General features: G+C 52.7%; 57 protein-coding genes, 2 tRNA genes and 3 pseudogenes (2 of these 62 cut by a window edge). All 62 read left to right on the top strand.

Annotated elements, in window-relative coordinates:
• Positions 1–144 carry the final stretch of a 3-hydroxybutyryl-CoA dehydrogenase gene (locus tag AB1483_11440; protein MEW6413063.1) on the top strand. The gene continues 720 nt to the left of window position 1, outside the view, so only the last 144 of its 864 coding nucleotides appear in the window; its start codon lies off the left edge, out of view; it ends in the stop codon at positions 142–144.
• Positions 145–155: 11 nt separating this feature from the next.
• Positions 156–1298, top strand: coding sequence for an acyl-CoA dehydrogenase family protein (locus AB1483_11435; protein ID MEW6413062.1), 1143 nt, complete (start codon positions 156–158; stop codon positions 1296–1298).
• Positions 1299–1301: 3 nt separating this feature from the next.
• Positions 1302–2441, top strand: coding sequence for an acyl-CoA dehydrogenase family protein (locus tag AB1483_11430; protein ID MEW6413061.1), 1140 nt, complete (start codon positions 1302–1304; stop codon positions 2439–2441).
• A 176-nt stretch (positions 2442–2617) separates the two neighbouring features.
• Entirely contained in the window at positions 2618–3190 is a 573-nt protein-coding gene (locus AB1483_11425) for a biotin transporter BioY (GenBank protein ID MEW6413060.1), read from the top strand.
• A 182-nt stretch (positions 3191–3372) separates the two neighbouring features.
• A complete protein-coding gene (locus AB1483_11420; GenBank protein MEW6413059.1) occupies positions 3373–4314 on the top strand; it encodes a branched-chain amino acid transaminase in 942 nt (313 codons plus the stop codon).
• Entirely contained in the window at positions 4311–4751 is a 441-nt protein-coding gene (gene rpiB, locus AB1483_11415; protein MEW6413058.1) for a ribose 5-phosphate isomerase B, read from the top strand. The genes AB1483_11420 and rpiB overlap by 4 nt, the downstream gene beginning before the upstream one ends.
• A gap of 148 nt (positions 4752–4899) precedes the next feature.
• Complete coding sequence (locus AB1483_11410; GenBank protein ID MEW6413057.1) at positions 4900–8478, top strand: hypothetical protein; 3579 nt, start codon at positions 4900–4902, stop codon at positions 8476–8478.
• A 163-nt stretch (positions 8479–8641) separates the two neighbouring features.
• The gene (locus tag AB1483_11405) at positions 8642–9499 is read left to right on the top strand and encodes a DUF4097 family beta strand repeat-containing protein (GenBank protein ID MEW6413056.1); all 858 of its coding nucleotides are present in this window, start codon (positions 8642–8644) and stop codon (positions 9497–9499) included.
• A 173-nt stretch (positions 9500–9672) separates the two neighbouring features.
• Positions 9673–10917: a serine hydroxymethyltransferase gene (gene glyA / locus AB1483_11400; protein MEW6413055.1), complete on the top strand. Its 1245-nt coding sequence runs from the start codon at positions 9673–9675 to the stop codon at positions 10915–10917.
• 12 nt (positions 10918–10929) lie between these two features.
• Positions 10930–11241 (top strand): MTH1187 family thiamine-binding protein, encoded by a 312-nt coding sequence (locus AB1483_11395; protein MEW6413054.1) that lies wholly within the window; start codon positions 10930–10932, stop codon positions 11239–11241.
• On the top strand, positions 11241–11567 hold the full coding sequence (gene cutA / locus AB1483_11390) for a divalent-cation tolerance protein CutA (protein MEW6413053.1): 327 nt from the start codon (positions 11241–11243) through the stop codon (positions 11565–11567). Before AB1483_11395 ends, cutA begins: the two co-directional genes overlap by 1 nt.
• A gap of 25 nt (positions 11568–11592) precedes the next feature.
• Positions 11593–12042 carry a transcriptional regulator NrdR gene (nrdR, locus tag AB1483_11385; protein ID MEW6413052.1) on the top strand — a complete coding sequence of 150 codons (450 nt, stop codon included), beginning with the start codon at positions 11593–11595 and terminating at the stop codon, positions 12040–12042.
• Between the two features lie 65 nt (positions 12043–12107).
• Entirely contained in the window at positions 12108–12893 is a 786-nt protein-coding gene (tatC, locus tag AB1483_11380; protein ID MEW6413051.1) for a twin-arginine translocase subunit TatC, read from the top strand.
• Between the two features lie 80 nt (positions 12894–12973).
• A tRNA-Gly gene (locus AB1483_11375) sits at positions 12974–13045 on the top strand.
• 21 nt (positions 13046–13066) lie between these two features.
• Complete coding sequence (locus tag AB1483_11370; protein ID MEW6413050.1) at positions 13067–14350, top strand: DUF512 domain-containing protein; 1284 nt, start codon at positions 13067–13069, stop codon at positions 14348–14350.
• A complete protein-coding gene (gene der / locus AB1483_11365; GenBank protein ID MEW6413049.1) occupies positions 14347–15660 on the top strand; it encodes a ribosome biogenesis GTPase Der in 1314 nt (437 codons plus the stop codon). Before AB1483_11370 ends, der begins: the two co-directional genes overlap by 4 nt.
• A gap of 116 nt (positions 15661–15776) precedes the next feature.
• Entirely contained in the window at positions 15777–17051 is a 1275-nt protein-coding gene (locus tag AB1483_11360) for a GAF domain-containing SpoIIE family protein phosphatase (GenBank protein MEW6413048.1), read from the top strand.
• Between the two features lie 5 nt (positions 17052–17056).
• Positions 17057–17485 carry an ATP-binding protein gene (locus AB1483_11355; protein ID MEW6413047.1) on the top strand — a complete coding sequence of 143 codons (429 nt, stop codon included), beginning with the start codon at positions 17057–17059 and terminating at the stop codon, positions 17483–17485.
• A gap of 22 nt (positions 17486–17507) precedes the next feature.
• Complete coding sequence (locus AB1483_11350; GenBank protein MEW6413046.1) at positions 17508–17858, top strand: STAS domain-containing protein; 351 nt, start codon at positions 17508–17510, stop codon at positions 17856–17858.
• Positions 17859–17976: 118 nt separating this feature from the next.
• A complete protein-coding gene (locus tag AB1483_11345; GenBank protein ID MEW6413045.1) occupies positions 17977–18363 on the top strand; it encodes a response regulator in 387 nt (128 codons plus the stop codon).
• Complete coding sequence (locus AB1483_11340; GenBank protein ID MEW6413044.1) at positions 18356–18841, top strand: response regulator; 486 nt, start codon at positions 18356–18358, stop codon at positions 18839–18841. The genes AB1483_11345 and AB1483_11340 overlap by 8 nt, the downstream gene beginning before the upstream one ends.
• Positions 18842–18982: 141 nt before the next feature.
• Complete coding sequence (locus AB1483_11335; GenBank protein MEW6413043.1) at positions 18983–19393, top strand: response regulator; 411 nt, start codon at positions 18983–18985, stop codon at positions 19391–19393.
• 129 nt (positions 19394–19522) lie between these two features.
• Positions 19523–20860, top strand: a complete 1338-nt coding sequence (locus AB1483_11330) for an ATP-binding protein (GenBank protein MEW6413042.1) — start codon at positions 19523–19525, stop codon at positions 20858–20860.
• A 5-nt stretch (positions 20861–20865) separates the two neighbouring features.
• Complete coding sequence (locus AB1483_11325) at positions 20866–22212, top strand: sigma-54 dependent transcriptional regulator (protein MEW6413041.1); 1347 nt, start codon at positions 20866–20868, stop codon at positions 22210–22212.
• Positions 22213–22381: 169 nt separating this feature from the next.
• The gene (locus AB1483_11320; protein MEW6413040.1) at positions 22382–23146 is read left to right on the top strand and encodes a flagellar motor protein; all 765 of its coding nucleotides are present in this window, start codon (positions 22382–22384) and stop codon (positions 23144–23146) included.
• Positions 23147–23149: 3 nt separating this feature from the next.
• A complete protein-coding gene (locus AB1483_11315; GenBank protein MEW6413039.1) occupies positions 23150–23896 on the top strand; it encodes a flagellar motor protein MotB in 747 nt (248 codons plus the stop codon).
• Positions 23897–24068: 172 nt separating this feature from the next.
• Positions 24069–24482, top strand: a complete 414-nt coding sequence (gene flgB, locus AB1483_11310) for a flagellar basal body rod protein FlgB (protein MEW6413038.1) — start codon at positions 24069–24071, stop codon at positions 24480–24482.
• Positions 24483–24492: 10 nt separating this feature from the next.
• Positions 24493–24987: a flagellar basal body rod protein FlgC gene (gene flgC / locus AB1483_11305; GenBank protein MEW6413037.1), complete on the top strand. Its 495-nt coding sequence runs from the start codon at positions 24493–24495 to the stop codon at positions 24985–24987.
• Positions 24988–25006: 19 nt separating this feature from the next.
• Positions 25007–25339, top strand: coding sequence for a hypothetical protein (locus tag AB1483_11300; protein MEW6413036.1), 333 nt, complete (start codon positions 25007–25009; stop codon positions 25337–25339).
• Positions 25339–25662, top strand: a complete 324-nt coding sequence (gene fliE, locus AB1483_11295) for a flagellar hook-basal body complex protein FliE (protein ID MEW6413035.1) — start codon at positions 25339–25341, stop codon at positions 25660–25662. Before AB1483_11300 ends, fliE begins: the two co-directional genes overlap by 1 nt.
• 62 nt (positions 25663–25724) lie before the next feature.
• A complete protein-coding gene (fliF, locus tag AB1483_11290) occupies positions 25725–27296 on the top strand; it encodes a flagellar basal-body MS-ring/collar protein FliF (protein MEW6413034.1) in 1572 nt (523 codons plus the stop codon).
• A gap of 7 nt (positions 27297–27303) precedes the next feature.
• On the top strand, positions 27304–28314 hold the full coding sequence (gene fliG, locus AB1483_11285) for a flagellar motor switch protein FliG (protein MEW6413033.1): 1011 nt from the start codon (positions 27304–27306) through the stop codon (positions 28312–28314).
• On the top strand, positions 28307–29008 hold the full coding sequence (locus AB1483_11280) for a FliH/SctL family protein (GenBank protein ID MEW6413032.1): 702 nt from the start codon (positions 28307–28309) through the stop codon (positions 29006–29008). Before fliG ends, AB1483_11280 begins: the two co-directional genes overlap by 8 nt.
• On the top strand, positions 29005–30321 hold the full coding sequence (gene fliI / locus AB1483_11275; GenBank protein ID MEW6413031.1) for a flagellar protein export ATPase FliI: 1317 nt from the start codon (positions 29005–29007) through the stop codon (positions 30319–30321). Before AB1483_11280 ends, fliI begins: the two co-directional genes overlap by 4 nt.
• A gap of 11 nt (positions 30322–30332) precedes the next feature.
• Complete coding sequence (locus AB1483_11270) at positions 30333–30791, top strand: flagellar FliJ family protein (protein ID MEW6413030.1); 459 nt, start codon at positions 30333–30335, stop codon at positions 30789–30791.
• A gap of 171 nt (positions 30792–30962) precedes the next feature.
• Positions 30963–31694, top strand: coding sequence for a flagellar hook-basal body protein (locus AB1483_11265; protein MEW6413029.1), 732 nt, complete (start codon positions 30963–30965; stop codon positions 31692–31694).
• Positions 31695–31724: 30 nt separating this feature from the next.
• A complete protein-coding gene (gene flgG, locus AB1483_11260) occupies positions 31725–32513 on the top strand; it encodes a flagellar basal-body rod protein FlgG (GenBank protein MEW6413028.1) in 789 nt (262 codons plus the stop codon).
• Between the two features lie 6 nt (positions 32514–32519).
• Positions 32520–33212, top strand: coding sequence for a flagellar basal body P-ring formation chaperone FlgA (gene flgA / locus AB1483_11255; GenBank protein MEW6413027.1), 693 nt, complete (start codon positions 32520–32522; stop codon positions 33210–33212).
• A 22-nt stretch (positions 33213–33234) separates the two neighbouring features.
• Positions 33235–33822, top strand: coding sequence for a flagellar basal body L-ring protein FlgH (locus tag AB1483_11250; GenBank protein MEW6413026.1), 588 nt, complete (start codon positions 33235–33237; stop codon positions 33820–33822).
• A gap of 8 nt (positions 33823–33830) precedes the next feature.
• A complete protein-coding gene (locus tag AB1483_11245) occupies positions 33831–34967 on the top strand; it encodes a flagellar basal body P-ring protein FlgI (GenBank protein ID MEW6413025.1) in 1137 nt (378 codons plus the stop codon).
• A pseudogene (locus AB1483_11240) lies at positions 34967–35269 on the top strand (rod-binding protein). The gene AB1483_11245 and the pseudogene AB1483_11240 overlap by 1 nt, the downstream one beginning before the upstream one ends.
• Before the next feature lie 246 nt (positions 35270–35515).
• A pseudogene (locus AB1483_11235) lies at positions 35516–35932 on the top strand (lytic transglycosylase domain-containing protein).
• 24 nt (positions 35933–35956) lie between these two features.
• The gene (locus AB1483_11230; protein MEW6413024.1) at positions 35957–36442 is read left to right on the top strand and encodes a flagellar protein FlgN; all 486 of its coding nucleotides are present in this window, start codon (positions 35957–35959) and stop codon (positions 36440–36442) included.
• Positions 36442–37827 carry a flagellar hook-associated protein FlgK gene (gene flgK / locus AB1483_11225; GenBank protein MEW6413023.1) on the top strand — a complete coding sequence of 462 codons (1386 nt, stop codon included), beginning with the start codon at positions 36442–36444 and terminating at the stop codon, positions 37825–37827. Before AB1483_11230 ends, flgK begins: the two co-directional genes overlap by 1 nt.
• A 38-nt stretch (positions 37828–37865) precedes the next feature.
• A pseudogene (csrA, locus tag AB1483_11220) lies at positions 37866–38039 on the top strand (carbon storage regulator CsrA).
• A gap of 190 nt (positions 38040–38229) precedes the next feature.
• Positions 38230–40155 carry a flagellar hook-associated protein FlgL gene (gene flgL / locus AB1483_11215; protein MEW6413022.1) on the top strand — a complete coding sequence of 642 codons (1926 nt, stop codon included), beginning with the start codon at positions 38230–38232 and terminating at the stop codon, positions 40153–40155.
• 19 nt (positions 40156–40174) lie between these two features.
• Positions 40175–40654, top strand: a complete 480-nt coding sequence (gene fliW, locus AB1483_11210; GenBank protein MEW6413021.1) for a flagellar assembly protein FliW — start codon at positions 40175–40177, stop codon at positions 40652–40654.
• Positions 40655–40725: 71 nt separating this feature from the next.
• Complete coding sequence (locus AB1483_11205) at positions 40726–42357, top strand: glycosyltransferase (GenBank protein MEW6413020.1); 1632 nt, start codon at positions 40726–40728, stop codon at positions 42355–42357.
• A gap of 10 nt (positions 42358–42367) precedes the next feature.
• Positions 42368–45040 carry a tetratricopeptide repeat protein gene (locus AB1483_11200; protein MEW6413019.1) on the top strand — a complete coding sequence of 891 codons (2673 nt, stop codon included), beginning with the start codon at positions 42368–42370 and terminating at the stop codon, positions 45038–45040.
• A 289-nt stretch (positions 45041–45329) separates the two neighbouring features.
• A complete protein-coding gene (locus AB1483_11195; GenBank protein MEW6413018.1) occupies positions 45330–47498 on the top strand; it encodes a flagellin in 2169 nt (722 codons plus the stop codon).
• Positions 47499–47603: 105 nt separating this feature from the next.
• On the top strand, positions 47604–49943 hold the full coding sequence (fliD, locus tag AB1483_11190; GenBank protein ID MEW6413017.1) for a flagellar filament capping protein FliD: 2340 nt from the start codon (positions 47604–47606) through the stop codon (positions 49941–49943).
• Positions 49944–49964: 21 nt separating this feature from the next.
• Positions 49965–50399, top strand: coding sequence for a flagellar export chaperone FliS (gene fliS, locus AB1483_11185; GenBank protein ID MEW6413016.1), 435 nt, complete (start codon positions 49965–49967; stop codon positions 50397–50399).
• Positions 50400–50401: 2 nt separating this feature from the next.
• A complete protein-coding gene (locus tag AB1483_11180) occupies positions 50402–50863 on the top strand; it encodes a hypothetical protein (protein MEW6413015.1) in 462 nt (153 codons plus the stop codon).
• Between the two features lie 84 nt (positions 50864–50947).
• On the top strand, positions 50948–51253 hold the full coding sequence (locus tag AB1483_11175; protein ID MEW6413014.1) for a hypothetical protein: 306 nt from the start codon (positions 50948–50950) through the stop codon (positions 51251–51253).
• Positions 51254–51262: 9 nt separating this feature from the next.
• On the top strand, positions 51263–52144 hold the full coding sequence (locus AB1483_11170; protein MEW6413013.1) for an HDOD domain-containing protein: 882 nt from the start codon (positions 51263–51265) through the stop codon (positions 52142–52144).
• A gap of 177 nt (positions 52145–52321) precedes the next feature.
• Positions 52322–52398, top strand: a tRNA-Val gene (locus tag AB1483_11165).
• A gap of 73 nt (positions 52399–52471) precedes the next feature.
• A complete protein-coding gene (gene thrS, locus AB1483_11160) occupies positions 52472–54400 on the top strand; it encodes a threonine--tRNA ligase (protein ID MEW6413012.1) in 1929 nt (642 codons plus the stop codon).
• Between the two features lie 36 nt (positions 54401–54436).
• On the top strand, positions 54437–55051 hold the full coding sequence (gene infC, locus AB1483_11155) for a translation initiation factor IF-3 (protein MEW6413011.1): 615 nt from the start codon (positions 54437–54439) through the stop codon (positions 55049–55051).
• Between the two features lie 21 nt (positions 55052–55072).
• Positions 55073–55270, top strand: coding sequence for a 50S ribosomal protein L35 (gene rpmI, locus AB1483_11150; protein ID MEW6413010.1), 198 nt, complete (start codon positions 55073–55075; stop codon positions 55268–55270).
• Positions 55271–55301: 31 nt separating this feature from the next.
• Positions 55302–55652 (top strand): 50S ribosomal protein L20, encoded by a 351-nt coding sequence (gene rplT / locus AB1483_11145; GenBank protein ID MEW6413009.1) that lies wholly within the window; start codon positions 55302–55304, stop codon positions 55650–55652.
• Between the two features lie 18 nt (positions 55653–55670).
• Entirely contained in the window at positions 55671–56684 is a 1014-nt protein-coding gene (pheS, locus tag AB1483_11140) for a phenylalanine--tRNA ligase subunit alpha (protein MEW6413008.1), read from the top strand.
• A 3-nt stretch (positions 56685–56687) separates the two neighbouring features.
• A protein-coding gene (pheT, locus tag AB1483_11135) for a phenylalanine--tRNA ligase subunit beta (protein ID MEW6413007.1) crosses the window boundary here: on the top strand, positions 56688–57671 show its beginning. Its footprint extends 1401 nt past the window's final position; the window shows 984 of its 2385 coding nt (coding positions 1–984); it begins with the start codon at positions 56688–56690; its stop codon lies off the right edge, out of view.

Below are 57671 nucleotides of genomic sequence, written 5' to 3'. Positions count from 1 at the left end.
GATGTTTGCCAGGCGATTTTGGAAGTGATGCACGATGGACTGGGCGATCCCAAATATCGTCCGTGCCCGCTTCTGAAAAAGATGGTGCAGGCCGGTTATCTCGGGCGTAAGACAGGACGCGGCTTTTACGCATACAACCAATAAAGGAGAGGCCTATGGATTTTCACCTGTCCGAAGAGGAACTGGAACTGAAGCAGATGGCGCGGGATTTCGCCGAGAAGCGTTTGTATCCGCGGGCGATGGAATTCGATGAAGAAGGTATAACCCCAGAAGAGCTCATCAAGGAGTGCGCGGAACTCGGCTATTTCGGGTTCACGGTTCCCGAGGAGTATGGTGGTCTTGGGCTGAGCGCTACCGCGTTTATGGGCGTGCTCGAAGAGTTGTGCGCGGCATGCGCCGGGTTCGGCATCATGCTGTCGGTGCACAATTCTCTCACCTGCGAAATTATCAAGCTGTTCGGTTCGGATGAACTGAAGCAGAAGTATCTTCCGGCGATGGCCGCCGGGGAGAAGATCGGCGCTTATTGTGTAACCGAGCCGAATGCCGGGACCGATGTGGCGTCGCTATCGACCACGGCGGTGGACAAGGGCGATCATTATCTTGTGAATGGAACCAAGACTTTCGTGACCAATGCCGGGTTCGCCAGCGTGCTGATAGTCTTCGCCAAAACTGATCCATCGGCCGGTCATCGCGGCATAAGCTGTTTCATCGTCGATAAGGACAGCGAGGGTATCATGCTTGGCGCTCCGGAGAAGAAGTGCGGCATAAAAGCATCCGATACCCGCGAAATCAGTTTCAGTGATGTGAAAGTGCCGAAAGAGAATCTTTGCGGTGAGCTCGGTAAAGGGTTCCGTCAGGCGGTCACAATTCTCAATTCGGGCCGTATCGGTGTCTCGTTCCAGGCTATCGGTATAGCGCAGGCGGCTTTTAACGAAGCGTTGAAGTACTCCAAAGAGCGCAAGCAGTTCGGACAGGAGATATGCAATTTTCAGGCCATTCAGTTCAAGCTGGCCGATATGGCCATGCGTATCGATGCCGCGAGACTTCTGGGTTACCGGGCCGCGCAGTTGAAAGACGCCGGGGAGGCATGTCATCGCGAGGCCTCGATGTCAAAATTGTTCGCCACTCAGACGGCCAATTTCGTATGTAACGAGGCGGTGCAGATTCACGGCGGTTACGGATATATCAAGGAGTATCCCGTTGAGCGGTATTTCCGCGATGCTCGCGTCACCGAGTTGTACGAGGGTACCTCGGAAGCGCAGCGTATGGTAATCTCCAAGGACTTACTGAAGGAGTAAGTTTTGCTTGAGAAAAAACATCACGAATACAGAGAGAAGATAAGAGCCTTTGCCTTAAAGCAGATAGAGCCGCTGGCGCAGACACTCGATGAGGAGCAGCGGTTTCCCCATGAGCATATCGGGCCGATGGCGCAGATGGGTCTGTTCAGTGCGCTGGTTCCCGAGAAATACGGCGGGATGCCGGTTGACACGATTTCGTATTCGATAGCGGTTGAGGAACTCTCGCGGGTGTGCGGTTCGACCGGAATTATGGTCGCGGCTCACAATTCGCTGGGGACGTTTCCGATACTTTATTTCGGCACGGAGGAGCAACGTCAGAGGTATCTTCCGCGGGCGGCCAAAGGCGAACTTATAGCTTTTGGACTGAGTGAGCCGGACGCGGGTTCGGATGCCGGCGGTACGCGAACCATGGCGCGCCGCAATGGTGATCACTGGGTTGTCAATGGCAGCAAGTGCTGGATTACATCGGCGACGGTGGCTTTTGCGACAATCGCCGTGGCGAGGACTTCGGATAACCCCGAAGACAAGCAGATCACATCCTTTATTTTCGAGAAAGACTGGAAAGGCTACGATGTCGGCAAGAAGGAGAACAAGTTGGGGCTGCGCGGCAGTGATACGGCTTTTCTCCATTTTGATGACATGAAAGTGCCAAATGATAATCTTCTCGGAAACGAGGGTGAGGGGTTCAAGCAGATGTTGATTACTCTTGACGGCGGGCGTATTTCTATCGGCGCCATGGCTCTCGGGTTGGCCCAGGGGGCGCTTGACTGCGCGTTGAAGTACTCGGCGGATCGTAAGCAGTTCGGCAAGCCGATCGCTTACAATCAGGCTATTCAGCATAAACTCGCCGATATGGCTATGGAGGTCGAGGCGGCCCGGCTGTTGATTTATGATTGTGCCCGGCGCAAGGATTCGGGGGAGAAGTTTACGAAGTACTCGGCAATCTGCAAGCTTTACGCCTCTGAGGTGGGGCGTCGCACGGCCGAGCGCGCTCTGGATATTCTCGGTGGTATCGGTTACCTGACCGGTCCTCATCCGGCGGAACGTATCTGGCGCGACGTGAAACTGTGCGAGATTGGCGAAGGTACATCTGAAATTCAGCGTCTTGTGATTGCAAGGGAGATGCTTAAAGAGCTTAAATAGATTCCTTTTCGGATAGGCTTAACAGTTCCATAAGCTATATCCTCAGCGGGGACAGATTGATCACCTGTCCCCGTCGCTTTTTGGGGTGCGACAGGCGAGTGATTTCGAGCTTGCCTTTGAAAACGGCTGCTTCTAAATTCGGGGATTGACACGTAGATTACTAAAAGGAGAACCACATGAAAGTACGGACCGCGACAGTTTACAGTTTCATACGGCCATCGAGTCTCTTGGCCGAACTTCCGCTCTTACTGGCATTCAACGCACTTTTGGTGTTGACCTCTTATATGGCGATAAATCTGCCGTTTTCACCGGTGCCGATTACGGGTCAGACGTTTGGTGTGCTTTTGATTGGAATGGCTCTGGGGCGAGTGCGAGGGACCGCGGTCGTGATGGCCTATCTGGTTGAGGGAGCGATGGGTCTGCCGGTCTTTGCCGGGGGCACCGCCGGATTTGTCAAATTCGTTGGTCCGACCGGTGGATATCTTCTTGGCTTCCCTGTTGCGGCCTTTGTAGTGGGGTACCTGGCCGACAGGGGCTGGGACCGTAGTTATCTGCGTTCGGTGGGAGCGATGACGGCTGGCACGGTGGTGATTTTCGTGTGTGGTCTGGCGTGGTTATCCCGGCTGGTTCCATCAGGGGCGGTACTGGAAATGGGGTTGTACCCGTTTGTGCCGGGGGCGGTTGTGAAGCTCGCTCTGGCATCGGTTATTTTGCCATCGGTGTGGAAATTCACGGGCCGAAAGAGCTAATCGCTATTCAGGGCTGATTTCCAGTCAAGAGTTGGTAAGGGGAGGATTTGCCGGATATTCTGCTTTTAGAGGACTCTCCGGGGCTTTTTTGTTATTTTCGTTGAATTCCAGGCTCGTTTCGGTTATCATGTTGTTACTGAAATCGCACAATATCTCATAACTGACAGGAGGTTAAAGCCACAATGACTCCCGTTGAATATATCTGGATGAATGGAAAGCTGGTTAAATGGGATGACGCCAAAATTCACGTCTTATCGCATGTGGTGCATTATGGTACTTCGGTTTTCGAGGGTATGCGCTGCTACAAGACTCCGAAAGGCCCGGCCTGTTTCAGGCTGAATGATCATACTCAAAGACTTCGCGATTCCGCCAAGATTTACCGGATGCGGATACCGTATACGGACGAGGAGATAAACGAGGCTATCCTTAATTTGATTGGCGCCAATAAGCTTGGGGCCTGTTATGTTCGGCCGGTGGTTTACCGCGGTTACAAAGTGCTCGGGGTGGATCCGACACCGTGTCCCGTCGAATTCGCGATAGGCACCTGGGCGTGGGGCAAGTACCTGGGTGAAGACGCGATGGAGAACGGCGTTTCGGTCTGTTTCTCGTCGTGGAATCGAATTGCCCCGAACACTATGCCGGCTATGGCCAAAGCGGGCGGCAATTATCTCAACAGCGGACTTATCAAGATGGAGGCGGCATCGCACGGGTATGTCGAAGGTATCGCCCTCGATGTCAACGGCAATGTCTCCGAAGGTTCCGCGGAGAATATTTTCCTCGTTCGCAAGGGAGCGTTGATTACGCCCACCTTCGCGGCATCGATTCTTCCCGGTATCACCCGCAGTTCGGTGATTCGTTTGGCGGAAGAAATGGGAATCAAGGTTATCGAGCAGAATGTGCCGCGTGAAGCGGTGTACCTGTCGGATGAGGTGTTCTTCACCGGTTCAGCGGCCGAGATTACACCTATTTCGAAAGTGGATAATATACAGATCGGTTCAGGCAAACGCGGTCCTATCACCGAAGCGCTGCAGAAAGCGTTTTTTGACATTATTGAGGGACGCGCGAAAGACAGGTTCGGCTGGTTGACTTACGTTCCTGAATACAAGGGAGTGGCGGTATCGTGAGGATAGCAATAGGATGTGATCATGCCGGGTTCGAGTGGAAAGAGAAGGTCAAGGCGATTCTGACGAAGATGGGTCACGAGGTTGTTGATTTTGGGACCAATTCGAAGGAGTCGGTTGACTATCCGGATTTCGGCCTGAAGGTGGCGCATGCTGTGGCGGATGGCGAGGTTGATTACGGCATGACGGTGTGCTGGACCGGCAACGGTATGAACATGGCCGCCAACAAGGTCAAGGGTATCCGCGCCGGACTGGCTGTGAACCCGGAGATGGCGCATTTGACGCGTCTTCACAACAACGCCAACGTCTTGACTCTTTCTCAAAAGTATACGCCTGAGGCGGACCTTGAGGAGATCGTGAAGCAGTTCGTGACGACGGATTTTGAGGGGGGCCGGCACCTGCGGCGGCTGGAGAAAATCATGGACTTGGAGAAAGAGTAATATTTTCAGAAAAGCGACTACCCCTATCGTGCTTGACGCGGTGGGGGTTTTTTTGTAGCTTCCGTGAAACTTTAGTGTTACACACCCGGTAGTCAGGGTATATGTCGCAAATTCATATCTATATTGACTCTCATATTCGAGGAAAAGCATGAAAAGACTTATCCGGCAAGGGGCAGCTATCGTCGTGGCGGTATTGCTGCTGTTTTCTGTCGCTGTCGCGCAGGGGGAGTTTGACGTTCTCACCGAGGGACAGCAGATAGCGTCGTTTGAGGTGGCAAATTTGTGGGTGAACGAAGATGGCGTCGCGATCGGCGCGCAGTTTCGTCACATTCCCAGCGGAAGTGTGCTGGATGTTCTGCGGATACAGTCGGTGCCGCAGGGATTTTTCTGGATAAACAGTGCGCCGCCATCGGACAAAGGCGAACCCCACGCCATGGAACACATGGTGTTGGGCAAGGGGACGAAGGCTCTGTATGTGTCGGCACTGGAAGATATGACGCTGAGCAACAGCACCGCCGGCACGGGGCAAATAACCACCGGTTATCACTTCAATACGATAGCGGGGAAAGAAGTGTTTTTCCAGATTCTGGAGGCGAAGCTCGATGGATTGCTCAATCCGACTTTTACGGATGAGGACCTTCGCCGTGAAATCTGCAATATCGGTTATAGTGTGAATCCTTCGGATGGGTCTATCGCGCTTGAAGAAAAGGGGTCGGTATATACCGAGATGGTTAGCGGTTTCGAAGGGACGAGTGAGAATTTGTATATGAAGCTCGGTGAGATGCTTTACGGCGAGAATCACCCGCTCTCCAACTCATCGGGCGGTTATCCGCCGGCAATGCGTGAGGCTACCGCCGAGGATATGCGGAGCTTCCACGAGAATTGTTACCGGTTGAACAATATGGGGACGATAATTTCGATTCCCGATGAGATTGGGCTGGAGGAGTTTCTATCCCGGACGAGTGAGATATTCGCGCGGGTGGAGCCTGATGCCGAGCCAGGCGAAGACCCCGCGAGTCTTCAGCAGCGGTTTCCCAAGCCGGACATGGCGCCGGTGGGGTCAATCGCGATAACCGATTTTCCGCATCAAAACGAGAGCGAGCCGGGGCTGCTCATGCTGGCATGGCCGCCGCTGCGGGAATTCACTCTCGATGACGCCCTGCTTTTGGATTTGTTTGTCGGTAACCTTGCCAGCGGTGACGCGTCGAATCTGTACAAGAGATTCATCGACTCACAGACGCGCCTTTTGGATCTTGGCTCCAGCGGCGTGTTCGGCTGGGTTTCCAGCGACCAGGGGATGCCAATCTATATTGGACTGGATGATACCAGACGTGAGGCCGCTACCGAGAAGATGATTGATTCCGTCAGGTCGATCGTTCTGGCAGAGATCGAGGCAATTGCGAATTACGCGGATGGTTCCGATGAGCTCAGGGAGTTCAACGCGAGAGCGGCGAGTGATGTGATGAGCATGCGCCGACAGCTTCGCGAGAACCTCAATTCGCCGCCGCGATTCGGGTTTCGCAACGCCGGGTGGTGGTGGGATGGCCACCTTCACAGTCTGTACCGGGTCGATGGCTTCCGCAAGCAGTTGACGCTGACCGACAATCTGGCTCTGGCCGAGAGACTGCTTTCATCGGGCAAGAATTTCTGGAAGGAATATATCGACAAGTGGCAGTTGCTTACGACCATCCCCTACGGGGTCGCGGCGAAAGCCAACCCGGAAATGATTCCGCAGATGGAGGCGGAGAGACAGCAGAGGATAGAGGCCTTTATTGAGAAGCTCAAAGACGATTATGGCGTTGAGGATCGCAAGGAAGCGATCGATCGGTTCGTGGCGGAGTATGACGCGAAGACCGCCGAAATTGACAGCGCCTCGGCGACTGTCGAGATGCCTCGCTTTATTGATGACCCGCCGATGACGCTGGACGGGCTGCTTCAGTATCGAGTGGAAAAGCTTCCTGGTGGAGGCGAGAATGTCGTTTCCACGTTCAACAATATCACCAGCGCCGAGGTTGGGCTGGCCTTTGATATGACCGTGGTGCCGGAGGCGGAGCTTGTCTATGTATCGGCTCTGCCGACCATGCTTACGGAAGTGGGCTTTATCATAGATGGTCAGCCGGTATCATATGACAAGGCCTCCGAATTGATGCGCAAAGAGATTCTGAGTCTGGACGCATCGTTCGATGTCAACTACGCCACGGAGAGGGTGGAGCTTGCCGTGAGGGCCTCGGGGAGCGTGCTGGAAGAATCGGAGAAGGGTCTCAAGTGGATCGAGACAGTTCTTTACAATCCGGACTGGCGGCCGGAGAATCTGCCGAGGATACGCGACGCTATCGATATCGCTTTGACCAATGCCCGCAACGGGATGAAGGGATGGGAAGAGTTCTGGGTTCAAGTTCCTATCAACACCTACTGGAGACAGTCTAACCCGCTGCTTTTGTCATCGAAGAGTTTTCTTACCAAGCAGCACTCGCTGCTCAAGTTGAAGTGGATGCTCAGAGAGGCCGAGGACGAGGAAAGCGCGGTGCAGTTCGCTCAATTTATGAAGGATATGTCGGGCTTTGGACTCGGAAGTGATCGGGATGGTATGAAGGCAATCGCCACTTGTATTGTCACGGGAGAAGTTCCTTCGGCAGCCTCAGAGGAATTCAGCGCCGTGGTCGATGTCTACGAGAGTCTTTCTGAATCGAACAAGGAGTTCGCTAAAGAGGCGGCCGACGACCTTCTGCAGTGTCTCGGTACCATACCGGATGGCAGTTTGAAGGACGACTGGAAGTATCTCTGCGAGATGATTCCTTCGACGTTGGCATTCGTGAGTCCGTCGGACGTTCTTCAAGGCTTCAGGCAAGTGATGGCAACCATATTGAGGCAGGACAACGTGCGGGGGTATATGGTTGGCAGCGAGAAGAGTCAGGCCGCGTTGTTGCCGCTGCAGGGGCAGTTGGTCGGCAGGTTTAGCCGTGAGCCCTCGGTTAAGCAGGTTTACTCCAGCAATCCGGTAGTCCACGAGCGGCTTCGCCGGCGGATGACCGGCACGGAGCAGCCGCTTTTTGTGGGCTTGATAAATGAGAGTACCCGCAACGGGTTGATCAACTATTCAGCGCCGGCGGTCAATTATTTTAATGCTGATCAGGAGGGACTGCTCGATTTGTTGTCGGTGCGTCTTTATTCGGGAGGCGGCCCGCATTCGCTCTTTATGAAAACATGGGCGGCAGGATTGGCCTACTCGAATGGCATCCGTAGCAGTGAGACTACCGGAGAGATTGGTTATTATGCGGAGCGTTGCCCGAGTCTGGTTCAGACGGTTCAGTTTGTCGTTGATGAGTTGCGCAACGCCGGTTACGATAAGTCTCTTTCGGAGTACGCTATTGCGCTAACGTTCGGCGCCGGGCGGGCGGCCGACAGGTATGAAGTACGCGGTCGGCGCATGGCGGCAGATCTGGCAGATGGAATTACGCCGGAGGCGGTAAGCTCGTTCAGGCAGGGCATACTTGACCTGCGCCAGGACGCGGGGCTCTATGACAAACTGGCGTCGCGTCTTGAGGCAGTAACGGGGAGGATACTTCCCGGTTGGGGGCCGAAGCTATCCGAGGTTCAAGATGCAAGTTGTCTGCTGATCGGTCCGGAATCCCAATTTGAGGCTTTTGAGGAATATTTGAAGGCTGTGGAAGGGGAAGATGTGGTTCTGTATCGCATATATCCTCGCGATTTTTGGCTAGTGAACTGATCCACAGGTCATAACTCATTGAAGAGCGGCGCTTTTGCGCCGCTCTTTTTTGTGCGAAACCAGCGGCCGGAACAATCCGTATAGAACTACTGAAAGTGCAATCATACGGTTTAGGGTGAAAACAGTAGCAGGTTAATAGTCCGAGAGTCAGGAGGAAACAAGCATGAAAAATCTCAACGCCTCTAAGCGGGCCGGAGTAATCGTTCTGGTAATGTTGATTGGCGTGGCTGCCGGGGCTCACGCGCGCGGGTTAACCAGGACCTTCGATGCCAAAGAGATGGTCAAGATCAATACGATTAGTGGTGATTGTATTATCCGCAAGGGAGAACCCGGCAAAATCATCGTGGAAGTCGACGCCCACTACACCCCGTATGACTCGTTTGAGCCGAAGATTCGTGAACGCGCGAATTCCATTGTTATCGATGAGAAGTTTTACGGTTCATCCAGCGGCGACTCTGACTGGATCATCACGGTTCCCGATGGTACCCGAATACGGTTTTCATCGGCATCCGGGGATTTCGAGGCTCATGACCTCAAGGGGGATTTCACTGTCAGCGTAGCCTCGGGAGAAATTCTGCTTACCAACTGCGAAGGGGAGTTTGACCTGTCGTCAGCATCGGGTGACGTAGTGCTGGAGGACTGCAGGGGAGATTTCAGCGCATCATCGGCGTCAGGCCGTGTCGAGGGAGAGGGAGTCACCTTGACACAAAGCAGCAGTTTTTCGGCAGCATCGGGGGATGTTGATTTGCGCCTTGCGGCCAGCCCGGACTGGGGCCTGGCGGTATCGTCGGCATCAGGCAAGGCCCTTTTGAACTTTGGCGGAAACCCGATCAAGGGGTACTTCGAGTTCGTGGCCAAAGAGGGCAAGGGGCGGATAATCTCGCCGATCGATTTTGACGGTGAGGAGGTCTTCCGCAGGCACGGTGACAGGTATATCGCCAAGGCCTTTACGCGCGGTGAGGATAAACCTGAGATACTTATCGAGACGGCGTCGGGGAAGGCTGAATTAAGGGAAAAGTAATCGTTAGTTGTTAGATGTGGAGTGATTAGAATGGCGGAGCCGGTATGGCTTCGCCTTTTCCTTTTGTACGGCAAAGGCTTGAACTGTCCAATAAATCCCCCAATGGACGTTGACCGGCAGGGTTAAATTGTTTACATTCCGTGAATATCTATAAAAACAATTGGAGTCAGAATATGTCATATCTTAAACAAGTCGACCCGGAAATATACGAAGCGATAACCAACGAAACTAACCGTCAGCAGACCAAGCTGGAGCTTATTGCTTCTGAAAACTTTGTCTCCGAGGCTGTTATGGAGGCGGCTGGCGGGGTGATGACCAATAAGTACGCGGAAGGGTATCCGGGTAAACGGTATTATGGGGGCTGTGAGTTTGTGGATGTGGCGGAGGATCTCGCTCGCGAGCGGTTGAAAGCGCTCTTCAGCTGCGAGCATGCCAATGTGCAGCCGCACTCGGGTTCTCAGGCCAATATGGCGGTTTATTTCACGGTACTCAAGCCGGGCGACAAAGTCATGGGGCTTGATTTGTCTCACGGTGGACACCTGACTCATGGTCACCCGATTAATTTCTCCGGCTTTCTTTATGACTTTGAGGGCTACCAGGTTGATAAAGAGACCGAGACGGTTGATTACGATAAGCTGATCGAGCGGGCAAAGGAAATCAAGCCCAAGATGATCGTGGCGGGAGCATCGGCATATCCGCGTTTCTGGGATTTTGAGAAGATTCGCGCGGCGTGTGATGCCTGCGGGGCATACATGATGGTCGATATCGCTCATATAGCGGGATTGGTAGCCGCCGGGCTGCATCCATCGCCAATTCCATACGCTGATTTCGTGACATCGACCACTCACAAAACGCTTCGCGGGCCACGTGGCGGGGTGGTTATGTGTAAAGAGCAGTATGCTGCCGACCTCGACCGGATGGTTATGCCGGGGATTCAGGGCGGTCCGCTTATGCACATCATAGCCGCCAAAGCCGTTGCCTTCAAAGAAGCGGCTACGGATGAATTTAAAGCTTATCAGAAGCGCATCGTTGAAAATGCCGCCACGCTGGCTCAGGCGCTGAAAGACAAGGGTTACAGACTGGTTGCCGGCGGCACCGACACACATCTGATGCTGGTGTCGTTTATTGACGTTCCCAAGCTGACCGGCAAGAAGGTTGAGAACGCTCTGGATAAGGCCGGTATTACGGTGAATAAGAACACGGTGCCGTTCGATCCGGAGAAGCCGTTTGTAACATCGGGGATCAGAATCGGTACGCCGGCGGTGACGACTCGCGGAATGGGAGTCGCAGAGATGAAGCAGATCGCTGACTTTATTGATCGCGGCATTCAGAACCGTCGCGACGATGACGCCCTGGCCGGAATCGCGAAAGAAGTAGCGGCTTTCTGCGAGAAATTCCCGCTGTACAGGGAAAGATAGGAGAATATTCCGATGTTGTTTCAGCTGTCGATGTTTCCGACGAGCAGGCGGTCATCATCGGTTTCTAAAGAAGTAGCGAAAGTAATCGATATAATAGACAAGTCCGGCCTTCCGTACAAACTGACAGCTATGAGCACCATCATCGAGGGAGAGTGGGAACCGGTGATGAAGGTGATAAACAAGGCCCGCCTGGCGCTTCGCCGACGCGGGCATGACCGCATCTATATCATCATCAACATCGATGACCGCAAGGGAGCGAAGAATCGTCTGGCCGGCAAGGTAGAGTCGATTGAAAAACGTTTGCGCAGGGAGATAAAGAAATAATGGAACATGTACGCGTAGCCATGGTGACCATACCGAGGGATGAGGCGACGGCGTTGGCCAAGGGACTCGTTGAGGAGAGGCTGGCCGCCTGTGTCAATATTGTCCCGAAAATGGAGTCGATATTCTGGTGGGAAGATAAGATTCAGCACGATGAAGAGGCGCTGCTGATCATCAAAACCACCCAGCTCAAGGTTGAGTCGATGATCGGGTACGTTCAGGCGAATCATCCTTATGACGTTCCCGAAATAATCACCATGAGTCTTGCCGAGGGGCTTCCGGATTATCTCAACTGGGTCATCGATGAGATGGCCAAGGAGCCGAAGTAGTCCGGATACATCGGTGGCTGAATAGATGAAATGCCCTGCCTGTGGACATGAGGAAGATAAGGTGGTCGACAGCCGTCCATCGCAGGACGGCCGCGCTATCCGCCGCCGCCGCGAGTGTCTTCAGTGTCACGAACGGTATACGACCTACGAGTATATCGAACAGGGTACATTGACGGTCAACAAGTCCGATGGCCGGCGGGAACCGTACGATCGATATAAACTTCTTTACGGAATCAAGTTGGCCTGTAACAAGCGCCCCGTGACCTCCAAAGAGATCGAGACGATGGTTGACGATCTTGAAAATCAAATCAAAGGCAAGTTCAAAACCGAGGTTAACAGCAGCGAGATCGGCGAGATGGTGATGAATAAGCTTCGCCAGACCGACGAAATCGCCTATGTGCGGTTTGCTTCGGTGTACCGCAAATTCAAGGACAAGGCCGAGTTTCTCGAGGAGATGAAGAAGCTTCTTGAGTAGACGAGCCCGACGGCGCGGCTGAAAAGGTTTGACAACGAAACTTCATTTGGCATAATTCATATCCTATGGTAGACGAAATCACCCCCGAACCTCAGGAACAGACCGGCGGCTCAATGCCGTTTTTACATCATCTGGAAGAGCTGCGGCGCAGGCTGCTGAAGTCGTTACTTTCGGTTGGAGTCATGGCCGGCGTTGCTTTTTATTTTTCGGATGAGCTGATCAAATTCATCAGGATTCCCTTTGGCGATATCCCTCTTTATAACATACAGGTGACGGGGACGTTTTACGCTTACCTGAAGATCGCTCTGTTTACGGGTGTTTTCGCCGCCCTTCCCATAGTGTTTTACCAGATGTGGGCTTTTGTTTCCCCCGGGCTTTATAGGCGGGAGAAGAAGGCGATTCTTCCGCTTGTCATAGTCTCAACTATTCTGTTTTTGGTGGGGGCGGCTTTTTGCTTTGTCGTGATGCTTCCCCTGGCGTTCCAGTATCTTCTGGGGTTTTCCGGCGGGGAGATTCAAAACCAGATCACCATCAGCAGTTACATCGACTTTATTGGCCTTTTGCTGATAGCGTTCGGATTCAGTTTCGAAATGCCCATAGTGGCTTATTTCCTTGGGAAAATGGGCATAATAAGCTCATCGTTTCTGGCCAAGGGGCGTCGGTATGCTATTGTGGTTATTCTCATTGTGGCTGCTATTATCACGCCTCCGGATGTAATCACTCAGGTCATGCTTGCGGTGCCGATGTATGCCCTATACGAGGTGTCGATTATCGTGGTCAGGCTGACCGGCCGTCGCCGGGAGGAAGTAGATGCCGCGGCGGGCGAGATTTCAGAAGCTCCGCCCGAGTAGGTATTTTAAAGCCAGCGGACTGGTACAAACCCTGATATTGACAATCGAAATTCCTTAAAGTACATTTCCTGAGGAATTAAGCGGGCGTAATTCAGCGGTAGAATGCAAGCTTCCCAAGCTTGACGTCGTGGGTTCGACCCCCATCGCCCGCTCTTTTTTATGGGCAAAAATGAATGAAAATAAAAACTGTAGACCCTGATTCACCCCTGTTCGGACTGGTAAGACCGGGATATGCGGTGGTATCCATCAACGGCAAACCGGTGCTGGACTCGATAGACTTCCGTTTTAAAACCGCCGACGAACGGGTGAAAATCAAGTTTGCCGACAGCAAAGGACGCGAGATTGAGCTTCGTCTCGATGAGAGATGTCCCGGCGACCTGGGATTGACGCTCGATGATGGCCGGGTGATGGTCTGCAAGAACAACTGCATTTTCTGTTTCGTCCATCAGCAACCCAAGGGGATGAGGCGGACGTTGTATGTAAAGGATGAGGACTACCGGCTTTCATTCACTCATGGCAACTTTGTTACGTTTACCAATACCTCCGATGAAGAAATCAAGAGGATTATAAAGCAACGGTTATCGCCGTTGTATGTGTCGGTGCACGCCACTGATGACGAGTTGCGAAGCCGGCTGCTGGGCAACCGGAATATTTTGCCGATACTGCCGCTTTTAAGAAGGCTCGTGAAGGGGGGAATAACAATCCACACTCAGTGTGTGCTCTGTCCGGGAATAAATGATGGGGAAAATCTGAAGAGGACTATCGATGAGTTGTCATCGTTGTATCCCGGCGTGGCAAGCCTGGCGGTAGTACCCGTGGGACTGACGAAATATCGTGAGAGACTACCCAAACTTCGCAAGTACAGCAGGGAAGAGGCGGCGGAGATAGTGCGATATATCGAGAGGCGGCAAAAGGAATTCACGAAGAGCCTGGGGAGCCGTTTTGTGTGGGCGGCAGATGAGTTTTATGTCGAGACGGGAAGAGACTTTCCGAAACACGCTGCTTATGAGGATATGCCGCAATTCGAGAACGGAGTGGGGATGGCGCGGGAGTTCATAACAGTATTCAACCGTCGTCGGCCGAGGCTCAGGGGGCTTAAGTCTCGCGTCAGGGCATTGATGTTGACCGGTTATTCGGCGTATCCGTTTTTAAATACTCAAACCTTGCCATACATTCGGGAAAAGCTTAAGCTCAAGCTGGCGCTGGAGCCGGTAAGAAATGATTTCTGGGGCGATACGGTAACCGTGTCCGGTTTATTGACAGGCGCGGATTTGTTGAAAGCTGCCTCAGGCAAGAAGGATGGATATGACATGGCGGTTCTTCCGCCGAATTGTCTCAATGAAGACAAGCTGTTTTTGGATGATATGTCACTGGAGCAATTCGAACAGAAGCTGGGCAGGAAGGTTGTGGTGGGAAGCTACGATCTGGCGGAGACTTTGCGGGAAGTATTTGTATGAGACTGCCTACGGTTGCCATAGTTGGTCGCCCCAATGTGGGGAAGTCCTCGCTCTTTAATCGATTCCTTCGCAAGAATGTGGCGGTCGTCGATCCGGTCCCCGGTGTGACCAGGGATCGCAACTATGCCGTGTGTGACTGGAACGGGGTGAAGTTCTATCTGGTCGATACGGGTGGTATCGTGCCGGATTCGAAGGATTTGATGGAGAAGGCTATCACCGACCAAACGGATTTCGCGATAAACGAGTCGGACCTTATCGTGTTCGTGGTTGACGCTCAGGTAGGGGCAGACCCGGTTGACTTGAAGATCGCGCGCAATTTGAACAGGTCGAAGCGGCACACCCTGCTGGTCGCGAATAAATCAGACAACGAACGGCTCGAGATGGAAGTATATGATTTCCTCAAGCTCGGGTTGGGCGACCCCTTGGCCGTGGCGGCCACTGTTGGGCGGAATATAGGGGAGCTTCTGGATAAGATAGTGACGATGTTACCGGAGTCGGAATCCGAAGAGGAGGATTCCGCGGGGGAAATAAGGGTCGCCGTCGTTGGCAAGCCGAATGTCGGGAAGTCGTCGTTCATAAACAAGCTCGTCGGCGGGGAGCGGCTTCTCGTGACGCCGATTGCCGGAACGACCCGTGATTCCGTGGATACGCCTTTTGAATATGAGGGACAGCGGTACACGTTGATCGACACCGCGGGTCTTCGGAGGAAGTATAAGGTTCATGAGAACATCGAGTTTTATACCAATCTGAGGACGGATCGTGCCATAGAGAGTTGTGATGTGGCGGTGGTGTTGGTCGATGCTACCGAGCCGGTTTCGGTTCAGGACCAGAAGGTGATGGATAAGGTCATGGGAGTACGAAGGCCATCGGTGCTGGTCGTCAACAAGTGGGATCTGGTGGAAAAGGACACTCATACGGTGGACCAGTTCAAGAAGTCCATGGGCGAGGTGGTGGCCAAGTATGCGCGTCTGCCGGTCATCTTCATATCGGCTCTGACCGGCCAGAGAGTGGCGAAGGTTTTGTCCCTGGTAAAACAGGTGCATGAAGAGAACTATCGTCGGATTGGAACGCCGGAACTGAATGATTTTTTGGAGCGGACGGTAGGGAAAAAGCATCCGCCGGCCCGCAAAGGCAAGTATATTCGCTTCTATTATATGACGCAGTCGGAGGTGGCTCCGCCGACTTTTGTGTTTTTCTCAAATTATCCCGAACTTATTGAAAAATCGTATATTAGCTACCTCAACAATCAGCTTAGGGCCTCGTTTGGTTTCGACGGGGTGCCGATCAGGCTTAAGTTTCGCAAAAAATAGGCCCGCGAGTCTGTTCTATTTCCGCTAAATCGCTGTCAGTTTTGGAGATTATTGGCTGCCGGGGTTCATTTTTGTCCGGTTTTGACCGATAATTTACGAATATGACACCAACCCAGATGTTTGAAGAGCAAATTGACGACCTGGCTGCGAGGCTGGAGGAAAAGAAGGCGGATTTGCGCGACCTGGCCACCATGGGAGCGGTGGTTACTTCGATTCATGAAATCAATGCCGTTCTTTCGGTTGCGATGGATATGTCGATCCGTCTGGTGGGAGGCGAGGTCGGTTCTATATTACTTGACTCGGGAGGCGTGCTCAAAAACCAGATATCGTGGGGAATCAGAGAAGATTTCATCAAGACGTTGAAGTTTCACAATGATCGGGAGCTTTCGACGCATGTATTCGAGGTCCGGGAAACGGTAATCCTGAGAGACCAGGGGATGGTTACTCCTGAAGGAATGCGGGTGCGAACGACGATTTGTTTGCCCATACAGACCGCGCACCGGTGTTTTGGGGTGCTTCTGGTTATCAACAAGGAAAACGAAAGCAACTATACCGATGAGGATCGGGAGATTCTCGAGATGTTGATGAATTTCGTGGCGGTGGCTATCGATAATTCGCTTCTGATGAAGGACAAGCTGAAACGTCAGAAGGTAGAGCAGGAGATGGCGATTGCCAAGCAGGTTCAGGAGACGATTCTTCCGCAGGATATCGATGGTGTCAAGGGAGCTGAGATAGGCACGGCGTATTTTCCGGCCATGGATGTCGGCGGAGACTTTTATGATATAGTGAAGATAGATGAATCGCGGTTTGTTGTTGTCATCGGTGACGTATCAAACAAGGGTGTGCCGGCGGCGCTGATTATGTCGGCGGCGGCGGGAATAATCAAGTCGGCGCTTGACCTTCAGCCGAATATCTCCGTATCGGAACTGGCGGGCAAGACGAACGAGATGCTGGCCAGCGGGATAATCAAGCATCGCGAGATGTTCGTAACGTTGTTTTTTGCCAGGTATGACCTCAAAGAGAGGGTGCTTACGTTCTGTAACGCCGGTCACGTGCCCGGTTTGCTCTGGGACAGCAAGAATCAAAAGGTTGTGGAACTCTCTGTCGGCGGACCGATCGTGGGGCAATTTCCGAATATCAAGTACAAGGAAGGTACGCGGCCGCTTGAGCCGGGGGACAGACTGTTTCTGTTTACCGACGGTCTGACAGAGGCGACAGACCGCGGCGGCCAGCTCTTCGGTCGTCAACGGGTGGAGCAAGTGTTTCAGACAGAGATAAACCTGTCGCCGAAACAGTTCTGCCTGAAGGTGAAAGGCTGGATTGACAGCTTCACGGAGGGTTGTGCTGAAGACACCATTGATGATTTCACCATTGTTCAAGTGAGGACCTGATAGTCATGTCGTCGTACGAGTTCATATATCCATCAGTTTTGGAGTCCGAGGGCAAGATGCTCAAGGACATGCTTCAGATACTTAAGAAGCACGGAGTTGATGGCCTGAGCCGACACAGTATGCTTGTCGTTATTTCGGAGGCTTTCAGCAACGCTCTGGTTCACGGCAACAGGTTGGACCCGTCCAAACAGATTAAAATAGCGGTGGATATAAACAAAAATGAAATGACTGCCGATATTATTGACGAAGGCCAAGGGGGGTTGGAAAAAATAAGCCGCCGAAAGCCCTCGGAGACGTGGGCGGAAAACGGGCGTGGAATAGGTATAATGGGACACTACGCTGCCTCGGTGGAGTTCTTCGAAATGACCGATGGCGGGCTGAGGGTCTCGATAAGGTTCAAACGCGAACACACTAATGTTGTAAACAGTCGTTAAAAATAGTCTTTCGGAGGAGATTATGGAAATAGTGATGAGAGAGGACGACGGGGTCATGATCCTGGGCTTGAGAGGGCGCCTTGATCTGGCCAGCGGAGCGGGATTAAAGGAGCAGGTGAAGGACCTTTTAGGCAAGAACAAAAATCAGCTGCATCTGAATCTCTCCGAGGTCGACTTCATAAACAGTTCCGGTCTCGGTGTCCTGGTATCGATAATGAAGGAAGCCAGACTGCACAAGGGCCGTCTGACACTTTCGAACCTTGCCAGCTACGTTCAGGAGATTTTCGAGATAACTCAGCTATCGCATATCTTCGAAATCTTCAACACCGAGAAAGAAGCCCTTGGTTCTTACCAATCCGTGAGCGCGGAATAGCGAAGTCAGCATAGTGGTGGCAGCAGATCGCCGGGCGCGGCGATCGTATGATTGACCTGGCGGCGCGAATGCGCGACCGGGACGGCCGCTGATTGACCGAATGTGAGGAAACCAGAGAATGGACCATCATTCAATTTTAGTCGTTGATGACGAATTGTTGATCAGAGATTTGCTTTACGATTTTTTCACGGATCAGGGTTGGGATATATCAATCGCCGAAAGCGGTGAAAAAGCCTTGCAGATTCTTCGCAGCAAGAAAGTCGATCTCGTTCTTACGGACCTGAAAATGCCAAACATGGACGGTTTGACATTAACGGCGGAATTGAAGCAGTCCCACCCGGAACTTCCGGTTGTCATAATGACCGGGTTTCCGTCGGTAGATTCGGCCGTGACGGCGCTCCGGCAGAAGGTGGCTGATTACATCATCAAGCCCTTCAATATTAACGAGTTATACAAGACTCTTGAAGAAAAAATTAAGGAGAGCAGGGACTCGGAAGATGACTGAAGCGAAGGTCAAAAGAGTGTTGATCGCCGAAAGGGAGCCGGAGATCAGTGAGACCCTTTGCGAGTACCTTGAGTATTCAGGTTTCGAGACGGTGACAGCGAAAACCGCCGAAGAAGTCCTGTTGAAGGTGGCGGACGAGGCCATAGGTGTTGTCATTGCGGATCACTGTCTCTGCTGCTCGACCAGTCCGAGCGTGTTGGAGAAACTCGTAGAGGTAAACCCCGGGATTGTCGTTATAATGATGCTCAGTTATCCGATGGTGGATTATGTCATTGAGGCTTATCGCAAGGGAGCGTTTGACGTGATAGTCAAGCCCGTCGACCTGTTCGAATTGGACGATATTTTACGCCGCGGCTTCGGGCAGTACGAGATGAACAAGGTATATCACTTCGTGTCGAAAAATCTCGACCGGATTAATCAGGTGTTGGATTCGGGGCAACTGACGGAGGCCGGGTTACCTGCGAATTATCGTGCGTAAAGAGGTCATTCACGGAGCCAGTACGGCGGCTGCGTGGCCGAAAAACGCGGTCGTCGGGATCTTAACTCTCGCTTTGCTTCTGCGACAGGCACTTTTGGTTTTGGGAGGAAGCGGATATCACACCTTAGGTTCGGAGGCAGCTTGCGAGACCCCAAAATTCTTATCGTAGACGACAGCCCCACAATGCGTCGTATCATAATAAACTGTCTCAAGCGAGCCGGTTTCACGAATTTTGTCGAGGCCTGCGATGGTAAGGACGCTCTGGCCAAGCTTCAGGTCGAGGATATCAATCTGATGGTTACGGACTGGAATATGCCCGAGATGGATGGTTTGACACTCGTGACCGCCGTGCGGGGAACCGAGCAGTTGAAGAATCTTCCTATTGTAATGGTAACCATGCGATCGGTAAAAGAGGATATTGTTGAGGCCATGAAAGCCGGTGTCGACGGCTACATAATCAAGCCCTTCCGCCCGGATACCCTGATAGATAAGCTCCGCAAGATTCTGTCTCCGGTTGCTTCGGACGACAAAAAGTCAGATGTTCCCGGGTAAGCGTCCGGGTTAACCGTAATCGGCACAGTCAAAAGACTCCCTTGTCAGGGGGCGAATTTCCACAAAGTTTTAGTTGAAATAGACTGATCTGATACCTAATATCATTTCACTGGAGAATGGTAATTCGGTATGGATGATAAAGATAAGCTGACTATTGAAACGCTGGTGGAGTCGGATCAGGTTTCCCGCTTTGCCGAGTCTTACGCCTCGTTTACCCGCATTATAAACTCTCTCCAGCGCAAGTACATTGAGCTGCAGGAAGAGTTTGGCGCCCAGAATGAGGAGCTGGTCAAGGCGAACCAGAAGTTGGTGGCCTTAACGCGGAAAAATATCACCGCTACCGAATTCCTCAATGGCATTCTCAGCTCCATATCGGCGGGCGTAATAGCGGTAGATCTCAACGGGAAGGTCACGCATTTCAATCCGGCGGCATCGATTATTCTCGGTATTCCGTCCAGGGAGCCGGTGGGCAAGTTATATCGCGATATTATTCCGCCCGGAACACCAACAAGCGCCAACGCTCTTCGGGCCGCCGAATCAGGGCAAGAAGTCGATTCGATTGAGAAAAGGATAGATCTCGCGGACGGTACGAGGCTTCAGGTGTCGGTATCGACAGCGGTGCTTCGCGACAATGAGCAAAGGGTAATCGGGGCGGTCGAGGTTTTTCAGGATCTGACCAAGTTCAAAAAGATGGAGCAGGAAATTGCCCGTCTGAATACTCTGGCGGCGCTCGGCGAGATGGCGGCCACGGTGGCCCATGAAGTGCGCAATCCGCTGGCGGGAATCGGAGGTTTCGCGGCGCTTTTGGAGCGGGACCTCGATGAATCCGACCCGAAGCGTCAGTTGGTGCAGAAAATTATCAAAGGGGTCAACAGTCTTAACGAGACGGTGGATACTCTTCTCAGCTACAGTCGTTTCGAAGAAGTCAACAAGTGTGAGGTGAATTACGAGAGCTTTATCAGGGCGACTATCGACCAGTTCTGCAGCGATCATCAGCAGCGAATGGATAAGGTAACCATAGATTACAGGGTGCTTCGGCACCCCACTTCGGAACCGGTGCAGCTTCATCTTGACCAGATGCTTTTCCGCCAGGTTTTATTTAATATCCTGGGCAACGCGGTCGATGCCTGTTCGGAAGATGGACTGATTGAGGTTTGCATGCAGAAGCTGCCGCGCCAGACGGCGCTGGCGAGATATGGCGACCGGACGATGCTCAGCGTCAACGAGACGGTTGTGGAGACCACAATTTCGGACAACGGGTGTGGTATAGCGAAGGAGTGTATTGACCGGATATTCGCGCCGTTTTTTACGACCAAACGAGAGGGGAATGGGTTGGGGTTGGCGGTGGCCTGGAAAATCACGAAGGCCCACGGTGGAGAGATATTCGTTGAGAATAAGGCCGACGGAAAGGGAGCAATCTTCTATCTGTTGATTCCGGCACGGATTGACGGTACGCACATGGAGTGAGGAATATGAAGTACTCTGTTTTAGTTGTCGATGATGATAAGCTGGTAAATGATTTTTTGGTCGAGACTTTGCGGCGGTCGGGCTATGACTGCAAGCCGGTTTATTCGGGCGAGGAGGCCCTGACGGTTCTCAAGGAGCGGGGATTCGATATCGTTCTGGCCGATTTGAAAATGAAGGAGATGGACGGTATTTCTCTTCTGAAGCACGCGAAGCAGTTGTATCCGGAAATTGTGTATATCATTATGACCGCGTATGGCACGGTGGAGACCGCCGTAAAGGCTATCAAGCTCGGCGCGTATGATTTTCTCTTGAAGCCGGTTCTTCCCGAGACTATCGAGCATATTCTCAACAGGGTTACGGAGATGATCCGCCTGAAGTCCGACAACGAGATTATGCGTCAGGACCTGGCCCACAAGTATCAGAACATAATCGGCAAATCGAAGGCCATGAAAGAGGTTTTTGACCTGATAGTGGCGATTGCTCAGGCCAGGTCGACAGTCATGATAACGGGAGCCTCGGGCACGGGGAAGGAGATGGTCGCCCGGGCCATTCACTATGCCTCGAACAGAAAAGATGGTCCTTTTATCAAGTTGAACTGCGCCGCTCTTCCGGAGAACCTGGTGGAGGCCGAACTCTTCGGGTATGAAAAGGGCGCTTTTACCGATGCCAAGAAGACAAACCGGGGACGGTTCGAACTGGCTGATGGTGGCACGCTGCTGCTGGACGAGATTTCCGAGATGCCATTGAATCTCCAGTCGAAACTTTTGAGGGTTCTTCAGGAGCGGGAGTTCGAGCGGATTGGTTCGAGTACGACTATATCGGTTGACGTGCGCATCATAGCGACATCGAATCGCAATCTAAAAGAATACATAGCTTCGGGCCGGTTCAGGGAGGATTTGTTCTACCGGCTGAACGTCATTCCGATCCATCTTTGCCCGTTGTGTGAGCGCAAGGAGGATATTCCGCTTTTAATCCAGCACTTCATAAATCAGTACAACGAGGAGAACGGCAAGCAGGTCAAGGGGGTGGATGATACCGCTCTGGGCATGTTCATGCACTATCACTGGCCCGGTAACGTTCGTGAGCTGGAAAACCTGATTGAGCGGGCGGTGGTGACGTCGAAGACCGACGTTCTGACGGAAGATGACTTCCCGACTGATCTGATCCTGGGGCCGATTGGCGATGATATGCCGGGGCTCAACGTGCCCATGAAGCTGGAGGAGGGGAACAAGTATCTCATATTAAAGACTCTCGAGAAATACAACGGTAACAAGACCAAGGCAGCCGAGGCGCTTGGTATAACGACTCGTACTATCAGAAACAAGCTGGCTGAGTACAAAATACAGGATTAGCCTTTTCGGTTCGTCCGGCTTTATCTCGAAAGATCCGCCATGTTTGCGGATATTCCTGTCAAAACTACTTCATAAAAAACCTATTGTGCCGATATTGAACAGGAGGACATTTATGCCTGATTGTGGGCTAACTTAACGTTGCGGCGGGTACCCGTCAGTAGATAAGAACATGGATTTTGCTACAATAATAGGTCTCGTAGTCGCGGTCGGCGCCATTGGTGGTTCATTTGTGCTGGAGGGTGGCCACCTTAGTTCGGTGTTTTTGCTTGCTCCGATGCTTATCGTAATTGGCGGCACACTGGGCGCCACGACCGTCACGACTTCCATGGAGACCGTGCTGAAAGTCCCGACTTTTCTTCGTCTGGCGTTCTCAGGCAAGGCACGGGAGTTTGGCGAGACGATAGACCGTATTGTGAAGCTATCGGAGAAGGCCCGGCGGGAAGGTATCCTCGGGCTGGAGGCAAACCTGGCGACCATTACGGATCCTTTTTTCCGCAAAGCCATTCAGTTGGTAATCGATGGTACCGAGGTGACGGCGTTGCGCGAGATTCTGGAGACCGAGATCGCTTACGTTGAAGAGCGGCACAAAAAGGGTATTATATTCTTCCAGAAGGCCGGAGGGTTTTCGCCTACGATGGGTATTCTCGGGACGGTGCTGGGGCTCATACACACTCTGAGCAATACATCAGATGCTTCGCGAATGGCTGCCGCGATCGCGGCGGCGTTTATCGCCACGCTCTGGGGAGTGGGCCTGGCGAATCTGTTCTTCCTGCCTGTTTCCGACAAGCTGCGAATGCGCCACGAAGAGGAAGTAGCCCACCTTGAGTTGATCATGGAAGGTGTACTGTGGCTTCAGTCCGGTGAAAATCCGCGAAATATTCGTACCCGTCTGATGGCGTTTATCGCGCCGAGGAACCGTTCACACGGGGTGTAAGACTTGCGACGGAAAAAGAAAGACAATCACGACAGCGAAAATCTCGAGCGCTGGCTTCTCACGTATGCTGATCTGATCACATTGCTGCTGGCTTTTTTTATTGTCATGTATTCGATGTCGCGTATTGACGCCAAGCGGTTCGGTAAAATGGCCGAAGCGCTCAGCGGTGTGCTCAAGGGAGGGACAACAGTCATCGACAATCTCAGCGAGGATGAAATTCGACGCGGCAGCGAATTAATGAAGCTTGGAGATTTACAGCGGGTTCAGCAGCAGATCGAGGATCGGTTCAAGAAACTACAGCGGGCCGAAGAACTCCAGACAGAAATCACCGAACGGGGTCTGGTGGTCCACATCATGGAGTCGGCGCTTTTCAAGGAGGGTTCGGCGTTGCTGGAAACAAAGGCGATGGATGTGTTGGATATCGTTCACGAAGAAATTGCCGGACTTCCAAATCATATCCGCATCGAGGGTCACACCGACGACAGGAAAATCAACACACCGGTGTTTCCATCGAATTGGGAGCTTTCCACCGCCAGAGCGACTCAGGTGGTGCGTTATTTTGTTGAAAATTATGGAATTGCGGCTGATAAGATGTCGGCTCTCGGTTACGGCGAGTTCAGGCCTATCCGGCCCAATAACTCTATCGAAAACCGGGCTATGAATCGCCGGGTTGATATAGTCATCCTGACCATGGAGCTTTCCATGCAGGAGCCATCGTCACAATTGTATTACATCGCTGACAATCAGTAAATTATTCACTTTCTACCGGAAATAATTTCCTCACCAAACGCTTGTCGGAACGTCCTCGGCATTGCCTGATGGTCGTCAACTGGTTGAAAATCAACAGTATATAAGCGGCCGTGTAAAATTGGCATTGGTCTTGCTTTAGTACCCTGCGAGAACATCCAGGTTTTTGGAGATTATGGAAAATAAGATTGCCCAATTTTTGTTTAGCAGAACCGGGGTTCCGAACTTAGAGAAGTATCTGGACCTCTCGTCTTTTCGTCATAAGCTGATTGGCGGCAATGTCGCCAATACTTCGACGCCCGGCTATCGCAGCAAGGATATCAGTTTTCATGACGAGTACAATCGAATGACCAAGGCGGGTAATCGGGTGTCGGGGGCGCTGACCCATGAGGCTCACATCCCGACCGGTAATCATGATGCCAAGGCTCCCGACCCTGATGAGGTTCGGGTGAAGGACGGCGACTTGAACTCGGTGGATATTGACAAGGAGATGTCCACCCTGGCGCAGAATGAATTGATGTTCACTGTGGGTGCGGCTCTTTTGCAGAGGAAGTTCGAGGGCATCCGCAAGGCGATCACAAGCGAGTAGGAGTTTAGTTATGGCCGGCTTATTGAATGCGATTGAATTGTCCGCAAAGGGGCTGTCCATTCAGCGTGCCAAGATGAACACGGTGGCCAAGAATATAGCCAACGCCGAGACCACCAGCACGCCCGAAGGCGGGCCGTACAAGCGCGAACGGGTATTGGTCAAGGAAGAGAAAGTCCAGGGGAGTTTCAGTTCGCATCTGAAGCGGGCCGGGCTCGCGCTCAGCCGCACCAATCCGGAACACATTAATACGCGCGATCTGAAGATCAGGGAGAGCACGGAATTCTCCAATGTGGATATGAAGGTTGTCGATGACTCGGAATCCGGGTACAAGCTGGTGTACGATCCCAGCCATCCGGACGCCGATGAAGAGGGATATGTGAAATATCCCGACATAGAGATAGTCAATGAGATGGTCGATATGATGTCTGCCTCGCGCGCCTATGAGGCGAACACGGTGGCGATATCGGCGGCCAAGAAAATGGCAGAGCAGTCTTTGGACATTTAATAGTATAGGAAGCAGAATTATGAAGATTAATCCTGTAGCTATTCAGTCATACCAGCAGACGGTGCGTCGTGACGATGCGGCAACGAGGCAGTTGGCGCAGGAGAATCAGTCCGATGCGGCCGTCAAAAAGGTGAACATCTCACCCCAGAACGCGGGTGAAGAGTCGCGTGTTTCGGTACGGGCGAGTGTTGGCAGTTATGCCGAGATTTTGACGCCCGAGGAAAAGAACGCGCTGGACATTTTATTCAGCCGTTTCCGCGACAGCGCTCGTTTCGGCCCGGGCTATCAGCAGGACAGCCAGGCTGACAGCGAGAGCAACCTGCTGGGCGGTATGGTGGATGTAAAGGTGTGATGATGAGCAACGCGATCGGCAACATTAATAGAATGGTACCGGGGCTTATCGAAAAGCTGGATGTAACCGGCGCGGAGAAAGCCGCCGCCCAGGTCAAAACAGACACCAATTTTGCCGAGCTTTTCTCGAACATGATCAATTCGGTTAATGATACTCAGCTGGACGCATCGCAGATACAAGAGGCTTTTATGTCGGGCGAGCCGGTCGAGCTGCATCAGTTGATGATCAAAGCGGAAGAGGCTGGTATCGCCATGGACCTGCTTCTGGAGGTAAGAAATAAGCTGCTTACAGCCTATAACCAGATAATGCAAATGCCACTTTAACCATATAAGCATGTTTGATTCAGCCATGGATGGCTGGTTACAGACGATAAATAGGATTTACAATGGGAAGGATCGGAGAATATTTTAAGAATCTGATGGATTACGTCGGGCGCATGTCACCGAGTCAGGTGATGATGCTGTTTGGCGTGGTTGCCGGTACGATAGTGGGAATAATTTTCGTGGTCGGGTGGCTCAACAGTGTCACCTACGCTCGACTTTATTCCGATCTCGATCAGAGCGAAGCCGGCGAGATAGTAGCCTACCTCAACGATAACAAAATTCCCTACCAGTTGACCGACGGAGGCAGTTCGATCGAGGTGCCGTCGGGTGACGTTTACGGCACGCGCATAGCCCTTGCGAGTGAGGGTCTACCGCGTTCGGGGAGTATGGGGTATTCGATTTTCGATGAGAACAATCTGGGAATGACGGACTTCCTGCAAAACCTCAATTTCCGCCGGGCGCTTGAAGGCGAATTGACGAAGACCATCATGCAGCTCAACGAAGTTCAGGCGGCCAGGGTTCATATTGTCATGCCCAAAGAGCGGTTGTTCAAGAGAGATCAGAAAGAGGCGACCGCGTCGGTGGTTCTCAAGCTCAAAGGGAACGCCGATTTATCGAAGCGCCAGATCAAGGGCATTACGCACCTTGTGGCAGCCTCGGTGGAAGGGCTCCGGCCCGGCAATATTTCCATCGTGGACTACGATGGCAACCTGTTATCGTCGGGCGGGGAGAACGATCCGCTGGCGGGACTGTCGTCATCGCAACTCGAGGTTCGCAAGCAGGTCGAGCAGTATCTTGAAGATAAAGCTCAGACGATGATGGATGATGTTCTCGGGCAGGGGAAAGCCGTGATCCGCGTGACGGCCGATTTGAATTTCCAGCAGATTGAGAAGACTTCCGAGACGTTCGACCCCAACGCGCCATCGATCCGAAGTGAGGAGCGGGTGAAAAGCTCGCTGTCGGCGACGGATAAGGCGCTTGAGGAGTCTGAAAGCAAGCAGGATGACAACAGCGAGACGGTTATTACGAATTACGAATTGAATAAGACCGTGGAACACATCATCAATGCCATCGGCACGATTGACCGGCTGTCGGTGGCGGTTCTGGTCGACGGCGTGTACACTCCGATGGAGGGAAACGGGGGCGCCACCGAGATGATGTACCAGCCGCGGCCGCAGGACGAGCTTGACCGTCTGGCGTCGATAGTAAAGAATGCTGTCGGATTTGATCAGCAGCGAAACGATCAGATCGAGATGGTCAATATAGCGTTCGACCGCAATAATCTTCAGGATGACCAGGAGATGCTCGACAGCATGTACATGCGCGAATTTTATATGGATATTGCCCGCAAGGTGGGGCTGGTGCTCCTTATCGCCCTGCTTTTCTTCTATGCGAAAAAGAAGTCGTCGAAGTTGTTCGCTGCTCTGGGTTCGTTTGCTCCCGCCGCGCCTCGTCGGCCGCAGCCTGTAACCGCGGGTGGACAACAGCGGGAAGCCTCGGCGCCGGTCGCTGAAGAGGAGCCCGAGGTGCTTGCGGAGACCCGTCAGCCTCGTCTGATTGACAAGATGCAGCGCACGGCTAAGGAGCGGCCCGAGGAGATAGCGAAAGTCATAAAAACCATGATGGTTGAGTAGGTTGGCTATGAGATACGAAGAAATGACCAACATGCAAAAAGCGGCCGTGGCGCTGGTGGCGTTCGGCTCGGAAGTATCGGCTCTGGTTCTCAAGGGAATGAACGAGCAGGATCTTGAAAAGGTTACCGTCGAAATCGCCAACCTTCGCGACGTTCCCTCTGAGATTGAAGAAAAAGTGATAGAAGAGTGCCATCAGGTGTTCATGGCCCGGCAATACATCTCCCAGGGCGGTGTCGATTTCGCCCAGCAGATCCTCGAGAAGGCCGTCGGAGCGCAGAAGGCACGGGAAATAATGCACCGGCTGGAATCATCGATTCACTCCAAGGGGTTCTCCCTGCTCAAGGACATTGATCCGAAGCAGTTGACGAGCTTCCTTCAGAACGAACATCCCCAGACAATTTCGTTGATCCTGACCCAGCTCAATCCGCAGCACGCGGCGGCGGTGCTTTCGGAGCTGGCTCCGGAACTTCAGGGTGAAGTGGCTCTGAGAATAGCGATGATGGAAAAGATAGCTCCCGAGATTCTCAAAGAAATCGAGCAGACACTCGAAGGACACTTCGAGCGCACGGCGGGCGGTGAAATGTCGTCGTCGGGCGGAGCCAAGGCGATCGCCGAAATCCTGAACCTGATCGATACTACGGCCGAAAAGAATATTCTTCAGTCGCTTGAGGCCGAGGATGCGGATCTCGCGGCCGAAATCAAGAATATGATGTTTGTCTTTGACGATCTGGTGCTGCTTGATGATCGTTCGATTCAGCGCCTGCTCAAGGAGATCGAGACCAAAGACATTGCTGTCGCTCTCAAAGCTACGACGGATGAGGTCAAGAAGAAGATATTCGCTAACGTCTCCGAACGTGTCGCGGTGATGATCCAGGAAGAGATGGAATTCATGGGCCCGACCCGTCTTTCCGACGTCGAGGCTGCCCAGGGACGGATCGTGGAAGCGGTCCGCCGACTCGAAGAGGAAGGCCAGATCATAATCTCCGGTCGAGGCGGCAAAGAGGATATCATTGTCTAAGATCATCCGCACTCAGGTACAGGCTCCGGTTGTATTCATCGGTGAGAAACATCTCGATGTGGAACTGGAGACGAAGGCGGAAAAGCGGCTGGGGTCGCTGTTCCCTGTTGTATCGGTGGTGACCGATTACGACGGTGCCAAATTTATACCCATTCAGCAGATTTTCAAAATCGAGCAGAAGCTTCAGGAAGAGGTCGAAAAGGCGCGCGAGCAAGGCTACAACGAGGGTTTTCAGGCCGGGCACCGGAAAGGTCTTGAGGAAGCGAAGAAGGTGCTTCAGCAGTTTGATCATGCCATCAAGGATGCAGTAACCCAGCGCGAGGCTCTTTTGGAAGAGGCGCGGCAAAAGGTGCTGGATCTGATTCTCGCGATAAGCCGCAAGGTGACTTTTGATGCCGTTGAGGCCGATGCCGACGTTACTCTTGAGATAATCAATGGAGTGATCAGCGGTTTGATTGATCGCTCGAAACTGAAGATCAAAGTCAATCCCAGGCATCATCCTATAGTCGAGCAAAATATCGAGCGTTTCCTCAAGGAATCGACGACCATCAAGGAGATCACGGTCGAGCCTGACCCGAGAGTGCGCTACGGCGGCTGTTTCATTGAGACCCCCAGTGGCGATATCGACGCCCGGCTGGAGTCCCAGTTCGAGGTGGTCAAAGAAGTGCTCGTGTCGGGAGAACAGCGATCGTGATTACCATTCCCTACGATACATATCGATCCAGAATAGAAAAAGCCAGGACCGTCAAGCATTTCGGCAAAGTAACCCAGGTCGTGGGCCTGGTTATCGAATCGGCAGGTCCGGCTATCTCGATCGGGCGGCTTTGCAATATTGAAAATTTCGATGATGGTCAGAAGGTACTGGCCGAAGTAGTTGGTTTTCGCGACGACCGGATTCTGCTCATGCCGCTGGGTCCTATCAGCGGCATCACGCCGGGGGCCATCGTGACCTCGACCTCGGAGCAGCTTCGTGTACCGGTGGGTCCGGAGCTGATTGGCCGAATTCTTGGAGGACTGGGACAGCCAATAGACGGCAAGGGCATGCTGATTACAAGCAGCACCCGCCCCGTCAATGGAGAGCCGATCCCGGCGCTCAAGAGGAAGCGGATCAAAGAGCGACTGCATACCGGTATTAAAGTTATTGACCTGACCTGCACCGTCGGCAAAGGGCAGAGGATGGGAATATTCGCCGGTTCGGGTGTGGGTAAGTCGGTCATGCTGGGTATGATGGCACGAGGCTCATCGGCCGATATCAACGTGGTCGCCCTGGTCGGAGAGCGAGGCAGGGAAGTTCGCGAGTTCATAGAAAAAGATCTTGGCCCGGAAGGGATGAAAAACACGGTGGTGGTGGCTGTGACTTCGGATCAGCCGGCCCTTATCAGGATAAAAGGAGCGATGGTGGCTACGACCATTGCCGAATATTTTCGCGACCAGGGCAAGAGCGTCATGCTGTTAATGGATTCGCTAACCCGAATCGCCATGGCCCAGCGCGAAATCGGCATCGCCGTAGGCGAACCCCCGACAAGCAAGGGATACACACCATCGGTCTTCGCCCTGCTGCCCAAACTTCTGGAACGCGCGGGACAGAACGACATCGGTTCCATCACCGGGCTATACAGTGTTCTGGTCGAAGGCGATGATATGAACGAGCCGGTCAGTGACGCGGTGCGCTCGATCCTCGATGGTCACGTGTCGCTTTCACGCCGGCTGGCTTCTCTGAATCAATATCCGGCGATCGACATTCTCGATTCTATCAGTCGCTTGATGGTGGAGGTTGTTCCGGAGGACGAGAGGCGGCTGGCCGGAAGAGTCCGCGAGATATTGTCCGTTTACAGGGAGGCCGAAGACTTGATTAATATCGGGGCTTACGTTAAGGGGTCCAATTCAAAAATCGACTACGCCATCTCCAAAATAGACGATCTGAATACTTTCTTCCGTCAAGGCATAATGGAACTCTCCGATCCCGAAGAATCCATCCGTCAACTGGCCGAGATAATCGAGTCGTAAGTTGAGGGTTTATGAAGAAGTTTAGGTATCGGCTCCACGCGCTTCTGAAGGTGAAAGAGCACATCGAGAAAGAGCGGCAGAAAAAGCTGGCTTTTACTTTGCAGCGGGTTCAGGAGCAGGAGTTGAAGCTGACAGAGATTGACGGTTTCAGCGAGACAACCAGGGACCGGCAGAGAGAGAGCGCTACGGGAACGTTTTCGGTAGCGGAGATGCTGGTGATTTCACGGTACCTGTTCAAGCTGAAACGTGACTCCCTGCTGGGTCAGGAGTTTCTCAAGGCACTCAAGAAGGAAGAGGACGCTCGCAGGGGAGAACTGCTTGAGGCTACGCGCGAGCGTAAAAAGTACGAAAAGCTCAAAGAACGGCAGCAGGAAGATCACAATCAGCATATTGAAATGGTTCTGGCCAAAGAGTCGGACGAAACCGGCATTACCACCTACCGGCGTAAGAACTCCGGGGCAAAGCGCTGACCGTTTCCATTGACCCGAATACAGAAAAAAATTCCCAATCAAATATGTAATCGATTCCGAAAAGGCTTTGTCGGCAAAGCGGCTGTGTTTTGTAATGCGTTGCTGTGTTGCGGGTTAATGGTTTGATAAGGGTTTGGCACAGCCCATGCTTTAAACAAAGTGGAGGAAAACGTGATAAAAGGAATATATACATCGGCTTCCGGGATGATTCCCCGAATCAAGAAGCAGGAAACGACAGCGAACAACATCGCCAATGTTTCCACCGTCGGCTTCAAGAAAGATACGGTCTTTACCAAGGAATTATCGAAGGCCCAGCGAAGACATCTCCCCAAGCCGTCCGACTGGGAGCGTCCGATGGTTGACGAGGTTTATACCAACTTCGCGCCCGGCGTCTTCGACAAGACCGGTAACCAGCTTGATCTGGCCATTGACGGCGACGGATTCTTCCAGCTTCAACTTCCCGATGGTTCCACGGCTCTGACACGGGCAGGCGCTTTTAGTGTCAGCAGCGACGGTTACATAGAATTTCCAGGAGGAGCTCTTTTGGTATCCGAGGGTGGAGCTATTCAGGTAGGCAACGGAGAGGTTTCGGTGGCTCAGAGTGGTACGGTTCAGGTGAACGGCGCGACAGTGGGCCAGATTACCCCGGTTACGGTCGAAGACGTGGAGCAGCTTGAAAAGCTTGGCAGCTCCATGTTTCGCGTACCGGAAGGGATATCTCTGATTCCGGTGAATTACGCCACGGTTCAACAGGGTTATCTCGAAGCCGCCAACGTTGATGTCGTCAGGGAGATGGTTGATATGATTATCTCCTTCAGGCAGTATGAGGCCGACTCCAAGGCGATACAGATACAGGACCAGTCACTGGATCACCTGTTCAATCGCGTGGGGACCAAGGGTTAAGAAAGTGAAGAGTTGACATAGGAGGTAACTATGATCAAAGCTATGCGAACAGCCGCTACGGGCATGATAGCACAGCAGATGAATGTCGACAACATAGCCAACAATCTGGCCAACGTTAATACGACAGGTTTCAAAAAGAGCAGCGTCGAGTTTCAGGACGTGCTTTACCAGAACATCCGTCAGGCGGGAAGCGCTTCGTCGATAGGCACGCAGGTTCCGGTGGGGTTGTCCATCGGCTACGGTACCAAGCCGGTCGCAACGCACCGTCAGTTCACCGAGGGTGACCTTACGGGCACAGGCAACCCGCTGGATATGGCTATCAGCGGCGATGGTTTCTTCCAGGTGCAGTATCCTGATGGCAGCACAGTTTACACCCGCGACGGGGCTTTCAAGATGTCCGCCGACGGTACGGTGGTGACTTCGGAAGGGTACATGCTGCTTCCGCAGATTACTATTCCCGAAGATGCTACATCGATTTCAATCGGCAGCGATGGTACGGTCGAGGTACTCCAGACCGGTACCGATGTGCCGACGCAGATCGGTCAAATAGAGTTGGCTCGCTTCATCAATCCGAGTGGCTTGAATGCGATCGGGCACAACCTGCTTGCTCAGACGGGAGCTTCGGGTGATCCGGTTACGGATGTCCCGACCCAGAGCGGGTTGGGTTCTATTGACCAGGGTTATCTGGAGATGTCCAACGTGGATGTGGTTGACGAGATGGTCAATATGATCGTGGCCCAGAGAGCTTACGAGATGAATTCGAAGGCGATTCAGACCGCCGATGATATGGCGCAACTGGCCAACAGTCTGAAGAGATAAGGTGATATGACGCTTTTTAAACGAATACTCGCGGTACTCATATTTCTCGTTCCGTCGATCTGCCCTGGTGTGACATCGCTGACGCCCTCTGAAGTGATTTTGGACGAGATTATGGTCACCTATGAGCTGGACCCTCTGGTGTATGAGATCGAGGTGTTGACCAATCAGCTCAAGACCGAGTCTCTCGAGGGACGCCAGTTAACGTTTCGGCCGCTTTCGCAAAAGGAACCTATCGGTTTGTTCACGGTGCTTGCCACCGTTCTGGAGAACGGTGAAGAGATAGAGTCAAACCAGGTCCGTTTGCGGATCAAGAAGTATAAGACTGTTCTGGTCGTAAAGGATCGAGTCGGTCGTAATGATAATCTTTCGCCGGAGCAGTTCGGTCTCGAGCGGATGGAGGTGACGAACCTGACCGAGATGCCGCTGGAGTCGGTGGAGCAAATTGAAGGCTATCGTGCGTCGCGCAATTTGAGGCCGGGTCAAATTTTGACCAGCGGAGCGATCGAGCCGATTCCGGACGTGGAGAGCGGCCGGGAGACACTCATCGTGTACGACGATGGTTTGTGTAAGATCACGGCAACCGGGATCGCTCTTCAGTCGGGTGTCACCGGCGATTATGTCAAGGTGAAGAACAAGGCAACCAAGAAGATAATAATGGCCCGCGTCATTGACGAGAACGCGGTCAGTGTAGACCCATAGGAACAATCTATTAGAGGGTGCTATGAATATAAAAAGGATTTTACTCATACTGGCGGCTCTGCTGCTTTTGCCGTTTACCATCAAGCTGTATGGCGGCGATTTCGGGCAGGCTCAGTCTCTGTTCACCGATATCAAAGCCCACCAGATTGGGGACATTTTGACGGTGCTCATTTACGAACAGAACAATGCCAGCAGCAAGGTCGAGAACAAGACCGAGAAGTCGACAAAATCATCTGTCAGCGGCGGGCCGGGAATCGGAACGCTAGATTTTATCCCGCTTTTCGGCGCCGACGGCGAGAACAAGAACAGTTTCGACGGCAAGGGCGAGAACACCCGCAACGGGTCACTTCGCGCCAAGATGTCGGTGACGGTCATCGATGTCCGGGAGAACGGTGATTTGATAATCGAGGGTTCGAGGACACTCGGTATCTCCGGTGACCGGGAGACCCTGACCTTGACCGGCGTTGTTCGCCAGAAGGATATCACCCCGGACAACACTATCGACTCGTACCTGATTGCCGATGCCGAGATTCATTACACCGGTAAAGGCAGTTCGAATACGGCGTCGCGTCCCGGTTTCGTAACCAGATTCTTCAACTGGCTGTTTTAGGGGGGCATATGCTGACAGCTATATTCAGCAAACTGGCTACGCCGGCAGGCTTGATGTTCATACTGGCCATCGTTTTGATGCTGTGTGCGCCGGCCGAGGCGAATAAAGTCCGCATAAAAGACATTTGCGATTTTCAGAATAAACAGGAAGTGGACCTGATCGGCTACGGACTCGTCATCGGGCTCGATGGCACCGGAGACGGCAGCGGCACGCAGTTCACGATACAGTCGCTGGCCAATATGATGGAGCGGATGGGTCTCACTGTCGACGCCACTAAGATCAAGGTTAAGAACGTGGCCGCGGTTTTGGTTACGGCAAAGATGTCGAGCGTCCAGAAAGAGGGGACCTATTTCGATGTTACGGTGTCATCTATCGGTGACGCCAACTCGCTTCAGGGGGGCACGCTTCTGCTTACGCCGCTGTCGGATGTGAACGGTACCGTCCGGGCCGTGGCACAGGGAGCGGTATCGATTGGCGGGTTTAACGTTCAGGTTGATGAGACGAATAAGATTGTAAATAACTACACGCTGGTGGGTCGCGTCCCGGGTGGAGCCAAGGTAACGGTATCACTTGAGGATACCTCAAACGATTCGCGCGAGCTGTTTCTGTCCCTTCGGGATCCGGATTTCACGACGGCGCATCGAATCGCCGAGCGGATAAACATAAAATATGGCACGACAGCGCTGGCCTTAAACGGCGGAACGGTGCGGGTGATGGTGCCTGATTCGCTCATGCATCCGCTCAATCGCACCGAGTTCATCTCAGATATCGGTCAGCTTTCCGTGGTGCCGGACAACACGGCGCGAGTGGTGATAAACGAAAAGACGGGAACGATTGTCGCCGGCGAGCACGTGACTATTGAGCCGGTGGCCATTGCTCATGGCACGATTACGGTCAATATACAGTCAACGCCGGTCATATCGCAGCCGGAGCCGTTCAGTTCCGGCGAGACCGTGGTGACCCAGGATTCGCGCATCAATGTGAGTGATGAGATGGCGAGAGTGGTGCATCTGAAGCGTTCGGTGTATCTGTCCGATGTTGCCAGCGCTCTAAACAAAATCGGCGCCACGCCGCGCGATATCATCGCCATATTCCAGGCGCTCAAGCAGGCGGGAGCCCTCAGATCGGAGTTGATAATTCTCTGATGTCGATAACCGCTGCCAAAAACGCAGGTGTCGTGGTTCCGCAGTCCGATGTCGAGAGACTGAAGGACCAGAAGTCGGGCACTCTCGAAGGCGAAAAGGCCAGACTGAGGAAGGCCACGCAGGATTTCGAGTCGTTTTTCATGTACCAGATGCTGAAAACGATGCGCAAAACTGTGCCGGAATCAACCTTCAACGAAGGAGGGCCGTTTTCGGGTGACAACAGCAAGGACATTTTTACCGAGATGTTCGATATGGAGTTGTCGAAGAAGATGGTTTCGGGCGGTCAGCAGTCAATATCGGAGATGCTTTACCGGTCGATGGAAAAGCTGGTGGAGGCACAATTCGATCCGGAGAATAAGGTTAACGAAGTAAGGCCGCTGAGCGAAGAGGCCCGTCAGACGATTAAGATCGAGCCAGTGCCGTTTGAGCCGATTACGGAGCCGGCGAAAACCATCGAGATTCCGGTGGAAGAGCCAAAGCAGCTTCCGGTGCTATCACGCCCTGTATCTATGAAGCAGGACTCGATTTTGTCGCGCTACGGCGAATATATCGCCCAGGCGGCCGACACGACATCGCTTGATCCGGCTCTGATCGTTTCGGTAATCAAGGCCGAGTCCAACGGTGACGCTTCGGCAGTGTCGCCGGCGGGGGCAAAAGGTTTGATGCAGCTAATGGACTCAACCGCTTCGGATTACGGTGTGGATGAAGTTTTTGACCCGGGGCAGAATATCGATGCCGGCAGCCGTTACCTCAAGCACCTGGTGGACCGTTTCGGATCGCTTCGGCTGGCGCTGGCCGCATACAACGCCGGTCCGGGGAATGTGGAACGTTACGGCGGCATCCCGCCCTTCACCGAAACCCAAAAATACGTTGAGAAAGTCATAGATACACTCAACTCGCTCGGTCAAACGGAATGTGATGCGACACCTAAAGAGTGGGTTGCTAAAGTCGATAATAGTGAGTAGGACGCTCGCATGGGAATATAGGATATGATAAACAAGCTGATAGAGATCATTGGCAGGGAAGCCGCCATCTTCGAGGCATTTCTGGAGCTTCTGGAGAAGCAGCAGGAGATGCTCGTCAAGAATGACGCGGAGGGGTTAAGCCACATAACGGACCTGCAGAGGGAAAAGCTCGTGGAAAGCCAGCTGCTCAACAAGCGGCGCCTCGAACTTGTCCGCGAGATCAAGATTGCCAACAATATCGACGGTGATCTGAATGTCACCCGACTTCTTGATATTGTCGATCAGGATCAGGCCGACCGCCTGCAAAAACTGCAGCGCATTATTCTCGATCTCAATGACAAAATTACCACGACCCGTAATCAGAACGCCATGCTTTTGAACCGTTCCCGCCAGTATATCATGAAGACCATGGAAATGCTGTCGCGAGTGAACAGTCCTGAGTCCACCTATACTCAGGAGGGATCTTCAAAAGAGCACAGCAAAAACATTGTCGTGGACAGGAGGGCGTGATGGCCGGTTTATTCCAGACTTTAGACATAGGACGCAGAGCGCTATTGGCCAACCAGGCTTGTCTCAATACGGTGGGGCACAATATCGCCAACGTCGATACTCCCGGGTATTCCCGGCAGAGAGTGAACATCTCGGCAACCTATCCCCTGCAGACCACGCAAGGCGTGCTCGGCACGGGAGTAGATGTTACCGATATCAAGCATATCCGCGACCTCTTTCTCGGTCAGCAGTATCGCCAGGAAAACAAGTCGCTGGGACAGTGGTCCTACAAGGAGAAGATCTATTCCCAAATTGAAACCATGTTCAATGAGCCGAACGACAACACTCTTTCGGATCGTTTGAATGCTTTCTGGGAATCCTGGTCGGCGCTGTCGACTTACGAGGGCACGCGCGAAAATATCCTGGCGGAAGCGGAGCGTCTGACAAACGGCTTTCATGAGTTGTCGTCGGAGCTTACCCGACTTCAGGAGTCGCTCGATGAGGACATAGTAAATGTGACCGAACAGGTCAATATGATCACCACGGAAATCGCCATGCTCAACAATCAGATCAAATCGCAGGAGCTCGGGGGAACCCACGCCAATGATCTGAGAGACAGGCGCGATTTGCTTCTGGATGAGCTGTCAACGCTCATAGATGTCAACAGCGTCGAGCAGGCCAACGGTGACCTGACAGTTTACATGGGGTCGATGTCGATCGTGAACGGTCCGGAGTCTATTCGGGTCGGCACCAAGCTCGTAAACATAGACGGCGTACCGACCCACAAGCTGGTCTGGGAGGGAACCTCGGTTGAACTGGTCAACAAAAACGGGCAACTGAAGGGTCTGATAGACTCACGCGACAAGATCGTGCCGAAGTATATGGATGAGCTCAACACGCTGGCGCGTACTATCGTGGAGCAGGTGAACGCCATCCACGTGACCGGGTACGGAGCCAACGGCTCGACCGGCGTTAATTTCTTCGATCCGGATTGTGTCGAAGCGCACAACATCTGTATAAGTGCGGAGATTTTACATGACCCGTCACGTATTGCCGCCTCGGCCAGCGGTGAGGAAGGCGACCAGGAAACCGCGGTAGCGATTAGCAAGCTTCGCGATACCGGGGTGCTCGAAAACGGAACTTTATCCATAACGGAATATTACAATTCGATGGTTGGAGCGCTGGGTGTGAAATCGCGAGAAGCCCAGTCGTTCGCATCGAATTTTGATTTGCTGACACAGCAGATATCCAACTCCCGCGAATCGGTTCAGGGGGTATCCCTGGATGAAGAAATGACCAATATGGTCAAATATCAGCAGGCATACGAAGCCGCGGCGCGGGTCATAACAGCTATTGATGAAGCCCTCGATACGGTTATCTCAGGGATGGGGATAGTCGGAAGGTAACAGGGCGGTTTGACAGGCAACACTAAGGAGGGTGTACTGTGCTGATACTAACAAGGAAGTTGGGTGAGTCTATTAACATCGGGGAGGACATCAGAATCTCCGTGTTGGGGATTCACGGCCGACAGGTAAGAATCGGGATTGACGCTCCGCTCGATGTGGTGGTGCACCGCGAGGAAATTTATGTGAAGATACAGGAAGAGAATCGCAGGGCATCGAAGTCAATCACCAAGGATTTGAAGGGAATGGTCAACCTGATCAAAGGAAAGATTTCCAGCGGCAAGAAGGAGACTGCTTCTGCTCCGGAAATCGACTACAAGGATGACAGCCGTAAGGAGAAAAACTCGTCCAGCAATCGTCGCCCCCGCAGGCCGTAGCGACGTAGCGGCGGTCAGGAGTTAAGCGATGAGAGTAACGAACGCCATGATGAACAGCGCGGTGTTGTATAACACCCAGGCTGCTCTATCGCGGCTGCTTAAAGTGCAGACGCAGTTGTCCAACGGCAGGCGAATCAACCAGCCTTCCGACGATCCCCTTGGCACAATTCGTGACCTGGATTATCGCTCGGAACTGGCCAAGAACGCCCAGTACCAGAAAAATGTCAGCCGGGGCCAGCAGTGGCAGCAGTCATATGACACGGTTTTGGCCGACGCCAAGGACCTTATTACCCAACTGAGGGAAATCGCTGTCACCATGGCCAACGAAGTGGCCGATGATGACGGTACGTCCCGCACCGCGGCCGCGACCGAAGTGAAGCAGATATTCGAGCAGTTGATGCAGCTGGGCAACCACAAACTGGAAGACAAGTACATTTTCAGCGGTTACCGCACCGACGAACGGGCGCTGATAGCGTCCAGCAACGGTGTGCGTTATAACGGCGATTACGGCTCGATAAAGTTTGAGATCGACAACTCCACGGATATGCCTATAAACATCAACGGCGCCGACACCTTCCTCAAGCAGTTCTCGGTCCTGGGGGAAAACGCCGACCTCGATGTGGGTGTTACCGGCAGCACCCTGCTGTCGAACCTGCATAATGGCGAAGGTGTCGATCTGGCTCCGGGTTCGTTTACCATTGTTGACCGAAACACGGGCATTACCGCGAACATATTCCTGGGCTTCTGCACCACGGTCGAGGAGGCGGTCAACGGTATCAACGCCTATCTGACCTGGTTCGGGATTGGAAATCTCACCGCCAGGATTGGGGATGAGGGGAACAACATTCTGATGGATACGACCCAAAACGGTCTGATTTCCGAGGTGACTTCGCTTGACGTCATAAACGGCGGAAACGGGGTCGATCTCTCGGAAGGTAAGATTCGGTTGACGGATCATGACACGATCGATGTCCAGATAGATTTCAGCGGGTCGGAAACGATCCTTGACATAATTGACAATTTCAACGGGCAGGTTCAGGCGGCGGGCATACCGAACTTATCGATGCGGATAAATGCGGCCGGAACGGGCTTTGAGATAGTCGATAACAACGGTACGCCACTCGGATTGTCTATTGAGGAGATTGGCTATCACAGCAGCGTCGCCGCCAACCTGGGAATTGACGGGCAGATTAATCCGACGCTCGTGGGTGATGATTTGAACCCGACGGTCAGTTTTGAGGTCATCGAGGGACCGGGAACCACAGCCGCAGATCTGGGCATTGTGGGCGAATTCTTCGCCGATTTCCCGGGGGCCGATCTGGATCCGCTTCTTCTCGAATCTACCAATCTTGCCGATCTCAATCACGGGCTGGGGTTCGAGCTGGGCGAAATCAAGGTCTGTCAGGGCGAGCGAACAACGTTTCTCGATCTCGGCAGTCCGTCAATCGTGACCGTACAGGACGTCCTGGATGCTTTCAACACCTCCGGTCTGGATATCACGGCATCGATTAATCCCGACGGCCGGGGAATTCAAATAGTGAATAACGACCCGACGCGGTCGTTCACGATAGAGGATGTGGCCAACGGCAGCACCGCCATGGATTTCGGTATCTATGGATCAAGTGACATGATGGGCTCGGCGCTCGCGTTGATCAACGCGCTGGAGGCGGATGATCAGGAGGCCGTCGGGCTACTTCTGGGCAATTTCGAGAGCGCTATCGATCAGCTTCTGTACGAACGTTCATCGGTGGGCAGTCGGTCCATTCGGCTCGAGAGCACGACGGGTCGACTGGTCGATCAAGAGCTGACTTTCACTCAAAGGTTGTCCGAGGTCGAGGACGCCGACATCACCGATTTGGCCAGCAGACTGGCCGTATATGAGAACAATTACCAGGCGGCGCTTCTTGCCACCGCCAGAATTATACAACCGTCATTACTGGATTTTCTGAGATAGACAAAGAAGGATGGGATCTATGATAGTTAACAGTTTGCGACTGGGACAGCTTGAGATTCCCGATGAGAAAGTGGTCAGAACCGTCAAGCCGATACTCGGTTTTGAGCATCTGACACGTTATTGTTTGGTGGATGTCGAGGAGACGAAGCCATTTTTATGGTTTCAGTCGGTCGACGATCCGGCGGTAGCGTTTCTCGTCATCAATCCCAGGGTGTTTTTCCCCCGTTACAGGATCGAGGTAAACTCCAATGAGATAGCGGAGCTCGAAGTCGACAGAGTTGAATCGGTGGAGACTTATGTGATTGTGACGGTACCGGAGGACCCCAGCGAGATTTCAGCCAACCTTCAGGGACCGGTGATAATCAACACCGAGAACAACAGGGCTAAGCAGTTGATACTGGTTAATTCCGAGTACTGTATCGCTCATCGGATTTTAGACACGTTGCCGAAACAGGCAAAAGAGGCTGAAACCGAAATTCCCGAACTGGCCGGAGTGTAGGTCAGGACGTTTTTGATTGCCGCTACGGACCTTGATCGCCGTGCGGTGGCAACCGACATAGGAGTCAAAGCATGGATCATCCACAGATCGCCCTCTTGCGCGAGCAATTGTCGCAGGGTAGCGTGACGATTGACGAAATCACCAGACTCGCCAACGAATCCCTGGTAAATAATGACCTGGAGAAAGCCTACTCGTTAATCTCAATACTGGCGGAGCAGCCAGATGTGTCCGGCCACCTGCTGTCTACCGCGGCGGCAGTCGCGCTGGCGCGCGGGGAGCGGGAGCATGCCTACGGTTTGTTCGAAAAAGTTCTCGACCAATCGCCGGATGATTTTGACGCCGGTTACAATCTGGCGCTGCTGGACTTGCAAAATGGCGCCCTGGCTGAGGCGCAAAGTCGGCTCAAGGAGCTATTGAAGAAAAATCCAAAAAACGCGGCGCTGTATAATGATCTGGCGGTGCTGCACATTAATAAAGATGAAGTCAGCGGGGCTTTGGACTGCTGGCGTCAGGCGCTGCTCATAGATCCAAATCTCTCTCTTGCCCGTGACAACGCCATGGAAATCCTTGTCGAGAAGAAGATGGTCGACGAAGGCAAGCGGCTGCTGCTGCTTAACGCCAGGGCATCCGGAGTGACCCACAAGTCGATCAGGGAGATAAGAGGCTGGGCCAGAAACCTTGAGAAAATAGCCGACGAGCAGGACGCAGTAGTCCTCGAGCCAGGGAAGCGAACGGAGATGCGGGCGATTTCCGGCAAGAAGATAGCCGTATTCGCCGGCATTGATACGTTTGCCGTCGATATAGTGCGTCATCTGGCGCTTGCCAACGAAATCAAAACCTTTAACGGCGGCTCGCGAGAGCGGATGCGTCAGCTCCTGGAATGGGCCGATATCGCCTGGTTCGAGTGGTGCGACCAGCTACTCATCGAGGCTACCACCATGCCCAAAACGTGTAAAATGGTCTGTCGCCTCCACAGTTACGAGGCGTTCAGCGATATGCCCGGTAGAGTCGATTGGACCAAGGTCGATCTGTTGATTTTCGTGAATGGATCCGTAAAAGACGTGCTCGACAAGCATTTCAAAATAACGACGCCATACAAGGTTATCCATAACGCTGTGGACACCACCCTGTACACGATTCCCCGGTCAAAGGTTTACGGCAAGAAAATAGCATCGGTCGGATACATTAATTATAAGAAGAATCCGGAGTTGTTGCTTTATTGCTTCAAGAAGATTCATCAGTACGATCCCCAGTACACGCTCCACCTCGCCGGAGCGCATCAGGACCCGCGCATTCAGTTGTATTTTGAGCATTTTCTGAAGGAAAACCCGCTGCCGGTTTATTTTGACGGATGGATAGATGATATGCCGGCGTGGTACGCGGACAAGGATTTTGTCATATCAACCTCGCTGTTTGAGTCATTCCACTATTCGATTGCCGAGGGGATGGCCGCCGGGTTAATGCCGCTGATTCACAACTGGTACGGGGCGAAGGGGTTGTATCCCCGGGAATACCTGTACAATGACCCGGACGAATGTCTGGAGCTTCTCAAGAGGCTGGAGAAAGATGATAGAGCCGGGCTGGCAGAGAAAAACCGCCAGTTTATTATTGATAACTATGGGCTCGAGGATAAACTCGCTACGATTTCGAACGAACTTGCTCAATTGATAGAGCAGCAAACCGCGCAGCTTCAGCCGCATTGACGAAAGAATCATGAGCAGGAACAACAAGAGCAGGACAAAACAGAAGACGAACTCGACCGTCGTCGGCAACAGCGAGCTTGACCGGCTGCAGAGGGCCGTCGCGCAAAATGCCGATGACATCAAAGCACGTCTGATGCTTGCGGATCACTACCTTCAGAATGGAACCGAGGAGAAAATCGTAGAAACCCTGTTGTCTCTGGAATCGCGGTATCCATTCGATGACGAGACATCCAGAAAGGTCTACAACCGTCTGCTGGCATTCGGGTATGCCAACATTAATAGGCTGGTTGAGGCGGAAGAGATATGTGAGCGGGGATTGAAAGATGAACCCGGGGCGCTGGATTTCAGATATGTGCTGAGCTATGTTCACCTCAGAATGCGCGAATATGATAAAGTTATTACCCGGGGGAACGAATACCTCCGGCAATACGAAAAACTCGAGGAGGATAAGAGTCCGCGAGTCGAGTACTCGGCATCGACCAACTACCTGAGCCAGTTGTTGAACTTTTTAGGGTCAGCCTACTTCGAACGTTCGCAATGGCAGCAGGCTATCGATATGTTCGACAGGTCGCGACAGTTGGATCCGGCAAATCATTTGCCCTACATAAATCTGGTAAACGTAGCCCGGCATCACGGCGATCTCGATTCGGCCAGGTCGATTATCGCGGAAGGGTTGAAGAAGTGCCGTCAGGTACAGGAATTGAGGCTTCTCTCCGCCAGCCTGAACGAGCGGGCCACGGTGTCGGCCTGTCTGATGGTGAAAAACGAGGAAGAACTGCTGCCGGACTGTCTCGAATCGATTCGTGACTGGGTGGATGAGATAATAGTGGTTGATACCGGTTCGACCGACCGAACGGTGGAGATCGCCGAGTCATTCGGCGCGAAGGTGTTTCATCAGCCGTGGGAAGGCAATTTTTCCAAACACCGCAACTATTCCGTCGAGCTGGCCACCAGTGACTGGGTGTTTATCATCGACGCTGACGAGCGGTTTGTGGAGGATGATCTCCCGTCGCTTCGCCGGCTTATCAATCAGGATGATGTAAACATTATCTCGATTAATGTATTCAACGTTTACGGCAAGAAAGAAGAATTGACGACCTTTCTGCCATCGGTGAGGTTCTGGAGGAAGAAGGTCGGTCTTCGCTATGAAGGAATCGTTCACAATCTGCTGAAGCTGGGGGAAGAGCACCTCGTGCTCAGGACAGGAATCAGGATCAAGCATCTTGGGTACGGTTTGAATCCCGAGAAGATGCGTGCCAAGTTTCTTCGCAGTAAAGTGCTTTTGGAAAAACAGCTCGAAGAGAACCCCGACAATGCTTTCGCGCTGTTTAATTATGCTCAGCTTCTTAAGGGGGAAGGGGCAGGTTATCTGGCCAATAACATTCCTGTCATCATAGAATCCGCATCGCGGGCCGTGGAACTCACCAATCCGAAAAACAAGGCTGATCGGCACGTGCATTTGATGTGTCTCGATCAAATCGCCTGGGCGAACTTCAACAAACGTGATTTCAAGACGGCAATGGAATATTGCGATAGAGCACTTGAACTCAAGCCGGATTATCTCGACCCGCTTCTTTTGAAAGCACACATCTACGCTCAACAGGAGCAGTGGCAAGATGCACGTGAGGCTTATAATCGGTATCTCGACATACAGGCGAATTATGATCCGGGCGTCGAGACGGACTGCCTGATACTGACCCACATCGACAGCCGGGCAAACGCCTACTATGGACTTGGCCTGATTGCCGAAATGATGTCAGTCAGGCAGGAGGCGAAAGAATACTATCTGAAGACAGTGGAGCTTTATCCCGGTTACTTTGAGGTGAACCTTCGTCTGGCAGATATTTTCATGGCCGAGGGCAGTCTCGATGAAGCCGAGAAATACTACCGCAATCAGTTTGATTTGACGACGCGGCGGGTGGATTCCGCTGTTGGTTTGGCCGCCATAGCTCTGGCGAGGCAGAATACCGAGCTGGCCGAACAGTGGTATCAAAAGGCCATAGAAGTTGACAGCGCGAATGCGGCGGTGAGGATCAAATACGGAAGACTGCTTCTTGATACAAATCGTGACAATGAGGCCGAGAGTCAATTCAGGGCGGCGATTGAATTGTCGGATAATGCGAGGACCCGTCTGGAACTGGCCGAAACATACATGAAATCAGGCCGCTTGGAGCAGGCAGTGGCTTATTATGAATCGGTACTTGAGAAAGCAGGTCAGAACGCAGCCCTGCTCAATGACCTTGGCAACTGCTATTTCAAAATGAAACAGTTTGACAGAGCGGAGCAGTATTACGAGCAGGCTTTGGCGAAGGGAACGCCGCTGGATGTTGCCTACCGCAACCTTGGACTTGCTAAGGCACGGCAGAATAAGTCGTTAGAGGCGATTGAAGCGCTGGCCAAGTATCTTCAGCTAAACGGCGCCGAACCCCAGATTCGAAAGATTATCGGTGATCTGCATCTTGGATGCGGTCAGTTTTCCGAAGCGCTCGAGCATTATGAGCAGTATCTGGGTAGTTGTCCTCAGGACGCCGGTGCGCTTTTCAATCTGTCAGAGTGCTATCTCAATATGGGACATAGCGATTCGGCCAGACTCGGCTTCAGGCGGGTTCTCGAACTCGATCCCGAATGCGAGCCGGCCCGAAAAAAACTGGAAAATCTCAGTCAGCCGGTTTTGAGCGCGTGATTTTTCGGTAATCCAGCCTTCAAAACACACATCTTAAAATCACTCTAAACTATAAAGTCGGAGTGATTTCTGCCGATTACAATCTTAAGGGATTATAACAACTATGAGAGGAGTACAACTGATTCAGAGAGTAAGGAGGGTTGCGTAATTGCTGAGGCGGCGGGCCATTGATGCAGGTCCAGCCGGTAATCCTGTCACATGGGAAGTGAACGTTTGTGTCGAACAACAGAAACCAACATAACTAAATCGGGGTAAGGACACCCCAAACTCTTCAAGGAGGAGATGACACATGTCACTTCGCATTAACCACAACCTGGCAGCGCTCAACGCGCACAGAAACTTGGTGGAAACCAACAGCGCGTTGGAAAAATCCATGCAGAGGTTGTCATCCGGTTACCGGATTAACCAGGGTGCCGATGATCCGGCCGGTCTGGTTATTTCCGAGCAGTTCCGTGCTCAGATTGCCGGTCTGAACCGCGCTATCGCGAACTCGGAAGGATCGATTTCGATGATCCAGACTGCTGAAGGAGCCATCACCGAAATTAACAACCTGTTGATTTCGATGAGGGAGTTGGCCATTCACGCGGCCAACGAAGGCTTCAACGATGCCGATCAGCTGGCAGCCGACCAGGCTGAAATCGACAACGCGATCACCACTATCGATCGCATTGCCGCCAACACTCAGTTTGGTACGAAGAAGCTGCTCGATGGCAGCAAGGACAACATCGCCACGATTACGTCGGCCAACAGCTCCGGCGTAACGATCAAGGAATCGTTCCTCAGCGATGGTCTGCACTCGATCACGGCTACCAAGACCGCCGATCCGAGCGCCGCGCTGAACACGACCTCTTTGGGTCTGTCGCTGGCTAACACCGACGGCGATCCGTACAACCTGTCCGAGGGCATCCACAATATCGACGTCCTTCAGGCGTCCGATACCGCCCAGAAGAACTCCGGCGCTATCACCATGGCCGATGCTTTTGGTAACGGTCTGGAGATCGCTGCTGCCGGTACGGTTGCTATGCTGTCATCCTCAGCCACCGGTGGTGCTGCTGACGCTACTAACGTAGGCACCTATTCTGTCGTTCTGAACTATCAGGAGAATGGTGAGTCGCCGACCGGTGACCAGACACTCCGCGTTGCTGTTGAGGCTGGTGACAACAGTGCCTCAATAGCGGCCAAGATACAGGCGCAGGTAAACCTTAACACTGCTCTGGCCGGTAAGGTGGTTGTAACCGGTACTGACGATGGTGAGATTCGTTTCAAGACCGCCAACCAGGGTGCCCAGTACTCACTGCAGACCAAGGCTTCCTCGACCACAGCGGCTGCCGCTCTGTTCACGGTGGGTGCCGCCAATGACCGTGGTGCCTCTTCCGGCACTATCGCGATGACTGTCAACACGGCGACCAATAGTGCAGCGTCCAATGCGGCCATCGTTATAAACGCTTCGGTTTATAGCAGCCTTGCTGACCTCGTGACTCGTCTCGACACCGCTCTGGACACTGCTTTCGGCAAAGTTCAGGGTAATACGGGCGTTTCGGATATCGATGCTGAGGTTGTCAACAGCAACCAGATCAGCATTCATACCAACGACGAAGGTTCGTCTTATACGTTGAAGGTTGACGCTGGTCCGACCGGGACCCAGAACGTATTGAACGTTCTCAATATGACCGTTGATACGCTGGCAAATTCCGGAACCGATGCCTTAATTGCGTTCGACAACTATACCAACACCGTTGACGCTGTCAAGTATGGTTCGACCAGCGACATTACGCTGAAGAACAAGGCTGATGGCGTTACCGGTCAGGGTCTCGTTGAGATGACCGTAGCTACCGCTCTTAACGGCGTTAACCTCGGCAGCCTGCTTCTTGATGTTCAGGCCGCGAAGTTTGATGTCCGTCTGGACGGCGGCCCGGCCACTTCCGTTACCGCCGGTGTCGAAAGCACGGTATTCAACGCCGATCGTTCGGAGTCTCTCAGACTGCTTTACAGCCTGACCTCCGAAGGCGGCACCGAGACCATCAACAACGTCGACCAGTCGCTGGTCTTCCAGATTGGCGCCAACGTCGGTCAGACCGCCAGCATCGGTCTGCGCAACATGTCGGCTTCATCGCTCGGAACCGGTCTTTCCGACAACATGTTCCGTGCGCTGTCCGAAATCGATGTGACCACCGTACAGGGCGCTCAGGATGCCCAGTCGATTATCGACGCGGCTATTAATGAGGTTTCCACGACCCGTGGTACTCTCGGTAGCTTCCAGAAGAACACTCTGGAATCCAACCTGAGAAACCTCAGGATTGCGGCTCAGAACCTGACGGCTTCTGAATCGCAGATTCGCGACACTGACATGGCTGAAGAGATGTCAGAATTCACCAAGAATCAGATTCTGGTCCAGGCCGGTACTTCGATGCTGGCTCAGGCTAACCAGCTTCCGCAGGTGGTTCTGTCGTTGTTCTAAGCCATCTTTAAATACTCCGGGGGAAGCCGACCGCTTCCCCCGGGGAGATAAACAGCAGATGTTCTGATGAGATGACATTGATGTCTGAGTTTTACAGGAGTTGATATGGCGGGCACCGTCTCCATAACCGGAATAAACTCCGGACTCGATTACGATACCTTAATAAACAGCATAATAGAAATCGAACGGCAGAATGCCTACTTGCTCGAAAACGAGCAGGTCCAAAAACAGGCCGTGATCTCTGCTTTCCAGTCGCTTCAGGCAAAATTTCTGGCTCTGAGCACAGAGCTGAGCAAACTCAAAAAGACCAGCACGTTCGAGCAGTCGTCGGTAAGTGTTTCCGACGAAAGCGTGTTGACAGCGACTACCGATGGTCGGGTGAGCAGTGGTTCTTATGATGTACGGGTGTTATCCCTGGCGCGCAACCAGCAGTTGGCCAGCCAGGGCATTTCCAGCGATTCCATTTCGGCCTTTGGCACCGGCACGATAAGCATACAGGTGGGAAGCGGGGCAACCCGGACAGTTACCATTGATTCATCGAACAATTCTCTATTAGGTATCAAAAATGCTATTAATGACGCCAAGATAGGCGTCACGGCATCGATTATAAATGACGGTTCCGATTCGAATTCCTATCGCATGATTTTGACATCGGACAAGCCGGGAGCGGCCAACCGCTTTACGGTGACCTCGGATCTGGCCGGTGGGCAGGGTCTCGATTTCAATAATTCCTCGTTCGATTCTCCCGAAGCGGTCCTGATGAACTCATCCTCATCGTCGCAGATATCACTCGGGAGCACGGCGGCTTTCACCGGCTCCGAGAACAAGGTGTACACCTTTACGGTGGGTGGTACAGGGACGCAGACTATTGGCAGCGATAATATCACTCTCAACTGGACCGATGGCACCAATTCGGGAGCGATAATTGTCACCCAGGCCGATGCCGAGGTGTTGCTGGTGGGGGATGGGTCCGATGGTCTTACGCTGAATTTTTCTTCCGGCACACTGACCGCCGGTGATCAGTTTCAGGTCAGTACCTTCTCACCGCTTCTCCAGGAAGCTTCGGATGCAAGGATAACCCTTGGTTCGAGCGGCGGCAGCGGTTCGCCTATCGTTGTAACGTCGGATACCAATTCATTCGATGATCTTATCGGCGGATTATCTTTGACTGTGTCCCGCGAAACCGAGCCGGGGGAGAGTGTGACGGTGAACACCGACCTCGACACGACGGGCGTCAGGCAGCAGGTCGAGTCGTTTATATCGAAATACAACGCCATTATTAAGTATATTAACGAGCAGAATTCCTATACTGAAGACTCCGAGGATGCGGGGATACTTTTCGGCGATTTCACGGTGTGGGGTCTTCAGAATTCCCTCAGTAGCAATATCAGCGCCGTCATTGACGGTATCGAGGGGGAATACAATCAGCTTCGGACCATAGGCATAAGGACCAACGGCGACGGTACGTTGTATCTCAGTGATTCCTCGAAGCTGGAAAACGCTCTTCGCAACAATCTGGACGATGTTATCAGCCTGTTCGCCAGCGCGGGTGATTCATCGAGTTCATTTATAGAATTCGTGTCGTCGACTTCGAAGACAAAGATTGGCGAGGCGCTGGAGGTTGACATCACCCAGGTGGCGACCCACGGAAGATTTCAGGGCGGTGGTATTACCAGTCCGTCGACCTCCGGTATTACTCTCAGCAATACCAACAATCGTCTGCGCGTCAAGGTGGATGGGCTGACTTCGAACGAGTTGATTCTGGCGGCCAGGACTTATACCTCCGGTGCGGAACTGGCCCGTGAGATTCAGAATCAGATAGATGCTGATTCGAAGATTGGCAATCGCGGGATGACGGTAGAGTGGATTGAGACGGGCGCGACCACCGGCTATCTGAATTTCGAAAGCTCTACCTATGGTACGGGCAGCAAGATCGAGATGATTACATCGCAGACCAACTCAGCCTACACCCTGCTGGGGCTGGCGACCGGTGTTTCGCATGAAGGTCTGGATGTTGCCGGGACCATTAACGGCGAAGAGGCCGAGGGGAAAGGTCAATTTCTCGAAGGAGTGGAAGGTAACGCGACCACAGAAGGATTGAAGATAAAGGTGACGCTTGAGGCCGGGCAACTGGTGAGCGGCGCCGAGGGGACTATTACGATCACCAAAGGTGTCGCGGCCCGCATGTATGACTATGTGGACAGCGTGACGGCGTCGGGCGACGGTGTCATCGACCGGCGCATTAAGGCCTACCAGAGCCAGATTGATACGCTCGTGGAGCAGGTGGCTGATATTGATGAGCGCCTGGAGTACCGCCGTCAGACGCTATACCAGCAGTTTTACGCTATGGAAGAGGCGCTGGGCCTGTTGAATTCGGAGTCGAGCTATCTCACGCAGCAATTAGATGCCATTAACGCGAATTGGAAAGCTCTCAATAAAGACTAACATCCACGTATAGGAACATCTATGTCAAACAACGTTAACGCTTATCAGAAGTCCGAGATCATGGGCAAATCGCAACTGGATTTGATCCTGCTTGTTTATGACGGCGCTATTTCGGCTTTCAAGGCGGCCTCCAGGGCCTACCGGGAGAATGAAAGCAACAAGGGTTTCGAACAACTCGAGCGGGCAAAGCGATTTGTCACTCATCTGTACACTACTCTTGACAACGAAAAGGGCGGCGAGATCGCCGAACAACTTGGTAAGCTGTACGCGTTTGTGATAAATCAGACAAACGTGATTGAGGGCACGAAAGATTTGAAGCTGATTGACGATAACATAAGTGTACTGAATAATCTTCGGCAAGGCTGGCTGGGTCTCAAACAGCAGCAGAGCGGCCAGAAAGAACCGGAGGACAAGGCACAGCAGCAGGCTTCACTCGACCTTGTCACTCTGGCTTGATTATGGAACAAACGAATCAAAACGCTATCAGTCAGCTCGAGAAGGAGCTGGTAGCGATACTCAAAGAGGAATATTCCTTTTACCAGGCGCTTTATGTGATGCTGGACAAGCAGCGCGATTTCATCAAGTTCGAGAACGATGGGAAACTTCTCGACCTGTTCGCTGAAATCGAGCGCTGTCATATGCGCATTAAGAAGTCGGAAGAGAAGCTCGAAGCCATCAAGACCAAACATCCGAAACTGTTCAAGCTGGCGGTGATCGCTCCCGATGTGCGCAAGATAGTCAACGGTATTGTCACTCTGATCAAAAAGAGCTCGGCTTTGGTAGAAGAGAACGAGGAATACGTCAGGTCAAGACACGACCGTCTGAGAACGGAGCTCGGCGAATTGAAAAACAGCCACAAGATACTGCAATATATCCAGAATGAAGCACCTTCGGCGCAGTTCGTCGACAGTAAGAATTGAATAAATCAGCGTATACCCGGGTCGGGGCGTAAACGCCGCGATTGCCGGAGACACCGGTATATAGGAAGTAAGGAAGGTGTAGAGATGCAAATAGGACCGATTAACGACGGCAATGCCGTCATCGAGGGTTCGGGCCAGCGGCCCGAAAGGAGCACAAGACCGGCAGAAAATGTCGGCGCGAATTCCGAAGCGCTCGGAAAAGAGAAGTGTACAGCAGACAAGGCGACCGCTAACGAAAAGATGGAAGACAACAACCGGGAGATTGACAGGCTCCAGGAAATCCGCGATCGTATCGACTCCGGGTTTTATGACCAGCAGTTAGTGAAAGAGATCATGGTCGACAGGCTGCTTGACGAAATGCTGGAAAATATCAATAAATTCTATAGATAACGGTCAGGTATGATAACTGCTGAGATAGACAATAAAATCAAAAGAGTAGTCTCGAACATCAGAAATCTGCCCACGCCGCCGATCGTGTTTCACCAGATCCAGAAGGTGATTAATGATCCGGGTGTCAGCGCCGAAAAGGTCGCCAACATTCTCGCTGAGGATCCGGCGATGTCGGTGAAGGTGCTCAGGCTGACAAACTCCGCCTTTTACGGGCTGGCGAGAGAAATTGAGTCGGTCAAGCAGGCCGTAGTAATAGTCGGCTTTGAGGCGATAAAAAATCTGGTGCTTTCTGCTTCGGTGCTCGATATGTTCAAGGGAAAGAATATAGACGAAGAATACCAGGAAAAGTACTGGCGTCACTCGCTTTCCACGGCGTTTTGCTGCCGTTTGCTGGCCCGGAGACTTCGGTCGCGCGGTATGGTCGATCCGGACTCGGCTTTTTCGGCCGGACTGCTTCACGATGTGGGCAAGATGGTCATTTGCTGTTTCCTGCCGGATGAGTGGAAACGATACAAGGCCGAACGTGAAGCCGATACAAATTCCGAGGATTTCGAAATCGAAGAAAGGCTGTTCGGTTTTACTCACAGCCAGGTTGGCGGGTTTCTGGGGACACAGTGGAAAATTCCCCATAAGCTGGTTGAAGCGATTACGCTTCATCACCACCCGCAACTCGAAGAGAAAAAGGACCCCATTACCTATATCGTATACCTTGCGGATTATATCTCAAAGCGGGCATTCTACGAAGAAGAAGAACAGCATCTTATCGCCGAACCCGACCGCAGCGTGATGGCGTATATGGCTGTGAACGACGACGATTTACTTAATTTTGACTCGGAGCTGAAAGCGGAGTACGCCAAGGCCGAGACTTTCATGCAAATAGCCGGTTTGTAAGAGCGGCCGCAGAGGGGGACGGCCGATGTTCCGCATCGGGGGGCTGCAACGTAACCTGTTGAAGTCCAATGAATTTTATTTGACCGCCCGCGATAATAACTCTTGACATTTTTAGGCTGAAGTTTATAATAATTGACTGCTTTCAGGATTTTTAGCAGTTTGCTTGGTATTTGGAACGGGCGATTAGCTCAGATGGTTAGAGTACTTGCTTGACATGCAAGGGGTCACTGGTTCGATTCCAGTATCGCCCACCATTTTCAACACCGGTTGCTCGGTGGGTTACAAACTACTGTAACCCGCTTTTAGTATTGTATATAAGAAAGAATTATGGCCCAGGTAAATATACAACTTCCCGATGGTTCCATTCGCGGTTTTGAGTCAGGCACGACCGGCATGGAGATAGCAAAGGCTATCTCGCCGAAGCTGGCCAAAGAGGCGATTGCTGTCAAGGTTGACGGCTTCGTGACCGACCTCAGCACGCCGATTCCGAAGGACGCTCCGGTTGAGATTCTGACTTTCGATCATCCGGAAGGCCGGCAGGTGTTCTGGCATTCCAGCTCGCACATCATGGCTCAGGCAGTGCTCGAGTTGTTCCCCCAGGCGAAGCTGGCGATTGGTCCGCCGATTGCCGAGGGCTGGTATTACGATTTTGAAGTATCCAAGCCGTTCTCGCCCGAAGACCTCGAAAAAATCGAAGAGAGAATGAGCGAGATCATAAAAGAAGACGCTCCGTTCAGGCGCGAGGTGAAAAAGCGCGGCGAGGCCATAGATTATTACCGGGACAAGGGAGCCACTTACAAGGTTGAGTTGCTGGAGGATCTTGAGGGTGACGAGGTCAGTTTCTATTACCATTCGAGATTCGAAGACCTCTGCCGCGGACCGCATATTCCGAGTACCGGCATTATAAAGGCCTTCAAGCTCATCTCGTCGTCGGGGGCCTACTGGCGCGGAGACGAGAAGCGCACGATGCTTCAGCGGATTTACGGCGTATCGTATCCGAAGAAAGCGATGCTTGACGATTACCTGACCCGATTGGAAGACGCAAAGAAGCGCGACCATCGGCTTTTGGGCAAGCAGCTCGAGTTGTACTCTATAAACGATGATGTCGGCGCCGGGCTGGTTCTCTGGCTGCCAAAGGGCGCCAGAGTCAGAAACGAGATAGAGAATTTCTGGCGTGAGGAGCATTTTAAGTACGGTTATGACCTGGTCTATTCGCCTCATATCGCCGATCTGGAATTATGGCATCGCAGTGGACACACCGGCTTTTATTCTGATGACATGTACGGTCCGATCGACGTAGAGGGTAAAAAGTACCAGCTCAAGCCGATGAACTGCCCGTTCCATATCAGCATGTACAAGACCCGGTTGTGGTCCTATCGCGATCTTCCGCTGAGATGGGCCGAGTTGGGCACGGTTTACCGGTATGAGCGGGGGGGAGTTCTTCACGGATTGATGCGGGTCAGGGGCTTTACGCAGGATGACGCTCACCATTTTGTGGCCCAGGAGAAAATGGAGCAGGAGCTGGATTGGCTTCTGGACTTCTGCTTGCACATACTCAGGTCATTCGGTTTCACCGAGTATGACATCTATCTTTCGACTATGCCGGCGAAAGCGATCGGCAAAGAGGAAGACTGGCGACGGGCGGAGGCAGGGCTGAGGGCGACGCTGGAGAAGGCGAAGCTGAAATACGATGTCGATGAGGGCGGTGGGGCATTTTATGGACCAAAAATAGACATAAAGATAAAAGATGCCATGGGTCGCAGCTGGCAGTGTTCGACGATACAGTTTGATTTTTCCTTGCCTGAACGATTCGATCTCTATTATATTGACTCGGATGGGCATCAGAAGCGTCCGTTTATGATTCACCGGGCGCTTTTGGGCGCGATCGAGCGCTTTTTTGGCGTGCTTCTGGAGCATTATGCCGGGAATTTCCCTCTCTGGCTGGCTCCGATGCAGGTCAAGGTGTTGCCTATCACGGACAGCATAAACGACTATGCGTCGGAAGTTGTCGGGGCCTTGAAGGAGCGCAATATTCGGGCTGTGCTTGATGATCGCTCGGAAAAGGTAGGGGCCAAGATACGCGACGCCGAGTTGTATAAGGTTCCGTACATGTTTATTGTCGGCGCCAAGGAACGAGAGGCCGGCACAGTCTCCGTTCGCAAACATGGCGTGGGTGACACCGGGACCAAGACATTAAACCAGGCGATTGATTACCTTGAAGAAGAAATCAAAAGCAAGGGATTGACAGCGAAGTAGTTTCTGATATAGGAGGAATTCATAAGCAGTAAGAACTTGCGGATCAATGGCCAGATAAGGATCTCGCCGGTCAGGTTGATTGGCCCTGACGGTGACCAGTTGGGCATTGTTCCTACCGACCAGGCGCTCGAACGGGCCCGCGAAAATGGGCTTGATTTGGTAGAGGTTGCGCCGAACAGCCGTCCGCCGGTCTGCCGGATACTCGATTATGGCAAATTCAAGTACGAGTTGTCAAAAAAGGACCGGTTGGCGAAGAAGAAGCAGCACTCCTTTCAGCTCAAGGAGATGCGGTATCGGCCCAAGATTGACCAGCACGATTTTGACTTCAAAACCAAACATGTTCGAGAGTTCCTCGAACAGGGCAGCAAGGTCAAGGTTTTTGTGATGTTTCGGGGCCGTGAGATGGCGCACATTGAATTCGGTCGCAAAGTGTTGGATAGAGTCGCCGAGGAACTTAAGGACCTGGCTTTGATCGAAGTCGAGCCGAAACTTGAGGGTCGGACTATGACCATGGTTCTGGGGCCGAAGCCGGAAGTTCTTAAACAGATGAAAAAAGAGAAGGCGGCCAAGATTGTCGAAGACGAGAAAGTCAAACACCAGGATGAGGCTGCCGATACGGATATTGAAGTTGAGGTAGAAGAAGAACAATAACCAATTTGAGGATATGATTTAATGCCGAAGATTAAAACATTGCGGGGCGCCGCCAAGAGATTCAGAAAGACGGCCACCGGGAAATTCAAGCGGAACAAAGCCTACAAGTCGCATATTCAGACGAAGATGAGTCCCAAGCGGGTAAGGCAGTTGCGCAAAGCCACACTCGTTTCGAGTGCGGATATTAGAAGAGTACGGCGCATGTTGCCGTCGCAGTAACACGGTTGGATAACTAAGGAGAATTAGACAGATGCCACGCGCTAAAAATAATGTTGCTGCTCATAAGCGCCATCGGAAAGTGCTACAGAAGGCCCGCGGCAACTATAACGGAAGAGCGAAGTTATATCGGACTGCTCTCGAGACCGTAAACAAAGGGCTTAAGTACGCCTATCGGGATCGCCGTGCGAAAAAGCGGATTTTCCGCTCGCTGTGGATCACGCGTATCTCAGCCGCCGCTCAGATGAATGGGACGAACTATTCGATGTTCATGTCGGGTCTCAAGAAGGCCGGCGTGAATCTTGACCGCAAGATGCTTGCCGATATCGCGGCCCGCGATGCGGCTACATTCTCGAATCTGGTAAAGATGGCAGCCGGAAACTGATGCCGGAGTGCCTCTTTTATGTCCCTTCTTGATGATATTACCAAGATAAAGCAGGAAGCACTCGAGCGAATCAGAAAAGCCGATTCGCTCGAGTGTCTAAACGAAATTCAGGTCCGCTATCTGGGACGCAAGGGGGCCGTTACGGCCGTCCTGAAGAGCCTGAAGGACCTGTCTTTGGAGGAGCGCAAGAAACTCGGCGCTCTCGCCAACAAGGTTCGTGAAGAACTCGAGGGTATCATCGAGACCACCCGGCGGAATTTCGGCCGGGAAGACAAAGTCAGTGATTTCGACCCGACACTACCGGGTACAACCCCGCGCCTCGGAACGGCGCACATAGTCAATCAGGTAATAGATGAAATCTGCGATATTTTCCATCGCATGGGATTCACCATCGAGCGGGGCCCCGATGTCGAGACGGATTACTACAATTTCGAGGCTTTGAATTTCCGCCCCGATCATCCGGCGCGGGACATGCAGGATACGATGTTTGTCGAGGGCGGCCGACTGCTCCGGACGCACACCACACCCGTTCAGGCCCGCGTGCTCGAGCGACAAAAACCGCCGATCAAGATCATTACTCCGGGTCTCTGTTATCGCAACGAGGCTATTTCCACAAGGTCCCATGTGGCCTTTCACCAGGTAGACGGGTTCCTCGTTGACGAGGGCGTCACCATGGCGGATTTGAAGGGCGCCCTGATGGCGTTCTGCCATGCGTTCTTCGGCGAAGGTTTGAAAGTCAAATTCCGTCCATCGTATTTCCCTTTCACGGAACCATCGGCCGAGGTCGACATTTCCTGTTTCCTTTGCGGTGGCAGCGGCTGCCGGGTGTGTAAACACTCCGGATGGCTGGAAATTCTGGGCTGTGGAATGATCGATCCGGCCGTGCTCGAAAAAGCCGGTCACGATCCGGAAAAGTACACCGGGTATGCTTTTGGGATGGGAGTCGAGCGCCCCGCGATGCTCAAGTACAAAATTAATGACATTCGTCTGTTTTTTAACAACGACGTTCGGTTTTTGAGACAATTCGGATAAGAGATGAAGGTTTCCTATAAATGGCTTTTGGAATTGACCGGGCTTGACTGGCCGGTCGAGGATGTCGCGCATCGTCTCACCCTGTGTGGAACGGCCTGCGAATACATAGAACACGCCGCCCGTCACATGGACAAAGTCGTGGTGGGTGATGTGCTGGCGCTCAATCCGGTAAAAGGCGCTGATAAGATCCAACTTGCGACAGTCGATGTCGGAAATGGCAAAATGGACGTAATCTGTGGCGCCCCGAATGTCGCCGTTGGTCAGAAGGTGGCTGTCGCGCTGGAAGGAGCCTCGCTCGCCGGCGGCATGGTTATCAAAAAGGTCAAGATCCGCGGCGTGGAATCATCGGCAATGATCTGCTCCGAAAGAGAACTGGGAATATCCGATGACCACTCGGGAATAATGGTCCTTGATGCGAAGATTGCCCCGGGAACTCCGCTGGCAGAGGCCCTTGACTTTCATGATTATATCCTGACATTCGAATTAACGCCGAATCGTGGCGACTCCATGTCCGCCATCGGTATCGCGCGCGATCTGGCCGCGCTGGCTTCGACAAAAGTAATCCGACCGGAAGTGAAAATAAACGAAGCTTCCGAGCCGGCCTCCAATGCTGTCAAGGTGACCATAGATGATCCGGCCGGGTGTCCGAGATATGCCGCGAGAGTTATCCGCAATGTCAAAATCGGTCCGTCGCCATGGTGGGTCAGGAAACGACTTCTGCTTTCAGGGGTACGTCCGATATCGAACGTTGTTGATGTTACGAATCTCGTTATGCTGGAGACCGGCCATCCGCTGCATGCGTTCGACCTTGACCGTTTCGGTTCCAGCCATGTGGTGGTCAGGAAGGCCGCCAGCGGTGAATTGTTCACTACGCTTGACGGTAAGAAGCATGAGCTGACTCCGGAGGTTCTTCTTATTACTAATGGGCAAACGGGCGTGGCGGCCGGCGGTGTCATGGGGGGACTTAACTCGGAAGTGGAAGACGAC

This window comes from Candidatus Zixiibacteriota bacterium, assembly GCA_040756055.1.
Classification (GTDB): domain Bacteria; phylum Zixibacteria; class MSB-5A5; order GN15; family FEB-12.
The sequence above is the reverse complement of the archived record's forward strand: the minus strand, read 5'-3'. Positions and strand labels throughout refer to the sequence as shown.

Coding starts and splice junctions, on each gene's coding strand:
- AB1483_11435 (MEW6413062.1), top strand. CDS start 156: ATGGATTTTCACCTGTCCGAAGAGGAACTGGAACTGAAGCAGATGGCG.
- AB1483_11425 (MEW6413060.1), top strand. CDS start 2,618: ATGAAAGTACGGACCGCGACAGTTTACAGTTTCATACGGCCATCGAGT.
- AB1483_11420 (MEW6413059.1), top strand. CDS start 3,373: ATGACTCCCGTTGAATATATCTGGATGAATGGAAAGCTGGTTAAATGG.
- AB1483_11410 (MEW6413057.1), top strand. CDS start 4,900: ATGAAAAGACTTATCCGGCAAGGGGCAGCTATCGTCGTGGCGGTATTG.
- AB1483_11405 (MEW6413056.1), top strand. CDS start 8,642: ATGAAAAATCTCAACGCCTCTAAGCGGGCCGGAGTAATCGTTCTGGTA.
- glyA (MEW6413055.1), top strand. CDS start 9,673: ATGTCATATCTTAAACAAGTCGACCCGGAAATATACGAAGCGATAACC.
- AB1483_11395 (MEW6413054.1), top strand. CDS start 10,930: ATGTTGTTTCAGCTGTCGATGTTTCCGACGAGCAGGCGGTCATCATCG.
- cutA (MEW6413053.1), top strand. CDS start 11,241: ATGGAACATGTACGCGTAGCCATGGTGACCATACCGAGGGATGAGGCG.
- nrdR (MEW6413052.1), top strand. CDS start 11,593: ATGAAATGCCCTGCCTGTGGACATGAGGAAGATAAGGTGGTCGACAGC.
- tatC (MEW6413051.1), top strand. CDS start 12,108: ATGGTAGACGAAATCACCCCCGAACCTCAGGAACAGACCGGCGGCTCA.
- AB1483_11370 (MEW6413050.1), top strand. CDS start 13,067: ATGAAAATAAAAACTGTAGACCCTGATTCACCCCTGTTCGGACTGGTA.
- der (MEW6413049.1), top strand. CDS start 14,347: ATGAGACTGCCTACGGTTGCCATAGTTGGTCGCCCCAATGTGGGGAAG.
- AB1483_11360 (MEW6413048.1), top strand. CDS start 15,777: ATGTTTGAAGAGCAAATTGACGACCTGGCTGCGAGGCTGGAGGAAAAG.
- AB1483_11355 (MEW6413047.1), top strand. CDS start 17,057: ATGTCGTCGTACGAGTTCATATATCCATCAGTTTTGGAGTCCGAGGGC.
- AB1483_11350 (MEW6413046.1), top strand. CDS start 17,508: ATGGAAATAGTGATGAGAGAGGACGACGGGGTCATGATCCTGGGCTTG.
- AB1483_11345 (MEW6413045.1), top strand. CDS start 17,977: ATGGACCATCATTCAATTTTAGTCGTTGATGACGAATTGTTGATCAGA.
- AB1483_11340 (MEW6413044.1), top strand. CDS start 18,356: ATGACTGAAGCGAAGGTCAAAAGAGTGTTGATCGCCGAAAGGGAGCCG.
- AB1483_11330 (MEW6413042.1), top strand. CDS start 19,523: ATGGATGATAAAGATAAGCTGACTATTGAAACGCTGGTGGAGTCGGAT.
- AB1483_11325 (MEW6413041.1), top strand. CDS start 20,866: ATGAAGTACTCTGTTTTAGTTGTCGATGATGATAAGCTGGTAAATGAT.
- AB1483_11320 (MEW6413040.1), top strand. CDS start 22,382: ATGGATTTTGCTACAATAATAGGTCTCGTAGTCGCGGTCGGCGCCATT.
- flgB (MEW6413038.1), top strand. CDS start 24,069: ATGGAAAATAAGATTGCCCAATTTTTGTTTAGCAGAACCGGGGTTCCG.
- flgC (MEW6413037.1), top strand. CDS start 24,493: ATGGCCGGCTTATTGAATGCGATTGAATTGTCCGCAAAGGGGCTGTCC.
- AB1483_11300 (MEW6413036.1), top strand. CDS start 25,007: ATGAAGATTAATCCTGTAGCTATTCAGTCATACCAGCAGACGGTGCGT.
- fliE (MEW6413035.1), top strand. CDS start 25,339: ATGATGAGCAACGCGATCGGCAACATTAATAGAATGGTACCGGGGCTT.
- fliF (MEW6413034.1), top strand. CDS start 25,725: ATGGGAAGGATCGGAGAATATTTTAAGAATCTGATGGATTACGTCGGG.
- fliG (MEW6413033.1), top strand. CDS start 27,304: ATGAGATACGAAGAAATGACCAACATGCAAAAAGCGGCCGTGGCGCTG.
- AB1483_11270 (MEW6413030.1), top strand. CDS start 30,333: ATGAAGAAGTTTAGGTATCGGCTCCACGCGCTTCTGAAGGTGAAAGAG.
- flgG (MEW6413028.1), top strand. CDS start 31,725: ATGATCAAAGCTATGCGAACAGCCGCTACGGGCATGATAGCACAGCAG.
- flgA (MEW6413027.1), top strand. CDS start 32,520: ATGACGCTTTTTAAACGAATACTCGCGGTACTCATATTTCTCGTTCCG.
- AB1483_11250 (MEW6413026.1), top strand. CDS start 33,235: ATGAATATAAAAAGGATTTTACTCATACTGGCGGCTCTGCTGCTTTTG.
- AB1483_11245 (MEW6413025.1), top strand. CDS start 33,831: ATGCTGACAGCTATATTCAGCAAACTGGCTACGCCGGCAGGCTTGATG.
- AB1483_11230 (MEW6413024.1), top strand. CDS start 35,957: ATGATAAACAAGCTGATAGAGATCATTGGCAGGGAAGCCGCCATCTTC.
- flgK (MEW6413023.1), top strand. CDS start 36,442: ATGGCCGGTTTATTCCAGACTTTAGACATAGGACGCAGAGCGCTATTG.
- flgL (MEW6413022.1), top strand. CDS start 38,230: ATGAGAGTAACGAACGCCATGATGAACAGCGCGGTGTTGTATAACACC.
- fliW (MEW6413021.1), top strand. CDS start 40,175: ATGATAGTTAACAGTTTGCGACTGGGACAGCTTGAGATTCCCGATGAG.
- AB1483_11205 (MEW6413020.1), top strand. CDS start 40,726: ATGGATCATCCACAGATCGCCCTCTTGCGCGAGCAATTGTCGCAGGGT.
- AB1483_11200 (MEW6413019.1), top strand. CDS start 42,368: ATGAGCAGGAACAACAAGAGCAGGACAAAACAGAAGACGAACTCGACC.
- AB1483_11195 (MEW6413018.1), top strand. CDS start 45,330: ATGTCACTTCGCATTAACCACAACCTGGCAGCGCTCAACGCGCACAGA.
- fliD (MEW6413017.1), top strand. CDS start 47,604: ATGGCGGGCACCGTCTCCATAACCGGAATAAACTCCGGACTCGATTAC.
- fliS (MEW6413016.1), top strand. CDS start 49,965: ATGTCAAACAACGTTAACGCTTATCAGAAGTCCGAGATCATGGGCAAA.
- AB1483_11180 (MEW6413015.1), top strand. CDS start 50,402: ATGGAACAAACGAATCAAAACGCTATCAGTCAGCTCGAGAAGGAGCTG.
- AB1483_11175 (MEW6413014.1), top strand. CDS start 50,948: ATGCAAATAGGACCGATTAACGACGGCAATGCCGTCATCGAGGGTTCG.
- AB1483_11170 (MEW6413013.1), top strand. CDS start 51,263: ATGATAACTGCTGAGATAGACAATAAAATCAAAAGAGTAGTCTCGAAC.
- thrS (MEW6413012.1), top strand. CDS start 52,472: ATGGCCCAGGTAAATATACAACTTCCCGATGGTTCCATTCGCGGTTTT.
- rpmI (MEW6413010.1), top strand. CDS start 55,073: ATGCCGAAGATTAAAACATTGCGGGGCGCCGCCAAGAGATTCAGAAAG.
- rplT (MEW6413009.1), top strand. CDS start 55,302: ATGCCACGCGCTAAAAATAATGTTGCTGCTCATAAGCGCCATCGGAAA.
- pheS (MEW6413008.1), top strand. CDS start 55,671: ATGTCCCTTCTTGATGATATTACCAAGATAAAGCAGGAAGCACTCGAG.